The sequence below is a fragment of the Haloarcula sp. NS06 genome, from assembly GCF_051122755.1.
In the GTDB taxonomy this organism is placed as follows: domain Archaea; phylum Halobacteriota; class Halobacteria; order Halobacteriales; family Haloarculaceae; genus Haloarcula.
Genome location: NZ_CP184846.1, coordinates 1 through 56,672 on the forward strand (window position 1 = coordinate 1; position 56,672 = coordinate 56,672).

A 56,672-nucleotide genomic window follows, 5' to 3' on the forward strand; every position below is an offset into this window, starting at 1 on the left:
GTGTGTTCCAGTACCTGCTCCATTGACGCACTCCCATCCGTTGGAACGAGAATATCGCTATACATCGTTCGTACAAATCAAGTTGTGACAAACATCCCTTTCGATTCTGTTCAGGCATTGTAAATACAGTAGCTGTACCGCGAGTGTGGCGAACGATGCTCGGTTTCGGCCTGATGACACCGTTTCAAAGATAACCGAGCCGCTCCAGCCGCGACTGGAGATCTATGTCGTCAAAGCCATCGATGTCGTATTCTGCCATTTCATCTTCTCCGGTAGCGAGTTCGGTGATGTCGAGTGTCTCACTCCGCTCTGCGGAGTCAGCGACAACGTCGGACGGTGGGCGGTCGATAGGTGTGCCGTCGATGGACTCAGACCGCCGGCCCCGCACGACCGCTTCGTACTCATCATCCCCCCACGCTGCGCGCTTGTATACGGTGTCGCCGGGCCCATCACGATAGACGAGTGACGCAGACTGCCGGAACCGGTCGGGTTCGTCAGTGTACTGCTCGGCGTACTCCGCCGTCTGGCCGGTCGGTGGTGCTTGGTATGCAGTCGTTTGTCCATCGGGTGCGGCGAACCACCCGGAATCGTCCGCTTCGCCGTCGAAGGCAGCCAGCACAGCGTCGGGAAACTGTGCTAACGTCGCCAGGGACTCGATTCGCTGTCCCTCGGTCTGCCCCGGTCCGTGGACGACCAGTGGGACGTGAAACAGTTCCTCCTGTGTGCCCATCCCGTGCATGACGGCCGGTGGCTCTGTGGCGGCCTGTGGCGGCTCTCCGAACCCATCACCGTGGTCCGACGTGATGACCACGAGCGTGTCGTCTAACACACCGCGTGCCTCCAGAGCACCGACGACCTGCTCTAGAATGGCGTCAGTCTGTCGAATCGCTCCGTCGTACAGCGGTTCGAGCAGTTGTCCGACGCCCGCCGGGAGTTGCTCCCCATAGACGCTCCACTCCCACTTGATCGGGAGTTCGTCGTGCATGGCCCAGTAAAAGTCTGCCCCCCACTCATCGTAGGCGTCCCGCGTCACGTACGGCATATGCGCATCCATCAGATTCAGGCACGCAGCCCAGGACTCCGCTTGTTCGTCGATCCACTCAGTCAGCCTATCAGCGTACCAGAATCCGTCGACACCGTTGCGGGTCTCGGACGGGTCGTCAACGTCTGTCGAATCGGGCCGTTCCGTAACGACGGTCTCGAAGCTGTCACTGAGTCCGGACGGGTGAACCGTGAGATACGGGTTCTCGGTGAATACGCCGGTTTCGTAGCCCTCCCCATCGAGGAAATCAAAGATTGTCTGGCCGGGTTGTAGCCGTTCGGTTATCTGGAGTTCGTGGCCCTCGGACGGAACACCGGTGAATAGGCTCGTATGGGCCGGCAGCGACCAGCTTGCGGTCGTCCGTGCCTGCGTGTACACTGTCGCCTCACGACCGAATTCTTCGAGGAAGGGTGTGGTCTTGCGCCGATGACCCAACAGCGAGGTGTTCGCCGCGCGTACGCAGTCAAGAACGACGAGTAACACGTTTGGCCGACCCATTGTCAGGCTTTAGGAGGTCTTCACGGCAAAAGTATGTTCTGTAACCGTTCTCTCACAACGGCACTGGTGTTCCGTCTCGACCCGTCTGGGAATCACATCGACCACTCGGGACAGAGCCAGTCGGTTATTCAGCGGTTGCCGGCGGAGAACTCTTCTATCAGTAAGCGCCAGATTCACCGCTTGTTGCCGTTACAAAAATATAATATTTTACATAACCCATCACTTCTTGGACTATGCCAGAAATTCAAGACACAGGCTCTGTTGCAATCAGCGGCAAGTGTTAGTTTTGTACCCCGGCCGTCCAGTACAGAGGACAATTCTATCAACAAGTCTTTTAATTGGATTGTCTGACACCTAGAAGAGTCGCCCATGGTCCTTCGTCGAAGAAAGTACCTCCAATTCCTTCCAATGTTGACGCTTCCGGTTGTCTCGGGATGTAGCCAGCAAAATGAGTCGCCTTCGGTTATTCTTCGGATGGTACGGATCATCAATCTCTCCGAGACGGAGTTACCGGTTGAACTGACTGCGGTGGATGACACAAGAACGGCTGTTGGGCTATATACCGGACAGATTGGGACTCAAGGGCCGACTGCAGGGGATGGTGAAGTTGTCCTCCAGCCGAGTGAAATTATGGAGCCGCTCCAGTACGATTATTACCTCACAGTCTCCGGGTCCCAGCGAGCAAAAATCATCGCTAAAAGCCTCAAATCTGCCTATCAGAGAGAGTCGTCCGAACATCTCGTGGGATGTGTAGAACTCAGTTTCGCCATTCGTGATCCAACCACCGATGCCGAAGTGTGGGGTGACTACACGTTCTGGGAACGTTGCGAGACTGCCCCCGGAACAGTGGACCCCACGACCAGTTCCTGAACTGCACATACGCACCTTTCTGCGACCGACTGTTTTTGCCTGTTTTCTATCTGAAAATAGGACTTTAGCAGAGCCAAGACACAGTGTGCCAAACCCGCGGGAGTATATTTTATATGGGTCGACAGTCTGATGAGTAATACGTGGTCAAGTCAACGGTTCGGTTCCCTGAAGCGGTGATGGACTGCGTTGAGGAGATGGTAGAAGAGGGTGTCTTCTCGAACAAGTCCGAGTTTCAGCGGTTCGCCGTTGAGTACGTCCTTTCGGAAATCGAGGACTACGAACCCGAGATGGTTGATTTCGACGAACTACAGAAAGAAGTCTTTCAACACCAGCCGGTTTCCAGCCGGGGCGAAATGTCACCAGAGATCAACGAGAACTTCTACGAGAACGCCGCGCGCGTCCGACAGTTCGCTATTCGCGGTGACATCGAGACGGCAGAGGAGTACATCGACACCGCGTACCCCGTTACTGACCCTCGCTGTTTGCTCCTCGATGACTTGCTTGAACCCTATCGACAGCGCGAAACCGACGACGAGTAAGCTTCTTCTCGGAACTGGTACTTGTCGCCTCGCGGCGTCCATCGTTGGAAATCTCTGTGGCTGTGTCCTCGCCTCGGTAAAACGGTGACCAGTTCTCCGTATCTTTACACCGCTCATCAGCGAGCGTCTGTTCTCCGGAGCGTCAGTCGTCGTCAGCGCGGGCCTCTGGCGCTTCTTCCGAGCGTGGCCCAGCAGCGTGTCCCTCATGCGCCAGCGCCGTGGCGAACAGTTCTTCGGAGACAGCGGGCACCTCCGCATCTTCGACCGCTCCCTCGGACTCGATGTCGTCGACTGAACGCGGGTACTTCCTGAGGTCTTTGTGGATCGCAATACCCGCGTCTGCACCTTCGCCCATGGCGATCGGGATCTGGTTGTGGCCCGGCGTCAGGTCGCCGACGGCGTAGACGCCGGAGACACTGGTCTCGCCGTGGTCGTCGACAGCCACTGTCCCGTCGTCGTTTCTATTGAGCCCCAGTTCATCGGCCAGTTCCGCGTGGTAGTCCGACCCCAGCATCGGGAAGCCACCCTTGTACTCCCGAACGCTTCCGTCCTCGAATTCGTAGGCGGATAGCCAGCCGTCGTCGTCAGTCTGCTTCCCGGAGAGCTCCGTCTCGACGATCTCGACCGGGTGATTGTCAAGCATCGTCTGCGTCTCGTCGCTCCACTCCGGCGTTTCGCCGCGAGTCAGGATGTCAACGTCGTCGGTGTAGTTTAGCATAATCATCGCGACGTGGGCCGCGGCTTCGCCGGTCCCCATGACGAAGACCGGTTCGCCGACAAACATGAACGCGTCACAGTGGAGACACCAGTGCAGCCCCTTGCCGGTCCGTGGCAGCGGCGGGTCCGGACGCTCGTCGGCGAACCCGGTCGCCAGCACAACTCGCTTAACTGCCAGCTCGCCGTCGCTCGTCGTCACGGTGAAGCCATCCTCATCCTCGTCGGCAAGTGGGTCCACTGACTCAACGAAGCCCCGCTCATAGGTTCCGCCGTAGTCCTGCACCTGTTCGCGTGCCGTCTCTAGAAATTCGTTCCCCGAAACGTCCTCGGTGACGCCGATGACGTTGTGAGTGTCGGTCATCATCGCAGCGCGGCCCCCACCGCGGTTGATAACAACCGTGTCCATCCCCAGTCGGGAGGTGTACAGTGCGCTCGTCAGTCCGGCCGGCCCACCGCCGACCACGGCCACATCATAGTCGAACTGCCCATCGGTATACATTATCATAAAACACGTGCTCAAGGAATAAAAACAGCAGAACAGCGGCCATCGACACAGTAATGTGTCACTGGTGACTGACTTCTTGAGCGACGGGAACGACAGGCTCGCTGGCCCTCTGTCTCACCCAGGACCGAGGGCTGCGATATCAGCCCCGACCGTCGCCTGTGCATCAGCCGGATTCGGATCACTGTCGGCCAGATGCGTCCACTCATGGGCCGGCAGTGCCGACAGATGGTCAGTGATTGCGGTGCTGTACGGAGTCGCCTTCACAGTGCTCTCGCTGTCGCCCCAGATGTGGTTGATGACAGTCATTGAATCGATGCGTATCTCAACTGATTCCGGGTCACATCGTGCCGCTAGCGCCTGTAGTCCAAGGTGGAGGGCAGCGTATTCGGCGACATTGTTGTTCGTCCGGGAGCCGACTGGCCGTCCGAGCCGGGCAATCGGTGTCCCGTCGGCCTGAATCACAGCACCGGCTCCAGCCGGTCCGTTACTGTGCGCGCTGCCGTCCACATAGAGGACGACCTGTGACGCGGCGACAGCAGCCGCAGCCTGCTGTCTCGGTGGCGGGCTGGATTCGAGGACTTCCTCGATTGCGGTCCGTATTTCATCAGCCGTGGTCTCCGGGTCGAACAGGCCACCGTAGCCAGCAACGGCCGCATTAATCGCATCGATAGCGGGGGTGAGTTCATATCGATACAGCGCAAGCAGCTCATCGACCCGCGTCGCCAGCGGCGAGAGCGTCTCGGCTGGCAGACGCTCTCTGTCACCTGCCGGCTGATCCTGACGGTCCATCTATGATATGTAACTGCGGGCGGGTAAAAGACACTTCGCCGCAACAGGCCCAAGGACGGGCGGCCGGCGTACGGACATCTCTCGGTGACGGAGCTCACACAGGCTATCGATATCGCCGACCGAATGCTTGCGGAAGGACGGTCCGCGGTTGTCGAACTGAACAACAATTCGCTTCGGTGGCGTGGAACGCTTGACCAGCCGATACCGTACAGCTCTCCAGCGGTTGCCGCGTTGTTTGCTCCAACGACTGGAAGCTACGGATGGGAGTCCAAATAAGCCGTCGCTGCCTACCGGATAGATATCTGATGAACGTCGATCGGATCGAAGTAAGCCACACCGCTGCAGAGAAAGCTGACCGATATCTCACGCCAGAGCAACTCAAAACCGTGCTGCGGGAACACACCGGCTACGTGTGCCGACGCGCGTCACCGAATCACGACGACCTGTACCCGGACAACGAATTCACACTGCGCGGTGAGTTTTACGGACTACAGCTTGACATCGTCTTCGCCGTCGAAAGCGACCATGTTGCAGTCATTACACAGATGTCACAGCACAGCGACAGCTTGCGCGGACAGTTCTACGAGTACGTCGGCGACACCGCTGAGGATGCCGTCAAACACGCCAGGTCGTAGAGCGCATGAATTCAATGGACTGTCCGCAGTTGGGACCGCAGTTAACAGTACTGAGGCCGTAGCCGTGGCCACGATGGACAGACGGACCTTCCTCGCTGCGAGCGGGCTCACGGTTGCGGGGGCACTGACTGGCTGTAGTGCTCCCAGTGACGACCAGCAAGGGGGCGGCGATACAGTGACGGATTCCGGACAGACCGACGATGCAGCGACGGCTGTGACTGTCGAGACCGTCGCCGACGGGCTCGAATCGCCGTGGAGCATCACGCCGCTGTCTGATGACTCGCAATTGCTGGTCACAGAGCGCGTCGGCCGCGTGGTGCTGGTTGATCCAGCCGACGGCACAGTCACACCGATCAGTAATGCACCGTCGGTGTACGCGAGCGGACAGGGCGGGATGCTCGATGCGGCGCTCCATCCCGATTTTCCGGACCCGGCGTGGGTGTATCTGACATATTCGAAGGCTAACGACAGCGGTGAGTCGGCCACACATCTGGGCCGTGGTCGCCTGAACGTGGCTGACGCGAAGTTCGAAACGTTTGAACAACTACACGTCGCCGAGCCGTTTGTCGACTCCGACGGCCATTTCGGGTCCCGCGTCGTGTTCGGCCCTGACGGACTGGTGTACATGACTGTGGGCGACAGGCAGTTCAAGGACTTCGGGCCCGACCACGTCGCACAGGACCGGACGAACGAACTCGGGACCACACTTCGATTGACGCCCTCAGGCGGGATTCCCGATTCGAACCCGTTCACTGACGACCCGAACGCGGTCGCGTCGATATTCAGCTACGGCCACCGCAACGCACAGGGAATGACCGTCCACCCCGACACCGGTGCAATCTGGCAGGCTGAGTTCGGTGAACAGGACGGCGACGAAATCAACATCGTCGAACGGGGCGCGAACTACGGCTGGCCGGTCGCCGACGAGGGCTGTACCTACGGCAGCGGCGACCCGATCGGCGTCAGCCACGCGGAGCGTGACGATGTCATTGCACCGGTGTATTCGTGGGAGTGTGGTTCGGGAGGGTTCCCGCCCAGCGGCGCGACTTTCTACACCGGCGATGCCTTTTCCGAGTGGACCGGTGATTTGCTCGTCGGCGGGCTAGCCTCGCAGTACCTCGCCCGGTTCACCGTCGACGGGCGAACGGTTGAGGAGGCGACGCCTCTCCTTGCCGACCGAGGGTGGCGAATCCGCGATGTCGTGATTGAATCCGGGAGCGGCCATATCCTTGCTGTTGTTGACGCGCCGAATGCACCGATTGTCCGACTCCGGCCCGCCTGAGGCGGGAAATTCGTCGACAACGGCATGGAGGGCCGGCGACCCGTTCCCAGAGCCTGAATTGGTGCTGGAGGAGTGCGTCAGCGCTGGCAAGGTGGCGCTCCGGTCGCATAGCCCCACACAGATTTGCACCGATTCGTCCCGGAACAGCAAGCCTCGGACCGCGTCATTTTTGCTTCTGAACCCGCTAAACTGGCTGTGAATCAGACTGCGATTCTGCACGTTGCGTTCGGAGTACTGATCGTCGCAGGGTTCCTCGTTTCGGCACCACTGAGCTATGGCCTGTACGGACTGGGGGCCGCGTGCTTCATTGCCGGCATCGTACTTGCACGGCAGAACAGCGATGAACCGGAGACCGCTGATAGCGTCTGACATCTCAGACATAGACGCCGCTTTCAGGATGCGATCGAAGCTTCTACAGAGATGTACAATAAATATATGTCACATGGGCGCGAATAGATCGCTTCCTGACCGGTCACGCTTCCTGTAGCCGACCACCGTCGATGGCCACATTCTGGCCGGAAATGTAGTCAGCCGCATCACTACAGAAAAACAGAATCGGTGCCGCAACGTCCTCGAATGTGGCTGCCCGCCCACGCGGGAACTCTGAGACGTCCACGACAGTGTTTTCGACCGCAAAGGGCGACACGGTGTTGACCGTAATCCCATCGTCCTGCGTATCATACGCCAGGGTTCGCGTAAACTGCAGGACAGCCTTCTTCGCTGCGAAGTACGGGAAGTTCATCGGGACTGCTCTATCATCTCGCGCATCCGCCACGCCGAAGTTGACAATCCGCCCCCAGCCGGCTGACCGCATCGGCGGGAGCGCGCGCTGCGAGCAGAGGTACGTCGAATACAGACACCCTTCCACAGCGGTTTTCCACTCGTCGAGGGACAACTCGTCCCACCGCCCCTGTGGGAGCGGACCGACTGCGTTGACCAAGATATCGACATCGCCAAGTTCCGATTCACAGTCCGAGAACAGCGAATCAACGGCTTCGGGTTCCGTTACGTCGCCCTGTACGGTTGTTGCCTCCACACCGTGGGCCCGTGCGTCGGCTGCTGTCTCCGCCGCCGCTTCTTCGCTCGTCCGGTAATGTACGGCGACATCGGCACCGGCAGCTGCCAACTCGAGGAGCATCTCTCGGCCGACACGCTTCGCAGACCCTGTCACAAGAGCAGTACGCCCGTCCAGCTCCGGCTGAATTGCTACCACTTTTCGATATAGCGCTGTGATAAGCAAAAATGCGCGGGTACTCGCAACGCTTGATGACCGGCTGCTGTCCGGTGTCCCCTTTTCGCGTCATCCGAGCCAGCGTCCATCGGCCGACACACCACCCCCCAAGTACATTCCACCAACGGAGTACAACAATAGCGATTGAACCGCGTACCGCGGCGTGCTGTCAGTCGTCGGCAGGCGTCTCGGCTTCCTCCGTGGGACCGAGCGGTTCCTTGGGCTTGATCGGGTCCCCCGATTCCAGTCCCTTTTCTGCGAGTGCCATGCTCCCCATGACCTCGATGATGAGACGGTTGGCCAGCCCGCTGGTGACGCCCCCGTTGTAGGAACTACTGTCGCTGGTGTCGTAGGCCGGGGAGACTTCGACCACGTCGAAGCCGAAGTCCTCTGGGTCGAGGGCCTTCACAACCTCGCGGACCATGTAGATGGCTTCCCGCGGAACGAGGCCGCCGGGTTCGGGTTCGCCGGTGCCGGGTGCGTAGGCCGGCTCCATCACGTCCACGTCGAAAGAGACCCACACTGCGTCGGTCCCGTCAGTAGCTCGCTGGACCGCGTCGGCGACGATATCGTCGAGGTCCATCCCGCCGACATCCATGGAGGTGTACCACTTCATATCTGCCTCTCGCATCTCCTCATAGGTGTCCGGACCGGGCCAGAACCCACGCGGACCGATGAGCGTGTAGTTCTCTCCGGCCATGAGGTCGTCGTCGAAGACGCGCTTGACCCACGCCCCGTGGTCGTACTCGAAGCCGGTAAGGCCCTCGTCGCCCGTGTCCGCGTGACAGTCGAAGTGGATGAGGCCGATGTCGTCGTAGCCGTTCGCTTCGGCCCAGCCCTTGATGTCCGGGTAGGAAATAGAGTGGTCGCCGCCGATGACAATGGGCGTGGCCTGCTCGCTGATTTCGTAGACCGCGTCCTCGATGTTCAGTTGGCTCTCACGGGTGTCCCCGGGAGAGACGGCTGCATCGCCGGTGTCGGCCACACTAAATGTGTCGAAGGGGTCGACGCCGGTCTCGATGTTGAAATGCTCGTAGGGGGGCGAGGGGACCGTCGAGGCGGCCCGGACTGCACGCGGGCCGTAGCGGGTGCCCGGACGGATAGTCGTCGCCGTGTCCAGCGGTGCACCGAGAATACCGATGTCGACATCCTCTTCATCGAGCGCGTCGCGTTCGACTTCTGGGAGTTTGAGGAACGTCGGGATGCCGCTGAAAATGGGTTCGTTCGCTTCTTTGTGCTTTTCGCCGTAGATGTCGTCGCCGTTTCGGTTAGTCATGATATAGTGGTTTCCCGGGCTCGAACTGGTCGAACCCAGCGTGTGTATCGACAAAAGTAGATGATTGCGAACTACGGATAAGCGTTCCTTCGGATGTGTAAAACCCACCCTTATGACCACGAGTGGACATGTACCGTTCGAGTTTCCTTAAGGAATTTAATGCTGGCTCGCCCCTCTCGGTCAGCAGTTACTCCCCGGTGACCAGAGAAGGGTCGTTCCGGAAGGCCAGATGCGTCGCAACTGAGAGGCTGTCGCGGGCGTGTCTGGCGCTACGTTCGAGCAGGACCACAGCGCGCTGGAGCGCCAGCAACGGTTCGGGACGTTCGGCTTCGAGGTGGGCGTTCAGTTCGGCGATCCTGTCATCGACCAGGTCGAACGCGGCGCGGGCGTCTTCGGTCGCGTCGTAGTCGGGGGTCGTCACTGCCGACCGGGTCGCGCTCGCGGCGTCATCGAGCGCGTCACCGAGTTCGGTGAGCTTCGAGGCGGTCCGTTGGTCGGGTGTCGCCGAGTCGCTCGCCAGCCCCGCGATCTCGATGGCCGTGTCGGCCATCAAGACCACGTCCTGTGCGACCGAGCGGTACCCGATCAGTGGAAAGCCTGTCTCCAGCCCGACAGTCTGGTTCAGTCGCGGGTTCCGGTAGATAGTAAACACCAGACGCAGGAACAGGTAAAACAGCTTCTCGACCTGGGCCTGGCGGCTCTCCACCGTCTCGATGAGGGCCGTGTCACCCTCGATGAGCGCGGAAATCGCGTCCCCACGTATCACCGCCTCGGTGCGACTAAGTCGGCCCAGCAGCGTCGGGAGGTCGAAGTCCTCGGGCGCGACCGAGCATCGCACTGTCACCGTTGTTTCGGCCTGTTCAACGATACCCAGCCCCATTAGTCGACGCTCGGCATTCATTACGGCGGTACGGTGTTCGGTCTCCAGCGGTGCCGTCGCCTCGATTCGGATGAGCTGTCGGCCAAGAACGTACTGCGTGATGATGGCCCGCTCCAGCGCGTCAGGGGTCAGCGCGTCGGCGTCGATGGTCGCCTCTACGTCCTCGATAGTGGGCTGTTCGGGGACGACGAGCAGCGACCCACCATTTTCGTCGCGCTGGACGATGACCTCGTCACCCTTCGAGATGTCGTGTTGCCGTGCCCAGTCCACGGGCAGTGTCACCGCCAGCGTGGACGAGCCCAGCTGCTGGACTTTCCGTTTCATTCGAATCGGATCGGGCGTCACCACGCACCACTCCTATGGATTTTCGAAACGTCCATCAATCGCTCTATCTCTTATCAGATTAGGGCGCATTTTCTACTTCCGGTTGAAACAAATTCTCCACATTCGCAAGAAACTGAACGATATGCAAGTGCCTGCGCAGCTAAGGTATTAAAACAGTCCTAGGAGTTACGCACCGTACATGTGTCCACTAACACACTCCTACAGTCCATGCTCGTTGCGGGATAACTCTACTGTGTAAACAATACTGTCATAATCGCTTTATGTAGTCCTCAAAACGAAACTGATGTGACTCAATACCGTCCGGCCCGGAACCAATCTGGGCGTAAAACTGTGGAATCGGGCTACAGAGGCGATTATAGTTGTCCAATCGTCAACAGTGGTGGTTCGCCGTGAGCGTCATCCTCTACGGGCTTGCCGCCACCATCGTGACGATGATGGCGATCGGGTTCTACGTCGCGAAGAAGGTCAACGGCGACAGTATCAACTACATCGTCGCCGGTCGGGGACTCATTCTCCCGCTGGCCGCGGCGACGCTGATGGCGCAATCGCTCGACTCGAACGCGACGCTTGGGAACACCGACCTCGCAGCAGGCTTTGGTTTCTGGGCCGGCGCTGCACTGCCTGTCGGGCTGGCGCTCTGTCTGTTCCTCACCGGGCTGTTCTTTGCGAAGCCGATGAACCGACTCAACCTCACGACGCTGCCGGACTTCTACCGCCGAAAGTACGGTCGGACCGCCGAGATCGTCGCAAGCATAATTATGTCCGTCGCCTATGCGTTCCTGCTTGCGGGGAACCTCGTCGCCGGTGGCTACCTCTTCCAGATTTTCGTCGGGACGAGCTTCCAAGTGGGCGTGTTCATCATCGCCGGACTCGTGCTCACGTACACTGTCGCCGGCGGGCTGTTCTCGGTCGCCTACACCGACGTGTTACAGGCGGGCGTCGCGTTCATCGGCTCCATCGCGCTCATCGTCTACGTCACGACGAACTATGGCATCACGATTCCATCCGGGATGGGGCCGACGAACCTCGGGCAGCTCACCGACCCGAGTCAGGGGGCGTACATCAACCTCGCTACCATCGTCGCCCTCGGTCTCGGTGACATCGTCGCAATCGACTTCATGGAGCGGGTGTTTGCGGCTGACAGCCCCGAGACTGCACAGAAAGCCTGCTTCATCGGGGCTGCCGGTACGCTGATTATCGGCGTCCCGTTCTCCGTCGTTGCGCTGTCGGCGAACCCGATTCTCGCCTCCCTCGGTGTCGAGGCCGGGAACCAGGCCGTGCTGTATACGCTCCTCCAGAACGCCGTGCCGCCGTGGCTGGCCGCACTCGTCCTCGCCGGTATCGTCGCCGCCTCATTCTCGACGAGCGATGGGGCGATTCTGGGAACCTCTGCCGTTATTGCCCGGAACATCGGTAACATCCGCGTCGACGAAGAGGGTACCGCCAGCCCGGCAGCCGCCGCGGACGGCGGCGTCGACGAGGGCTTCTTTGGTTCGGAGAGTGACAAGCTGCTCACCGTCACGCGCCTGATGTCAGTCCCGATAACGCTACTTGGCGTGTTCCTCGCAATACGGGTTTCCGCGACCGGGATGTTGCTCGTGCTGGCGTTCGATATCATGCTGGCCGGCGCGTTTGTCCCGCTTGTGATGGGACTATACTGGTCCGATATCGCGACCACGCCGGCAGCACTCGGCTCGATGATTGCCGGCTCCGCCACCCGTCTCGTGCTCTTCGTGATGGTGCCGACGACCTACGCCTACGAGAACACGCTTCTGTACATCCCTAACGACATCTTCACCGCCGCTTTTGACGGCCTGCCGACGTTCATCGCCGCCGCGGTGGGACTCGTGGCGTTCCTGGTGATCGCCTTCGTCACCAAGGATGACTACCCGATATACAGCGTCGAGAAACAGAGCAACCCCAACATCGTGGCCGGCGGAGAGGAAGACTGAGTACATACCGCTTTATCACCAGTGCTTCCGACTACGCTGTCGAACAGCACATAGCAGCCCCGAGTTGCCACACTTAGACCAGTTACCTCAGATGAGCCGTGGCAGTCTGGTCGGCTCTTCATGGGATGCTTCTCCCATCACTGGGACCTCTTGCCAATTAAACAACCCCAGTCGGAACAGCCGGTAACTGTAGGGCTCCCCGTGTGGGGCAAACACGACGAGCGCGAACCGGTCACGGATGTTCCGTCGGTCGGTGCCCGTCAGACCGGACGGCGTTGACGCCGACGTGTGTGAGTGATAGAACACGCGAGGCTCCGGCGGAACCTGATCGGGTGCCGTGGCGGCGAACCGACGCCGCGGCCTCGGTGAAACATTTTCGAGCGGGACGTGATCGGTCGCATACAACTGGTCATCCTGTAGCGTACACGCGAGGTATCCTCCGGCCTCGTGGGGATGACTCGCCGCGATGTGCGCCGCTATCGCGTCCCGAATGTCGTCGGGAACCGTGAGCGCTCGGGCCCGATGACTGAAACGCACAGTATTCACAGCAAGTGACCGAGACATAGAGTTGTTTCGACTGGCCAGCCGGTAGTGTGTGGCCGGCTCACTGGCTTCCGGAGCCGCAAGCGGGGTTTCGCGAGCCCACAGAGATGGTTCTCTATGTGGCGCTACGCGCCGGCTGCTCATCCAGTTCACCGGCGCTGTGGCCTGCGGAGTCGGCACGCATTTCGTCGGCGGTTTTATCGGGTAGGTGATACAATTTCTGGCATATGGTTGACCAGCCTGTCGATGTCGACGCAGCGGGCGAGAACATCGCCGGTGAGGTACCTGCTGAGGAACCGGAAGCCGTCACCGACGACGCAGTCGTCCACGACGACAACGTTGAACTGGAACGGACTATCGGGCTGGTCGGTGGGCTGGCAATCGGAATCGGGACGATGATCGGTGCTGGAATCTTCGTGTTTCCGGGGCTGGCGGCCGCAAACGCTGGCCTTGCAGCCACCCTTTCGTTCGCAATCGGCGGGCTGATCGCGTTGCTCGTGGCGCTTCCGACCTCCGAACTCGCCACGGCGATGCCACGGAGCGGTGGCGGGTACTACTTCATCTCGCGCGGGATGGGGACGGCGTATGGCGCGATCGTGGGCCTCGGACTGTGGCTCGGACTGATGTTCGCCTCGGCGTTCTATCTGGTCGGGCTCGGCCACTACGCGAGCGCCGTGTTCGCTGAGCTAAACGTCGCGCTCCCGTTCAGTCCGGTCATCGGCATCGGGTTGCTGTTCGGGGCTGCACTGACGGCACTGAGTATCGGCGGCACCGAAAACACCGCGAAGATTCAGAACGTGGTGGTGGGGGTCCTCCTCGTCGTGCTCACGGGATTCCTTTCCTACGGTGTCCTCGACGCTGTGGGCGTCTTCGGCGGCGGCACCGTGCCGGAGCAGTTCTTTTCCAGGGGGTACTTTCGGGTTTTGACGACCGCTGCGCTCGTGTTCACGTCGTATCTGGGATTCGCCCAGGTCGCAACTGTCGCAGGTGAAATCAAACAGCCGGGTCGGAATCTTCCGCTGGCGATGGTCGGCTCGGTCCTGATTGTGACCGTTTTTTACGTCGTGACGATTTTCGTCGCGACCAGCGCGTTCGGTGCTGATCGGCTGGGGGAGTTCGGGGAGACCGCGATGGTCGAAGTCGCCCGTGACTTCCTTGGGCTGCCCGGTGCGGTTGCGATTCTGGGTGCCGGGCTGTTGGCGACGTTCTCGAGTGCGAACGCGTCAATTCTCAGTGCTTCCCGGGCCGTGTACGCTCTGAGCCGCGACGCGTTGCTCCCCAGAAAGGCGAGTGAAGTCAACCTTCGATACGGCACGCCACACATCGCATTGCTCTCTGCTGGCGGTCCAATCCTCGTCCTCGTCGCGACTGGCCGGGTCGAACTCCTCGCCGAAGTCGCCTCGTTTCTCCACCTGATTATGTACGGGCTGATGTGTATCGCCCTGCTCGTGTTGCGCCGTCGAAATCCCGAGTGGTACTCGCCAAGCTATCGAGTGCCGGGCTATCCAGTGGTCCCGGTCGTGGGCGCGCTCGCGAGCTTCGGACTGATCATCTTCATGCAGCCCGCGTCAATCGGCATCGGCATCGTGGTCATGCTCGCCTCGTACCTCTGGTACCGTTATTACGCTGGGGACGTGACACTCAAGGGAGATATCTGAGTATGACTGACCGTTTATCCATACTCGTCCCGATTCGCGTCCTCGAGGGAGAATCGGTCCCGGAGGGTGTCCCCGAACTGCTCGCCCATGCACATGTCGTCCTGCTGGGGTATCACGTCATCCCGGAACAGACTGCGCCCGGCCAGGCCCGGATGCAGTTCGAGGACCGGGCCACGGAACGGCTCGATGATTACGAGGAGATGTTCGAGGACGCCGGGGCCACCGTCGAGCGGCGACTCGTGTTCACACACGACGGCCAGAAGACCATCGATCGCATGATTGCCGAGCACGACTGCATGGCTGTTCTCGTTCCGAACGCCACAGGGCCGGTCGAAGACGTACTGGTCCCAGTCCGTGGGGCCATTGGCGTTGACCGTCTCTCCCGTGTCGTCGCCAGTGTGTTCGGAGACATGGACGCCGATGTGACGTTATATCACGTTGCGGACGAAGATACAACAGACGACGATATCAAGACACTACTCGGCGGAATGGCGGACCGGTTGGCGGAGTTCGGCATGGACCCGTCGACTATCGAGACACGGATCGACCGCGATCAGGACCCCCTTGACGCAATTGTCGACGTTGCTGATGCGTTTGACACGGTCGTGATGGGTGAAACCGACCCGTCGCTGTCGACGTTCGTGTTCGGGATGCCAGCCGATCAGGTCGCGAACCGGTTCCTCGGGCCGGTGTTCGTAGTCCAGCGCGAACGCGCTGAAGAGGACGAAGACGGGTAACCCACCCTGACTCAGCATCCGGTCGGCTGGATAGCTGCCGGTGCTTACTCTCTTGTCATGCCCTCAGTGCCCCACTGCCCACGGATAGCCACCCGTTGCCGCGTGGGCGTGGTCGTGTTCAGCGTCAGTTCTGCGCTCGTCTGCGCTAATCTGCACGATGTCGTCAACCCGGAGGATCTGTGTCACAACAGCGACTGCCCGTTGCAGAGCACTCCTGAACACTGTGGATGGTTCCAGAACACCCGCCGCAACCATATCCCGGGGATGTCCATCGGGGCCGACACCGACCGTCGCCGCGCCGGCGTCGTGTCGCTGTTTTATCGCTGTCAGCGTGCTCAATGGGTCTGTGCCCGCGTTCGTGGCCAGTGTCCGGGGGAGGGCTTCCAGCGCGGCTCCAAACCCATCGAAGACGAGCTGTGTCCGGTCTGGTATCCCACGGGACAGGGCAGCGATGTCTATCGCCAGTGCGGTCGGAACCGCACCGCCGCCGGGCACGAACACGCCGTCATCGAGTGTGACACGCGTAACGTCGATACAATCCGCCACGATGCGACGGACCTCGTCCGCAACGTGTGGCGTGCCGCCACGGAGCAGTAGTGTTGCTCGTTGTTCCTCTGGGCAGCCCTGCAGCGTGAGCGTCTGTGTGGTCCCGACCGTCCGCTGCGTGACCGATTCGACAGTGCCGGTGCTGTCCACGGTCAGGTCGTCGACGGACATGACTGGCGTGCTTCCCGTCGCCCGGGCGATGACATCGAACTCGTCCCGCCGGGTCCGCTCGACGGGGAGTACGCCCCGTTGCGCGAGCGCAGTCCTGACTGCCTCGTCGATGGATTTCTGACAGAGGAGCACGGTCGCACCCGACTGCACCACCTGCTCTACCAGTTCCGTCTTCCGGTCCTGTTCGTGGTCCTGAAACGCGCTCCGCTGTGTCGCATTCTGCAGCTCTACCGATTCGATGTGGTTTGGTTCCTCGATGCCGATTTCGGCGTCGACCATCGCGATAGCCGGCTCGTCGTGCGTTTGGATGCTTGGGTGACTGAGCGCTTCGAGGGATGTTGATGATGTCTCAGATCGACCACCACTCCGTCGAGACAGACGGATTCACGGAGTTCGCCGCCGGGGTAGGATTTGAGCGTGAGCCGCGATGTGTCGAACTCGACTGCCTGCAGCGCACTAAGAGTCAATTCGGCGAATCGGTCGGTCGAAGCGTCGTCCCACCGCCCCGTGACGGCGGTCCTCGCAATCTGTATCAGTCGGTCGTCGTTTCGGCTGTGCAGGCCACGTTCGTACTGCTCAAGCTGGTCAAGGGCAGCTTCGGCAGCCCTGACGTAGCCGTCGATGATTGTCGTCGGATGAAGCCCGTCCGAACGAAGCGCCGCGGCTTCCTCGAGCAGTGCCCCGACCAGCACAACTGCCGTCGTCGTCCCGTCCCCGACGGCGCTGTCCTGTGCAGCCGCGGCCTGCTCGACCAACCGGCCGACCGGATGCGTGATATCCATCCATTCGACGATACTCGACCCGTCGTTCGTGACGATGACTGTCCCGTTCTCACCGACGACCATCTTGTCCAGCCCGTTAGGTCCGAGTGTCGTCCGAATTGCGTCGGCGAGTTCACCTGCGGCGGTGTGCGTGGGATTCGGCTCGTCATTGCCGTCATCTTCAGTCGTCTCTCCCAACATCAGTGTCGACAGTCCTCGTTGTCTCTGGCCCTCATTACAGTGGGTCGTCAGTGACACAGAGGTCACCGCGGTCGGTGCTGTTGTGTTCGATACCTTCGGGTGACGCGTCGAAGTCGAACGCGCCCGTCGGGAGCGCCAGCGTCGAGCAGGCGTTTGGAACGTCCACGACACCGCTCTGTCGCCCTTCAACGGGGACAGTCCCGAGGATGTGCAGCGCCTGCTGGCCGGTGTAGCCGAACTGCTTGAGATAATCGATAGCCTGGAGACAGGCTCGCCGATACGCGGTGTGTGAATCGATGTACTTCTGCTCGCCGTCCTCCGTGACAGAGTAGCCACAGAAGGTGACGTAGTCCTCGAAGTTCGGCCCGCGGTGGCCCGGCTCGAAGATCGGGTGGTCGACACCGAACTTCTCCATCCCGTCTTTCACGAGGTCGAACTCGAGGTCGACGTAGGCGGCCATCTCGATAGCGCCACAGAAGGATATCTCGCCGTCGCCCTGCGAGGCGTGGAAGTCGCCGATGCCGAACTTCGCGCCCTCGACGTACACCGGGAAGTACACCGTTGAGCCGATGGAGAGGTCCTTGATGTCGTGGTTCCCGCCATGTTCCCGGGGCGGAACGGTTCGGGCCGCGACTTCGGCAGCCTCTTCGGCCTCGTCGGGGTCCATCTCCCCCATGAGCGCACCGTCGGGCGTCGGCGGATTCGCCACGGCTGGCTCTTCCTTCCCGGTCGGATGGTTCGGTATCGATTCGGGGTCCTCGGCGTGTTTGTCGATGAGTGCCTGTTCGCGTTCGTTCCACGCTTCCAGCAGTTCTTCGCTGGGGGCACACCCCGCGAGGCCGGGATGAATCTTCCCCTCGTACTCGACATCGGGAATGTGGCGCGAGGAGACCGTGTAGCCGTCGATGTCCCAGATAGATTTGGCCGCTTTGGGGAAGTGGTCGGTCAGGAAGCCGCCGCCGTTTTGCTGGGAGAACGTGCCAGTGAACCCGAACTCGGAGCGATCGTTGAGCGGCCCCATGTCGTGGAACTCGACTTTCAGCAGGTCACCCGGCTCGGCACCGTTGACGTGAACGGGCCCTGCGAGATAATGCACTTGCGAGAGATCCACGTCGCGGACCTCGTTGGCGTTGTCGTTATCGGTTATCTGTCCGCCGGTCCAGTCGAGAGCTTCCAGTCGCATACTCTCACCAGGGTCCGCTTCGACGACCGCCGGGATGTCCGGGTGCCACCGATTGAACGGGTTCGCGCCCGGCTGTTCGTCTGGCTCGCTGTCGACATCGACCTCGAACTTCGTTTCTGGCATTACGACTACAGTATCGGATAGATTACACATAAGTGTTCGGACGATTGACGTTTCGGACCTACACTTCTGCTCCAAGATACGAAACATTGACTACCCGTACTTCGAGATATAACTACAAACCCATTTTAATACGGAGAATATATCCAAATCCACTCTTCTCAAACTAGCGGTATAACTTCGAATAGTTTCTCTTTTTGATATTGGTGTATGATAATTCACCACACACCAACTATCACAGTGTACCAGTTGATATGCCACTGCTCCCCTAAATTAACAAGACGCTGTGCTATGTTACGTGATTCGAGCGGACCCCGCCAGAAAGTACGTGGTACACAGCGTCACGGTGAAACGTGATACGTACTGCTAATATAAGCGTCGCCCCACTCCTCCGGAGTCCGACCGGGTCCGAAAATCGTCTCTTTCACTGCTCTGTGGTTTTACGAGAGTCACACCAGATTCTCCAAATATTCGAGGGCACAAGTACCGCGTATGCGCCGACGGACGGTTCTCAAATCGACGGGTGCGGTTGGAACAATTGTCGGAATGGCCGGCTGTCTCGGTAGTGGTCGCTTCGGCGACTCGAATCCCGATGTCGTGCTCGAAGAACCCGACCGGGAGTTCGAGAGCAGCGATGTTCCGTATCCCGCATGGGGTGAACAGATTCCGGACGTACGTGTCGCCACACCGACTGAATCACGCAAGGTTCGGTTGCGCGATATTGAAACACCGACTCTCCTCACGTTCTTTTATAGCCACTGCCAGACTGTCTGCCCTGTCCTCATCTCGACCCAGCGGAACATTCAGAGCCACGCACAGAACAACGGCTACGCCGCTGATGTCCGGTTCCTCCCGATGACGTTTCGACCCCGCCCGTGATACCGCAGAACGACTCGGAGCGTACGCTGACAAGATGAACGTCGACGCCGATAGCGGAAGCTGGCAGTTCCTTCGACCGGCGTCAAAGAAACGGGCGAAGGCTGTCATACAGGACCAGTTCGGGGTCATGTTCCAGCGAACTGAACCCGAGGATATGGATATGTACATGTTCACGCACACAGCACTGACGCTACTGGTCAACGCCGATGGGTTCGTCGAGCGTGCTTACCGCTCGAAGTCACCGGACGAAGAAACAATCATTGCCGATCTTGAAACGGTGAGAACCGCGTGAACCGCCGGCAGGTCGTTGCGGCGATGACCGGACTCGGTCTCACCGGTGGGAGTCTCTGGGTTGCCCAGAACGGGCTGTCAGGTATCCAGCTCCAAGACACAGAACAGCTTCCGGTTCGCGTTGAAACCCTCGATGCACGCGGCTCGTCGGCAGGCGAAACGGCCGTGCCGACGCCGGGAACTGTCACGGTGGTCGACCTGTTCGCTACGTGGTGTGCGCCCTGTGACGACCAGCTTGAGATACTCGACGCGATCCGGCCCGAGTACACCGACGTGTCGTTCGTCTCAGTGACGAACGAGCGGCCGAATGAGACACTGACGAGGGCTGATATCAGCGAGTGGTGGAACCGCAATGGCGGAGCCTGGACTGTCGGCTTGGACCCCGGCAGCGAGTTGCTTGCGGCGTTCGGGGCAGACGGACTTCCGTACATCGCGATTGCTGACGAAAGCGGAACTGTCCAGTTCGGTCACAGCGGGCTCGCCGAGGAAGAGACGCTCCGAGACGAACTCGACGCACTGGTGTAAGATGGCTGAAGTCGCCGTATTCGGGACACTTGCGTTCGCTGCCAGCGCTGGCGTCGCGACGTTTTTTGCCCCGTGTGCGTTCCCACTTCTTCCGGGGTACATCGGGTATTACCTGCGTGAAAGCGACGGTGATGTGAGTATGCTGCCACCGGCCACCGCCGCTGCTGGCGGAGCGCTTGCTGCGCTTACCCTCGTTGCGCTGCTCGTCCTCGCACTCGGCCAACCGCTCAAGAACGCACTCCCGATGCTCGAACCAGTTATCGGACTTGGTCTGATCGCGTTCGGCGTCGTGATGCTCCTGAACCGTGAGCCTGAACTCCGCGTCCCGCTGCCAGAGCGACCGGCATCAGTAACTGGATTTGGCGTGTTCGGTGCTGTGTACGCGGTCGCCGCAGCTGGCTGTGTCGTGCCGCTGTTCTTCGGCGTGGTCACCCAGGCGCTTGCACTGCCAGTCCACACAAGTCTTCTCGTCCTCACAGCGTACGCACTCGGCGTCGCGGTTCCGCTTGTCGGCGTGACACTTCTTGCAGGCGTTGGAATCGGCATTTGGCGCACCTTTGGCACGTACCTGCACCGGATACACCAGATCGCAGCCGTCGTGATGATACTTGCTGGCGGCGGGCAGATTTACCTCTCAGTGTTCAAGCTCGGCGTGGTGTAGGTTCAATCGAGCTTAATTGTAGTGGGTAGCCCCACAGTCGGGGCTGGAACAGCGGCATAATTGGAGTCTCATCATCGGATATCGATTAGCGGGTCCTCAGATAGGCGGACAGCGGACTGCTCATAGGCCGAACCTGTTCGAATTCTTCGTTGCGTGGTCCTCGTAATGGCCGAAGATGTCCGTCACTTCGGGTGTCGCCCCTGAACCAGAGTACACCGTCAATAGATCACCCGCTTCGATGCGTGTCTGCCCTCGTGGTGTGATAGGCGCGTCCGCGTCGTTCCGCTCAATCGCGACAACGAGCGTCTCGGCATCTAACAGTCCCTCCTCGTCGGCTTCAATGAGTGTCAGCCCGGCAATCGGTGCCTTCTCGGTGACTGTGATTTCGAACACTTCCGCAACATCACCGACTCGCATATAATCAACAATCGATGGCCGGTCCACGGATCTGAAGAGTGATTCCGCAATGAGACGCTGTGGGTTCTCCATCGTGTTGACGCCGATCTGTTTAAACAGGTTCATGTGCTCCGGATTATGGACGACTGACACAATTGCAGGGATTTCCAGTTCCTGTGCCAGAAGGGAGATCATGACGTTTGTCGCATCTTGATCCGTCGTCGTGATGATCGCATCTGCGCGGTTGGCACCGGCATCCTCCAGCGTTTCTTTGACGGTCGCATCCGCGTTGAGGACCATACAGTCGAACTCGTTGGCGACTTCATCCGCTCTCGCAGCGTCCTGCTCGATGACGACGACTTCGTTTCCGGTTCCTGTTGCAATTTCGATGAGCGGCGTTCCAATATCGCCCGCTCCGACAGTGATTATGTACATATATTCTGTGTGTGGTTGCTTTGCAGTCCATATACAGCAGGGATCACGCGTCACTCACCAACCGGTCACCATTGCATACCTTCCCGAGATAGTGCCACCGGTACTTGCCGTCTTCTCCTTCGATATCGGGTTCCCACTGGACGCGGTAGGCGAAGGGGCCACGCCTCTCCCCAGCACTGTCAGATCGTTCGACAACGACAATGGTGTATGCCTCGTACTCCTTCGTTCGCACGAGTGTCTCCCCTTCACGGGCTTCGATTGCCTCTGTGAGTGGTGGGTGGTCGTGGAGCAACTGCTGTGCGTAGTGGATGATCGCCCTGAGTTGGGTGTCACTACTGTCCTGCAGCGCAGTGATCGCTTCTTCAGAGACGTCCTCAGGCGGTTCAGTATCAAGTCCAGTCATATGTTCGTCGTATCCATCTCGTTTATACGGCAGTCGGCGTATCTTCCAGACTACTATTCTGGTATCGCTGAGATCGTTGTCACTGCTAGAATATTGTATCGTCATAAGTATTGCCAACCAACTACTGAATCCTGATACTGAATAATATATATTCTGCATTCCAAAATAGAATCAACAAGAAATACATTCGTTGTGTGCTTGCCGTGACTGTCTGTCCGAACACCGTCAGGACAAGAGGAACAGGCAATTCAGTACAAAACCCGTGCGCAGGAAGAATAGTCAGCAGGAGGATCTATGACGGCGTAATCGCTTCGTTCGTCTCACCGAACGCGTCCAGCGTCGACTCGGGGACACCGTTCCGAGAAAACACAGAGATAAGGTCTCCGGAACGGATTACCGTATCGCCTTTCGGCGTAATCATCTCATCGCCACGCTCAATTGCGATGATAAGGACCGCTTCGTCGAGTAGTGACTGTTCGTTCGCATCACGAAGTGTCGTCTCCACAATCGGGGCATTCGGGCTGACGGTTACGTCGACCACTTCCGCACCACCGGAGAGCGACACCATGTCGGTCATCGCCCCCTGCTTACTCGCGCCATCCGGTCCGAAGGGTTCGTAGGGGGTAAAATACTCCTCCTGAATCAGGTCTTCGTCCTCTATCTCGAGGCCAAGCTTGCTGAGCTGGTGGGCAATCCGCGTGAGATCACTCATTTCCTCGCCCACGGCCTTGATCTGGAGGTTGCCACGGCCGGTCCGGAGTTCTCGAACGTTTACCACGCCGGGGACCGTGAGCGCCTTTCTGGCCAGATTCTCTCGCTCGCTCGCAGAGGTGTTACAGACGAACAGATTGGTCAGGCGACTCTCACACCGCTCGTAGTCGATATCGGCGTGATACCCCTTGATGATGCTTGCATCTTCGAGCTGGTCGATGCGGTTGCGAATCGTCCCTGGGGAGACATCCATCTCATCAGCGACCATCGGGGCCGAGATGTTCCGTGCATCCTGTTGCAACGCGTAGATGATGCGCCTGTCGATTTCGTCGAGACGCCGACTCATACTGGAACTACAGGGGGCGTGGCAATCCCTTTTTCCCTTAACCCGACGGCGGCTAAAGATGACAGTCGACAATTTGACTCGGCGAGTAACCGATCATAACGAGACATCGTCGACTTGGAGTCGGGCTATTACCGCGGTCTAGGTGGTTCATTCGCCGATTGACCTATACAGCGATTCAAACACTGTTTGCGACACCGCTCCGGAACGTGTTGCGCCTACACAGACGGACAGGCGCGTGTCCTCGGTGTTGGCTTTTGGTATATCTGAGCTACAGCATACATCTAATACGCTATCCGCAATATCTCCACGCACTTATTACGGATAAACAATCAGTACGTAGCATGACTCACACAGAAACCAGTCTGCAGGAGTTTCTGGAGCGCTCTGATACTGCTGCTCCGCCACAACGAATTCTCTACCCGATTTTCAGTACACACGACGATTTCACGTTCGAGACTGCGCTGAACATCGCGGACGGTATCGATGGGGAACTGCTCGTTCTTGATTTTCTCACGGGCGGCGCTACCCGGAGTTCAGAGACAACTTCAGTCGGTCGAAAGCTACTGCAGGCACGACTGGACGAGACGCACACTGCTGACGCGCATTTGATTGTTGAAGAGACCGATAGCCCACTCAAGACCGCAATCAAGGTCGCACAACGGCGCCACGTCCAGTTGGCTGTGTTGGACGAGCACACACCCGAACTGTTTGGTGAAGGACTTCGAGGCAACGCAGCCGACCGGATGCGAAAGAAAGCATCGTGCGATGTTGTCTCCGTTACATATTCACGACCTGCCTCGGGAATCTCATCGGTACTTGTCCCGATTGCCGAAGGCACACATTCTGCTCTCGGAGTTGTTGTCGGCGGCGCGTTAGCGATGGGCGCAGACGCACCCCTTGACCTCTTCCACGTGTCTGAAACGAAAGACGAGACTGCGGTGGCAAGAGCATCAAAGCTGTTCGAAACAGCGCGAACCCGTCTCCCGGAGTCGGTCACCCTCGACACATGGCATCTCGAAGCACCTGATGTTGCGGAAGCAATAATCAACGAGTCTACGCATTATACGGTCACTGTGATAGGGAAACCAACCCAAAGCCGCCTTCGAGAGTTCGTAACGGGCTCAGTGACTGCAGCCGTAACAGAAGAATCCGAGAATGCAGTTCTGACCGTACAGGGAGACGGCGATGGCGGTTTCAGCTTCGAGCGAAACTGACTTCGATAGACTGAGTATTCCGAGACGTGACCCCGAAACCGTGATGTTAGTGTATGCAGTGCTATAGCGAAGTCGCGTAGCTCACCAGTACTTGTGAAGAGGTATGAATGGTGGCGGCGAACCAGATTTCCCAGAGGCTCGCGCACTCCAGTACTCCCTGGAACGCTGGTGGGCTTATCTTCCGTGTTCGAGATGGGTACGGGAGGCAACCCCACCGCTGTGGCCGCCTATATACCTACTCTGGGGGCCACAGGTATAAGGGTAGCTACTCGGAGACGAAAACTACCCGAACACAGTTCACCCGTTCAATAGCAGAAAATCGAAACGTACGATACGACTTGCTCCGGCATTCTGTTCTGGAGTGCTAACCCATTTTCGTGCTCGGTAGCGCTGGAGAGATATCGGTCGCTGCGATCTAAGCGGCGTACAGAATCCAACTAGGCGCTCACTCAAACCGGCCGCTGAAGACAATTTCGTCCAGCGGCTTCCGACCGCTCGGTTCTTCACGCTCTTTGAGGTCGTCAGGTAACGTTTCGGGGTCGGCGCGTTCACCGACGGCGACCATCGCCTCGGCATCGAATTCGTCTTCGGGGACGCCAAGGACGTCGTGAATCCGGTCCCAGTCGAAGCCCGCCATCGGATGGACAGCCAGGTCACGCCGAGCGCCTTCGAGAGCGAGGTTCTGCCATGCCGCGCCGGTATCAAAAGAGCGCGTCACAGCGGGCTCGCCGTTGTGGTCGAGGGTGACCTTCGAGAAGACGGCGATGAGCGCGCCAGCATCGCGTGCCCAGGAGCGGTTGGCCTCGTTCAGCAGGTCGAGGAAGGAGTCCCACTCGTCGTCTTCGCGAGTAGCGTAGACAAACCGCCAGTGCTGATTATTGAACGCGGACGGGGCCCAGCGTGCGGCTTCAAACAACGAATGGAGGTCATCGTCAGCGAGAGAGTCACCAGTCATCGCACGGGGCGACCAGCGATTGACAAAGAGCGGGTCGACGTTGTGGACAGGGTCACGGTATTCTGCGATCTCGTCGTCGAGATTATGGGCGGCATTCGTCTGTGACATTATACATCTCTCTTCGGTTTGCGCACGTATGTACTACCGGCAACATAACTACAATCAGGTAACATCGATGCTATCTTCGAGTACATATAAAGTACATGATATAGTGTAGCACAGTCACGTACAGCTAATCAAATCAGGGCGCGACCGTGGTTGTCTATGATAAACTGACACGTCTACGCCGGGCTGTTCAGACCCACACCGAGTGTGTGCTCGCACTACGGCTGTCGCCAGAGAACTGGTCAACGGCCAGACGAGGGAACGCCGAGCGAGACGCCGGCAAGGAAGATAGGCAGGCCGACGATAGCAACGGCGGCGGCGCTGGCCGTGGCCACGGGGATGAAAAGCACGCCCAGTCCAACCGGTGCAGGCAGTATCGGAAGAACTGGCAGCATCGACAGCACGAACCCGATGGCGGCGGTTTTCAACGCCAGCCGGCGGTTTCCGTGGCCGACTGCGTACCCAGCCGGGAGAAGCACAAACGCCGGTCCAAGAATCAACAGTGTTGACACTAGGAAGGTGAACCCGTCCCTGACAACCATCGGCGCCGCCGCTATCGTCACTCCGAGCGCGATGCCCGCGCCGACTACTGCGCCGCCAACGACCGCCCGATAGCTTGTGCGCTCACGGACACGCTGCTGAGAAAGGGCTATTCCACACACGAACAGCGCAGTGCCACCGCCGAACAGCGGTGCCGCTATGCCACCTACCCGCAAAACGCCCGCTGCTCCAAGAAGCGACAGGACAGTCGCTAGCGCGCCGACGCCGGCGAATACGATGCCTGCGGAGTCTCGGACTTGTTTCAAATCCCAATCAAGCCAGCCAACGCCCCCGGCAGCAGCGCCAATCAAGAGAGTAAACACCGCTGCGGGGAGCGTGATGTACGCAATCGCTTTCACTGCCATCACGGGACCGAGAAGTGTTCCGACCGCGAGTAGACTCAACAGCGGCCCAATGGCCGTATCCTGGGGAACGAACGTCACAACACGCCCGTCGTTGAGTTCGGTCAGCGTCATCCGCTGTCCGTCGTCTGAGACGGTTGCGCCGTCAATGCCCTGCCCGACTCGCATCCCGTCGGGAGCCACGACGACAAGCCGGTCAGCACCGAGGCCATCGAGGTTTCGATAGCCGTAGGCTTCAGTAAACTCGCCAGTCCGGACCGTCCTGCCGACGGACTGCTCGGCGAAGTCGGCCTCGCGGTAGCGTAGCGTTATGACGCCATCACCGGAAACGTTCGCGCTCAGGAGTTCGGTGTCCCACATCGCTCTGTCAGCGATAGCAGTCCGGAGGCTCTCGTTTGCCCGGAGGCGTGCAACCCCCTCTGAATTAGACAGACGATTGTGGACGACCCACGTAGCGCTTCCGTTGTTGTTGACGGCGACGGTTGCATTGCTGTGGGTGACGGTGACCGATACACCGTGGGACTCGGCTGTCGATTCAAACGTGTCACCGCAGGCGTCACACAGCGGCCGCGGTGGGGGCGCTGCGCCAGCGGGCATGGCGATACAGAGGAGCGACGCACAGACCAGACAGAGGAGGGCAAGGTGGTGGAGTCGATGCGGGGCCATGTCGCATATCTATCTTGTCATGTGTTAAGAGATACCGATTACTCAAACAACGGTTATACCAACACGGACAGCAGGTGACACTTCGGCCGATACATCTCTGACAAGTATACCGCTCACTGGATATCGCGTCCGCTATGCCGGCCGGAGTTAACTTTTGGCGGTATCGATGTGGTTACTGAGCGGAGCCGACGCCGTCACTGCTTCATCGAGTACCCCTGACACCTACTCCACCACATCGGGAGGGTACAGTAGATACTGTCGAATCCGCTATCGCGTTCGCCGTCGCTGGTCAGAAACGCGGTCTCGCCGTCGATGAGGCCGATACTGCAGGGCACAGATTCGTCAAGTTAGATGCACGTATCCGCGAAACCGCTATCAGATCATCTGGGATGTTCTCATCTAGGATAACAGCTTATACGGACAGAACCACGATAGTGGAAAGAACTCCGTGACAGCAATCGAGATCGAATCACTCCGGAAGTCCTACGGCGACGTAACCGCGATAGCCGACCTCTCGCTCAGCATCGACGATGGTGAGTTCTTCGGACTGCTCGGGCCGAACGGCGCCGGCAAGACCACGACGATGGAGATCCTCACCGGACAACTCAGTCCGGACAGTGGACAGGCAGCGGTACTCGGTGTCGACCCGGCAACGCAGCCAACAGCGGTCCGCGAACGAGCGGGGATTCTCCCTGAAAAAGAGTCACCGCCGAGTTTCATGACGCCGCGCGAGTACTTCGACTTCGTCGGTGCTATCCGGGATATGCCCGACGACGAAGTGACAGCGCAGACCGAGTCGTGGGCCGACCGGCTTGGCTTTACCGAGAAGCTCGACACGCTGTCCTCGGACCTTTCGCGGGGCCAACAGCAGAAAGTGATGATCGCCGGCGCGTTCTTCCACGAGCCTGCTGTCGTATTCATCGACGAACCGCTGGCGAATCTCGATCCGATCGTTCAGGAGCGGGTCAAGCGCTTCCTGCGTTCGTACCGGGACGACGGCAACACAATTGTCGTCACAACACACGACGTAGACGTTGCTGCCGAACTCTGTTCGCGGGTCGGCATCATGTACGGCGGCGACCTCGTCGCTGATGTCCGGCCGACAGAACTCGACGCCGATGTGACGCTCCTCGACGTGTTTCTGGACAACGTCGACGCGACAGTGGACCAGGGACCCAAACCGCTGACACATGAGTGACGGACGGGCGCGCAGGGTGTTTGTCGAGATGCTCCGGGAGGAGTGGCGACTCCACAGCCGGCTCTTTCGCGGCAGTCACTTCTCCCTGTTTCCGGTGTTTATCTGTCTGCTCGCTGGAGGCGCAGCCAAACTTCTCTCTGTTACCGGGACCGAACCGGAAACCGTGTTCGCCGGCCTCCACGCACTGGTATTCGTCTTCGGTCTCCACACGGGGTCTATCGGCTTTGTGGGACGGGATGCGCTCCGGAATCTTCTCGGTGATGTGACGCTGCTGGTCTTTTCGGCCCGCACACTCCCGCTATCGCAGAACACGCTGCTGGGACTGTTCATCGTCAAGGACAGTGTCTACTACGCAGTGCTGTTTCTGCTGCCGATCTCTCTGGAACGGTGCTTGCAGTCCAAGGAGCCGCTGGGCCCCTCCTCGTGGCTGAGACTGTCTCCCTTCTGTGGACGACTCTGGCACTGACGTTCGTCTTCGGGATGGGAACGACGATTGCGGCCCTCGGTCTCGCTGGCCGCGGCGTTCCCGGTCTGGCGCTACTTTCGGCCCCACTCGTCGCCGTCGGTGCAGCGCTGGCAAGTGGTGTCGATATCGTCTCCTACACCCCCTACGGTCTGTTCCTCGCCCAGACCCCTGTGCGGACCGGAGCGACGGTTGCCAGTATCCTCATCGTCTTTCTGCTCAGCGCTGCCACCTTCGATGCGACCGCGCCCCGTCCCGCTCGAACGGTCACACCGGCCTTCCGCCGCTGGTGGCGACGGCTCGGTGACCCAGTTGCAACGAAGAGCCTGCTCGACATCCACCGGAGCGCTGGCGGGTTCGGGAAAGTCCTCTTTTCAGCGGCGGTGCTGTTCGGCGTCACTGCCGCACTGGTCGATTTCGCCGGACAGATAACGGGCGTGCCACCGTCCACTGGGATCTCATTCGGTGCTATTCTCGGGCTCTCGGGGTTTACGACCTACAACTGGCTCACACAATCCGACGATGTGAGCCTGTATTTCGCCCACCCACTCTCTGTGAAAGCCGTTTTCGCGGGGAAGTTTCGGGCGTTCCTCCTGCTCGGCCCACTGGTCGGACTCGTGTTCTACGGACTCGCACTCGTCTGGCGTGGCGGGCCGGTCGTTGAGGCAGCCGTCGGGGCCGTCCTGCTCGTCGGCGTTGCCTGCTACATCTTCGGTACTACTGTGTACCTCACCGGCCTCTCTCCGAACGAGTTCCTCTTCGACACAGCCCTGTTCGCTGTTTTCGGCGCGGCAATGGTCCTTCCGCTAGTCCCGATCCTTATCGCCGGGTTCGCCATCTCGCCGCTGTCTGGGACCTTGCTTGCCGCGCTCGGTGGGTTTGGTGGTGTCCTCGGCGTTGTCGGTGTCGGCCTCTACCGTCGGTCGCTACCGAAGTGGTTGAACCGGTATCACCAGGCCTGAACTGCAAAAGCGGTCGTCTGTAACGACGAAGAGAACACAGCCCACCGAAATATATCGGTGATGTGGTCGATGTAACCGAATGCGGGCTCCGTGGTATCGCTGTTGGAGCCCTGCCCTGAATATATTCGCACAAAGGCTCTCTACAGTAGCTAGTGATCGATAGATTGCATGGCAGAACAACAACTCGATCTTCGAGAGATTCCACCGCCGAAGCGACACCCGAAGATCTTCGATGCGTTCGAGGACCTGGACAGCGGAGAGGCACTGACGATAGTCAACGACCACGAGCCGACGCCGCTCTATCACCAGATGGCCGCGGAGCGACAATCGTTCGACGCCGAGGGCTACACTGTCGACCGCATCGGTTCAAACGAGTTCATCGCAACCCTCCCGAAAAAGTAGCCTGCGACCGGGGTGGAAAAACTGGCTACGCCGATTGAGTGAGGGTGGTCATTGCGTAGCCGGCGTGACAAAGCACTTACAAAGCGATATAGAACCGTCCTCTATGGTCCCTGCCCGTCCTACCCGCGATCAGGTCCCGGCCCTCTTGTTAATACTGGCCGGCATCGGTCTCGTGTTGTTCGCTGGCATCCAGATCTATGACCACTCCCGGACTCAGCACACGTACTCCATCTCCGAACCTGACCGCGATATCTACCGGTACGAGGAGCTCTCAGATGGTGGCCAAGCGCTGGTCAGGACAGCACACAATACCTCCGGTGAAGCCGCAGTCTCGGCGGAGGAGCTGGACGCAGCCACCGAGTTCCGTCCCGATTACGGCTCGACAATCGTTGCGGTCGATGACACGTATTACTGTATTGATGCTCACCGCGGCCCTCGGGATGACGGGGGGACTGTGACTAGCGCCAGAGGCTGTGAGAACCGCATCTTCGGCACGGGTCCCGTCGTCCACGACTTCGAGTCGCTGTCGCCACAGGCTCAGGACGTGGTGTCACAGACACTTGCCGACTCCGACAATGAGGTCTCAATCTACGGTGACTCACCACCAGAGTTCGAGGGCGGCTCCGATGCCCCGTCGCTCAACGAGGGCATCTACTACATCCAGTACCAGGGAGAGTACTATCAACTTGATGTCGTCAGCAGGGGCGGTCTGGGCGTCGCGTTCCTGATGCAGTTCCTGTTTTTGGCTGGCTTTGTTGGGTTGTGCCTTGCGGTTGTCGGCGCAGTCAGCTTCTCCCGCCGACAGGTGTTGGTTCCGACGGCCCTGCTCGTCGGGCTGGTTCTGGTCCTCGGTCTGTTCGCTACCCGAAACGCCGACCTGCTGCCGCTCGAGTTCGTCCTCTTCGACCTCGATATCGAGTTCGTCATCATCATCGTGGGACTTGTCGTCGTCTGGGTAGCGTACACCCGGCTGCGATAATCCGAATGGGCGCCAGTGATCGCACTGCGGTTTTCGAATAGCTTTTGCTGGTCAGTATTTGTACTGGGATATGGACCGTCGTACCGCGAGACTCCTCAACGGTGTGCTGGCGCTATGCTGTCTCGCGCTCGTCTTCGCCGCTGTGTATCCGTTCACTAGTGTAAACCCTCACTCAAAGAAACCGGTCGATGAACGGTTCACGGTGCCCGAGTCCGACGACTACCGGGCGACGGGAGCGATTGTTGCGGCTAGTGAGACAGCACTCGAATTCGAGGGTGCTGTGACCGCTGACGGCGGGCGCTACCTGCACATTGACGAAGGTGATGTCAGAACCGAACACTTTCAGGCATCGTCGGGCGACCCGATCTACAGTCGTATCGTTGTCGAGGATGACGGCAGTACCGACCGACGACGAGAGCAGATCCAGAGCGATACTGAGTGGGAACTCCTCCAAGAGGACCAGACTGAGGGGGGCGTCACGTTCATTGTCAAACAGGATACAAACGATCTGGCGGACAAGGTCTCGGGAGCGGCGTCGGTCGTTGTCAGGAGCCTATATGTCAGTAGATACGAGCGGGAAGCCGACACCTCTCAAGACGTGACCGTCTACAAGCCGAAAAACGGCTGGTACGAAGGAGTGGAACCGTACCACATCACCGGGACTACGGGGACAGTGCGAACAGTCGGTGACACGACTGCCGTTCGCTCCGCGACGGTTACGTGGGACCAGACGAGGCCCGCGGGGACGTATGCAGAACTCGCTCTGGTCAGGCTGACAGGCGATGCCCCGAAAACGTTCGACATCTCTTTCGAGTTCAAGTCGGGCGAGACGACAGTGACTCGGCCGGCGTGGGTCACCAAGGTCCGAACCGGACCGGAGGCCGGACAGTCACGGAACGCATCGTAACGGGAAGGCTATCTTGTACGGTCTGTGTAGAGCCGTCACCCCCTACGAACTGTCCGAGAGTGACGACGAGGCGTCGAGACTGGAGATGCAGGCAGCAGGGTGGCAAACTGTGCTTCGGCGTTCGCTCCACGGGCTGAAAGTGTCCTGTCTGCTGTCTGTATGGTCGGTTTTTATTTCTCTCCCTGTGAACGCTCCGATAGAATGGCATCCTACGACGCGTTTGACCCGGCCGTCGAAGTTAACGGGCAAACGGTACTCACGATAGTTGAGGCGGCGATGGGGAAGTTCTCAGACGAGTACCGAGACCGGGCGCTAACGGCGCTCGCTTCGGAGGGGATCACCGAACCGGCGGCTGATGAGTGGTACCCACAGCAGGCCTGGCTGAACGCGTTCGAGACGATTGCCGATGACCTGCAACCGCACGTTCTTGACCGACTCGGCGAACAGATACCCCGCGTCGCGGACTGGCCGAACGACTTTGATACTGTTCCGGCGGGCCTCCAGTCGATAGACGAGGCTTACCAGCGGAATCACCGCGGCGGGGACATCGGGCAGTATCGCTTCGAATCCGTTGGCGACCGGACCGGCGAGGTGACCTGTGAGAACCCGTATCCATGTCCGTTCGACCGTGGTCTCATCCGTGGGGTTGCCCAGCAGTACGCGCCGGTCGACGCGTTCGTGTTCCTCGAAGAAACGGGCGAGACGTGTCGCCGGCACGGGGACGATGCGTGTACCTACACGGTCTACTGGTAGCGGTGACTACTGCTCGTACGCTTCAAGCGCCTCGCGGAGTTCGGCGGCCGAGTACTCTGATGCGAGCTGTACAATCTCTTCCAGGTCTTCGTACGTCTCGCGGAGATTTCGAACGCGCTCTTGCTCGCGAGTATCTGCCGACATCTGCTCTTCCGCCCGGCAGATGGTCCTGAGCGTCGTCTGAACTTCCCGCTGGATGTATTGCTGGAACACGTCCTGCAGGATGAACCAGATCTCGCGTTCGGCCTCAAACCGGACTCGTCTCCCGCCCCCTGTAGACGACCTGCGGTGGATGAGTCCGACACGCGACAGTGTCCGCGTGACGTTACTGACCGTTGATTTCGCATAGCCAGTTTCATCGACCAGTTCCGGAATAGAGAGCGGCGCTGCAGCGAAGTACAGCACGCCGTAGATGCGCCCGGCACTTCGGCTGAGGCCGTACACCTCTGCCGACTGTTCCATCGATTCGATGATACGTTCCCGTGCGACCGAATTGTCATCATCACTCATGAATCCGAACTGGCTGCCCTGTTTGCCGCGTGTCCTGCTGTATCATATTTCTGGCTATTACTTCCGTAAGTATTAAATTGTTTGATTGGTTTGTTCGGATTGAACCGAACAAACAGAAACGATCGCCGATACCCTCCCTACAACTCATGGCAAGCACTTTCCCACACCACCCACCGGTTGACTATGCACCTCGAGAGCAGACGAACGTCGTAGTCAACGGTACCGAACCGACTGATGTCCTTCAGATCCTCTCGTCCGATGCCGCCCAGGAGATATTGGGGGCGGTCAGAGACGAACCGCGGACCGCATCGGATATCGCGGACACAGTCGACCGCTCACTCCAGAGCGTCTCCTATCATCTCGACCGTCTCTGTGAAGCTGACCTTATCGAACCCGCCGAAACGTGGTACTCGGAGAAGGGGACGGAGATGACAGTGTACGCCCTCGCTACGGAACGACTTGTCGTGCAGTTCGGTGACAGCGCTGACCGGTCCGTGTAGCGTCACAGCTGTTTCGAGCACTGCCTGTTCCCAGAAATTTCCAGTCAGGGTCGGGCAGATCTGTTTTCGCTGCCGAAACAGAGACAAACAGACATATTCGACCGCTTCTCGTACGCCGAATATGGATGACGGGACGGGCGCGGAACGAACGAAGGCGACAGTGTTACAGCGGGTTTCGAGCGTACTAGACGCCGACGCTCACGACGCGACGGAGCTCGACGGCGGGGAAGTCGGGTCGGTCTACCGTGTGGCCTTTCGCGACCGTCCTGATTTGGCGGTGAAAGTCGACGACTCGCCGCTCGGAATCGAGGCAGCAATGCTTCAGTACCTCGACCGTGACACGCCCCTCCCCGTTCCGGACGTCCTCCACGTCGAACCGGAACTGCTCGTACTGTCGTTTATTCGCGGCGACGGCCGATTCGACAAGCGGGCCGAACGCGACCTTGCGCGACACGTCGCGGCTCTCCACGACATCTCGGCTGACGCGTTCGGTTTTCCGTTCGATACCCTCTCGGGCCCGTTCAGTCAGTCGAATCCATGGACCGAGTCGTGGATCGATTTCTTCCGCGAGCGACGGCTCCTCCCTTTTGCAGAGGCCGCGCGGAACGATGGAACCTTGCCAGCCGCCGAGTTCGACCGGATACAGCGACTGGCGGAAACGCTCGATGCTCGCCTCGTCGAGCCAGCCACGCCATCGTTGTTGCACGGCGATATCCATCCCGGAAACGCTGTCGTGGCTGACGGAACCGTTCGAGCCGTCCTCGATCCAGCGATCTATTTCGGCCACGCTGAAGTTGACCTAGCGTACGTCGATCGACTGGATTCGATTGGAGCTGCCTTCTACGACGAATACCGACAACACCGCGACATTTCCACAGGGTACTTCGAAGACCGACGCGACGTGTATGTCGCCTTTCACGCGCTGGAGAACGTGCGGTTTCTCGGCGAAGACGGACTCCCGAGACTCGATAGTGCGTTAGACCGTCTCGGGGTGTAAACAGCGAGAGCGGTGGATTCGCCCGCCGTTCCGATGGCTGGCTCAGTCAGCCAACGAGATGTTCTGCCGGAGGTCGTCTTCGATTGCCTCAAGCGTCCGGCCCTTGGTTTCGGGGACGTAACGGTAGACGAACACCAGTCCCAGGAGACTGCAGAGACCGAACAGCCAGAACGTCGCAGAGGTTCCGACGCCGTCAGTGAGGACGGGGAACGTCAGCGACACGAGGAGATTCGCACCCCAGTTGGCGACAGTAACGACGCCCATCGCCGACCCGCGAACGGAAAGCGGGTATATCTCAGATATCAGGAGCCAGAAGACCGGGCCGAGACCGATTGCAAAAAAGGACACGAACAGCATCAGGCTGATCGTGGCGATAATACCGAGGCCGCCTTCGAGCCCGGGAAGGTAAAATACGGTACCGAGGACGGCGAGGGTCGCAACCATCCCGCCGACACCGACAAGCAAGAGCCGGCGACGACCGACGCGGTCGACAAGCATGATTGCCACGACCGTCATCACTACGTTGATCGTCCCGATGCCGACTGTCGCGAGGATCGAGGCCACACTTCCAAGGCCGGTGGACTCGAGAATTGTCGGGGCGTAGTAGATGACCGCGTTGATACCGGTAATCTGCTGGAAGACAGCGAGTCCAAGCCCGACCACGAGCGCGGGACGGAGCCACGGAGCCAGCAGGTCCCGAACGCCGGTTTCGGACTGTGTTTCGACGGTCTCTTCGATCTCGTCGAGTTCCTGCTCGACACCGTCGGACCGCGTTCGCTTGAGCACGGCTCTGGCCTCGTCTTTCTGCCCATGCTCGAAGAGCCAACGTGGGCTCTCAGGCATCTTCAGAATGCCAATAGCAAGAACGACGGCCGGGACCATCCCGGCACCGAGCATCCAGCGCCACGCGCCAGCGTCGGCGAACGCGTAGTTGACGAAATACGAGAGCAGGATTCCGGTAGTCACCATGAGCTGATTGAGCGAGGTGAGTCCGCCACGGATCTCTGGTGGTGCGATTTCAGAGATGTACAGCGGGCCGACAATCGACGCGAAGCCGATAGCGACGCCGTCGATAAGCCGACCGGCGACGAGGACGGGGACGGTCGGCGCGACGGCCATCGTGAACGATCCGACGAAGAACACGATAGCCGCGATGAGGATGAGGCGACGGCGACCGAGGCGGTCGGCCAACTGGCCACCCACAGCCGCGCCGGCCGCGGCCCCTGCCATCGCGCCACTGACAATGATCCCCTCGACGAGCGGCGACATGACGAACGAGTCCTGAATGAACAGGAACGCGCCCGAGATGATCCCGGTGTCGAACCCGAACAACAGTCCGTTCAGCGCGGCTAACGCGGAGACGACGTAGACGAACCGGTCGCCGCCACCGCTGAGGACATCGCGTATGGTAGCTGTGGACATCTGTATAAATGTGAACTCGAATCTGTGTAAAAGTCTTTCCAAGTCTATTCGCACGACAGCGGAGCCGCTGGAAAGTGCCTGTGGCAGGCTGTGCTGGAAAACGGTGTCGTTATTCGTCCCTACCGTCGTTGATAATTGTCGCGAGGTGCTCCCGGTCGAACAGGTGCGCCTCTGTGAACTCCTCGGGGAAGTACCGCTTCGCGTACCGTTCGATCATGAATAGGTTATGCAGCGGGCCGGTGTAGATCGGGCCGCCGCGAAACACCCTGTCATTCTGGACGGCCCGCAACCGACTGCCCACTTCGTGGTCTTTCATATAGGCGAGTACTGAGTTCTCGAACTCCTCACGGGTCTTCCCTTCGCGATGGTATCGCAGAAGGAGTGAGTCTGGATCTATCTCAAGCAACGTCTCGTAATCGAGTGATTCTGAGCCGGAGTATCCTTCGACGCCGGTATCAGCAAAGGCGTCGGAAATTCCGAGCGTCTGGAAGTGTTCCTTGTTGGCTCCGCTCCCGCTGATCCGATACGGCGTGAACGCTTCCGGCTCCTCGCCGGCGAACATGAGCGCGGCGTTCGGTCGCTGCTCCGGTGCTGGGAGCCGAGCCTGCACCGTTTCGACCAGTTCGTTGTGGATTGAACGGATCGCCTCGAAGCGCGCCCGTTCCTGAACCATCTCAGCCACTTTCTCCAACGCCTCGTACAGGCTGTAGTACCGGTAGTCGTGCCAGTCATCGGTCCGCCGGAAGATGAGGTTCCCGAGAAACGGTGCGACGTTCTCCCGAATCTCTGCGAGGTCCGACTGATTCCACGCCCCAAGCCAGTCGATAAGTGCGTTGGGATCGATGAGGTGCAGGTCTGCGTCCATCTCGTAGAACGGTTCTTTCGAGACGCCGTCGTTCCAGAGCTGTGTGAGCCCGTCGAGGCCAATAGACACTCCATCGAGTTCCTCATAGTGCAGCGTCTTGTACCGTCCACGGTACCAGATCGACTGTACTGCGTCGCCGTGACCGAGCGCGACCAGCATATCGATATAGTCCGCGGTGAACGGGGCGATTGTCTCGGGCACAGTTTCGAATTCGACGGTTCCGACTGGCTCCATCGTCACTGAATACGCCCCGCCGGAAGTCGCTGGATCGGTCTCAGTAGCGCTCGCTCCGGTATCTGTGGTCATGTCGCTGGTCTCGGCCACTGAAGACTCCTGACTACTATCGCCCGAACATCCGGCGAGCAATCCACCGAGAGCGAGTGCCCCGCTGCCTTTGACAATTTCTCTCCGTGTCAGTCGTTCGAACGTCGCTCCGTCCGAGCCAGTCATTCGAACTCACCCGTGACGATATCGGCGATTTGCTGTCGGTCGAACAGTTCAGTGTCGGCGGTCACGTCGCCGAAGATGTCGGGATAGAGTTGTTGGGCCGCCCGTTCGGTCAAAAAGAAATTATGAACTGGCCCCTGTCGGAGGTAGCCACCGCGATACACGCGTCCGTTCTGTACTGCGGTCAGTTGACTGCCGACGGTGTGGTCCTGCATGAACTGCAGGACAGTCTCCCGGAACTCGGTCGCCGATTTCCGCTCGTGGCCGCGGATGAGAATAACGTCTGGATCGACCGATAGAAGCGTTTCGTAGTCGTATTCGCCCCGATTGGTCGTGCTGAGGTTCTCAATATCCGTCCCGGCGAGCGCATCGGTAACCCCGAGGTCACGCCACTGCTTCTTACTCGTCCCCTTGTCAGTCAATCGATAGGGGGAGAATGACTCCGGTTCGTCGGAGCCCTCGTAGGTAAGGAGGACGTTCGGACGCTCCTCGGCCGGCGGGAGTTGGCTCTGGAGGTCCGCAATGTAGTCGTCGTGTAGCTGTTTGAACGCTTCGTACCGGGCCTGTTCCTGGAAGACCTCTGCGACCTTCTCGAAGGCCTGATAGAGCGTGTAATACCGGTAGTCGTGCCATTCATCGGAGCGACGGAAGATCAGATTCCCGATGAACGGAGCGACGTTCTCGGTGATTTCGTCGACGTCCGACTGCGACCAGTCGAACCAGTTGACGAGCATCTGTGGGTCATAGAGGTGCACGTCGCTGTCGAGTTCGTAAAACTCCTCTTTCGTTCGGACCTCCGGATTCGCGTCAATCGTCTCTTGGTCGACGGAAACACCGGAAAGCTCATCGTAGACGTACGTGTAGTAGCGATCCGCCCCGCCGATACCTGTGAGACCATCGGCCTGCCCGAGGGCCACGCCCATATCGGCGTAGGCGCCACCGTAAGGGAGCCATCGCTCGGGAACCGTCTGGAACGTAACGTCGCCCACCGGCTCCATGGAGACGGTATACGATCTCGTCCCGGTCGCCGTGGGTGTCTCTCGATTCTCTCTTGGGGTGGATTCTGAGACAGCATCGCCGGCACACCCGGCGAGTAAACTGCCGCCTGCAATTATCCCAGCATCCCTGATATAGTCCCTACGTGTAGGCCGTCCACGCGGCGTCTTCTCGGCGTCAGTCACTGTCCCGCACCCGTGATTATGTCGGCGACCCGCTGGCGGTCGAACAGCTGTTCCTCGGCGGGGATTTCGGGGTACGGGTCACCGTCGGCGTAGCCCGGCCACTCGCCGAACTGGTTGGGGTACAGCTGTTTCACGGTCATCTCAGTCTGGAACAGGTTCAGAATCGGACCCTGCCGACGCGCACCTTGCGCGTATATCTGTCCCTTTTCGACAGCAGTGATTTTCCTTGTCACCTCGTTGTCTTCCAACTGTGACCGGATATCGTCGAGATTGTGGGACCCCGCCATCGGCCCAAGAACGAGTAGCACGTCTGGATCGGCTTCGAGAAGCAGCTCGGTATCGAGCGTGATGTTCCGTCCGTCGTCACCGTACCCGTCACCGACGGCATCGGCTAACGCATCGGTCGCACCCAGCGGGCGGGTGTGAGCAGCGTAGTAGCCCGGATGGTTCATCTTGTAGCCCCAGATCTTCTCGCCGGATGTGGAGAACAGGACCAGTGCCGCACTCGGCCGTTCACTTTCTGACGGAAGGCCCGCGCTGATAGTTTCCATCATCGATTCGCGGACAGATACGAATGCCTCGTATCGTTCCCTTTCCCGAAAGACCTCCGCAATCCTTCCGAAGATTTCCCAGAGCGTGTAGTAGTCGTACGCATCGGCCCAGCCTGACGGCGGGTCCTGTTGCGTGCCGCTGAGCGTGTTTCCGAACCATGGGCCAACGTTTGTGCCTATCTCTTGGAGGCTGTCGTTGTCCCATCCCTCGGCTGTCGCAACCTTCGCTGGATCAGCTATGTGGACATCGCTGTTCAGTTCGTAGAGTTTCTCTTTTGACGGTGGCCACGAAGCATACAGGCCCTCCCAGTCGATTGAGACGCCTTCCAGTCGGTGGAGGAACTTCTGATAGAGCGATTGGTGATATTCAGGCGCGTGCATCGCGTTGATCGCATCCCCCCGACCGAGTGCGACCAGCATATCCACGTGGTGGCCCAGTATCGTGAACACACTCTGGGGAACCGATTCGAACTCGACGGTTCCCATGGGAGACATTGTAACAGTGTATCCATCGTCAGCCGTTGTTGGTTCAGTCACTGAGGATGACTGGCCTCCTGTGCCTGTCTGGGTCGGGGCTGCTTCTGATCCGGACTGACCTGTACACCCCGCTAGCAAGCCGCCACCCACCACCGCACCGCCGTATTTCATGTAGTCACGTCTCGTCGGGCCCTCGCAATTCGTGTCATCTCTCGACATAAATGTTAGGCCTGCCTAAAAATATATAACTGCTTCGGAGTTTAGGCGCACCTGAAAACGAAATCCTGCGGTAGACTTAGCCCAGTCATCCCAACTGCTGGGTGCGTGATGGCTTTCACTGCAGCCTTGCTCATGAACAGGATCATCTCAGTGCTGTCCTCCCAAAATCAGCTCTGGCCCATCGATTGACAACTGTATCAAGGGCCGTCGAAATCTCTTCCCATTGGTAATAGCTACAGCAGCGCTATCGGGGGAACGTACAACAGTAAAGTGTCCTTGCTGTGGACACACTAGTATGGCCGACGAGGAAATCGACGACGTGGACAGAGCAATCCTGTACGCATTACAGGAAGATGCTCGAAATATGTCGTCCGGGGACATCGCAGAACGAACCGATACGTCCGACAGCACCGTCCGGAAGCGCATTAACCATCTCGAGTCCAGCGAGATCGTCAAAGGCTACAGCGCCGATGTCGACTATCAGCAGGCGGGCTACCCGCTCCGGATGTTGCTCTACTGCACAGCGTCGATTCCCGAGCGAGGCGATTTAATCCCCAAAATCCTCGACATAGACGGCGTGGTATCGGTTCAGGAACTGGTCACCGGCGAGGAGAATCTCCTCGTGACGGCCGTCGGTAAATCGGATAGCGACATCACGCCCGTCGCCCAGGCACTTCTCGATATGGGACTGACGGTGGCCGATGAAGTACTCGTCCGGAGCCATGAGACGACGCCCTTCGGTAAGTTCGATTCTGGGAACGAGAGCTAGCTGCGGGACTGCTGTTGCGGAGCTGTATGCCGACGGTTGCGCACCCGCGAACATACGGCCGGACACGTCATCAAAGTGACCGACGGAGCTTCCATCACGATCTGATTTTCGAGTTCCCTCAACGAACAGTCTGGTAATATCACCACCGCTCAATACGCAATCAGTCTCTGATTGTCGAATCTGTGTGCCTGTGTACCGGAGACTCGCCTTCCAAGAAGTTTGCCGGCACAGGCTGTGAAGGACCCGGGTAATACCCTGGCAGTGCTTTTGGCTGGACCTCTGCCGGAAAACATAATGTTCTATAATGCACTTCTTTAGGAACAAATTGGTAGTATAGAAGGATTTAATAACCAGTCCGTTCGCACTATGGGTGAAGACAACTAGAACCGGTCAATCACAGTCTGTGATTGGTCACGAACAACGATGTCAGGACACAACTCACCGAAGACGGTTGGATCACTCCCGGACACGACGGCTGACTCGCCGCTCGTGCCTGTCGCACTCACATGGCTCGTATGGTCGATGCTTGCCGCGAGCATTGCTGTGCTTGCCGTCCGAATCCGAACCGAGTTCGTGTGGGAGATACCCGGGATTGTCGCCGTCGACGGTCTGACAGTTCTGATGTGGGTAGTTGTCACCTTCTTCAGCGGTATCGTTCACAGCTACTCGCGTCGCTATCTGGCTGGGAGTCGCCTCAAAACGTCCTTTTTCGCCACCGTGTTCGGTTTCACGGTGGTTGTGATGGGGCTGGTCGCGGCTGACCACCTCGCTCTCTTCGGGGCGCTGTGGCTCGCGATGGGGCTGCTGATGGCGAAACTCATCGGTATCGTCAGCGGCTGGGATCAGGCACAGGCAGCTGCCGCGGTCGCCCGCAAGTACTTCATTGCCAGCAGCGCGCTTCTCGGTGTCGCGCTGGCGGCACTGTGGTGGGTGACCGGTGCGACCACGGTCTCCGGAATTACTGCAGCCTCCGACTCACTCGGTGGCCCGGTGTGGCTGGTCGCCGCAGGCGCACTCGTACTCGCGGCGATGATTCAATCCGCGCTTGTTCCGTTCCACGGCTGGCTCCTCTCTTCGATGACCGCGCCGACGCCTGCCTCCGCGCTGATGCACGCTGGGTTCGTCAACGCGGGTGGCATTCTGTTGACTCGTTTCGCGCCGGTCATCACCGTCGACCCTGCGCTCATGCTCGCAATCGTCGGCGTCGGTGGTGCCAGTGCCATTGGCGGGAAACTCCTGAAATCTGTTCAGACGGATATCAAGGGCAAACTCGGCTGTTCGACGGTTGGCCAGATGGGATTCATGATCATGCAGGCCGGCCTCGGATTTTTCGGGGCTGCTATCACCCACCTCATCCTGCACGGCTTCTACAAGGCCTACCAGTTCCTCAGTGCCGGCGGACAGGTCGAACACACGACCCCGAGCGAGGAGACACCACACACGATTGGAATGACGACGAGCGTCGTCGGCGGCGTCGTCACACTGCTGACCGGGCTCGCCGGCGGCGCGGTGTTTACAGTGCTGACAGGGAAGGGAGGGCATGTCGACAGTGGTCTTCTGCTGACCTTCTTCGTGGTGTTCACGACGCTCCATGCGGCCCGCAACGCTGTCCAGCATACTTCGCTTCCGACGGCGGCCCGCTACGGGGCCGTCCCGATAGTCTTCTTCCCCGCCATCGTCATCTACGCCGCGGTCTACACGAGGGTCTCGGGGCTCATATCTGTCAGCCCCGCAACGACCGAACTGACATTGCTCCACGGCATCATCGCCGTCTTCTTCGTCGGTATCTACATCGGCATCGAGACCGGGATCCACGAGCGTAGCCAGCGTCTCTACGTGGCGCTGCTGAACGCCGGCCAGCCGTCGGCCGACACTGTGCTGACCACGACGGAGGACTACAATGAGTACTGAATCCACCATCCACGACAGTATCGACAGCGCAGCGACCACCGTCGGCTCCCTCTGGCCCATCCACTCGTTCGTGACGGCAAACCCCCTCGCGGGGTTCGAGGACCAGCCGTTCAGTGAGGCGGTCACGCAGGCAGCCGACCTGTTGGGCGGCCGTGGCTACCCAAGTCCGGAGACGTTCCGTGCGGCGCTGCAGCGCGGCCAGATAGACACGGAAGTTCTCGACGCGGAACTCTCCGAGGCCGGCTACGAGAACGACCCCGAGATACTGCTTGACCAGATGGCCGAAGCGACCGATGCCACGGACAGTGACTCCGACACTGCCTCGGAACGCGTCGATCAGGTCCTGACGAAATGGCTGTCAGCGTTCCTTGATGAGGGGAGCGCCCACTGGTCGATGCCGAACCGCGAAGCGGGGTTTTACACCGCCTTCCGCGGCGTGGCCGAACACGACGGCGATATCCCCGATGAAGGGATCATCACCGACCTACCGGAGACGCCGACCGAGACCATCGAAACAGTGCTTGCGTCGTACCCGGAGAGCCAGTGGGTGGCCATCATCGAGGAGCAACTGGCCGCTCTCCCGGGCTGGACGGGACTCATCAAGCAGCGTGCCGATGACGAGGGCGCGTGGCAGTCGACGTACCCGATTTCGCTGGCTGGATACCTCGCGGCCCGTCTGGCCCTGCTAGATGCCGTCGGTGCTGATATCGTTCCCTCGAACGATAGCATCAACCCGGGCCCAGCTGCCGAACTCGCTGGGGCGTTCCTGCGCGCCTGGGAGGAGACCTATCGCGGCGACCTGGTCGAGACAGTTGCCACGGAGAGCCAATCGCTGGCCGACAGCGACAACTCGGGCCGCCCGGACGCGCAGATGGTCTTCTGTATCGATACCCGTTCGGAGATCATCCGCCGCCACATCGAGGCTGCAGGCGACTACGAGACCCACGGCTACGCTGGATTCTTCGGTATTCCGATGGAGTATCAAGGCTATGATACTGACGTGTCGGTCGACGCCTGCCCCCCGATTCTCGACCCACAGCATCACGTCACCGACGTGCCAACCGACGACGACACCCAGGAGAGCCATGATCGTTGGTCGGGTATTCGTGAAACCGCCGACGAAATTATCGAAACGCTAGAGGCGAACGCCGCCACGGCCTACGGCTTCGTCGAAACTGCAGGGAGTGGGTACGGCCTCGCACTCGCGGCCCGCACGCTTGTCCCCGGTCGCGTGCACGACCTATTCGATGCGGCTGACGGCTCGGTTCCCGACGAACACAAGTTCTGTGACCCGCTCGTCCACCACCAGCATACCTACACTGGGGATCTGCCGGTGGGGCTGACTACCGATGAGAAAGTCGAGTACGCCGCCACTGCGTTCGACCTGATGGGCTGGGAGACGTTCAGTCGCCTCGTCGTCTTCACCGGTCACGCCAGTGAGACGACAAACAACCCCTACGATTCGAGTCTTGACTGTGGTGCCTGCGCCGGCAACCCCGGCGGCCCGAACGCCCGTGTGCTGGCGGCGATTTGCAACGACACCGAAGTCCGGTCCGCGCTCCGCGACCGCGGCTTCGAGATTCCCGACGACACCGTCTTCGTCGCCGGTGAACACAACACGACGACCGACGAAGTGGAACTGTACGACAGCGACGTACCCGAGAGCCACGCTGACGACCTCGGCCAGTTGCGCACCGACCTCGCCACCGCTCGCGAGAACGCGACTGCAGAGCGTGCCGAATCGATGGGATCTGACGCGTCGTCGGGGGTCAGCGAAACGGAGCGCCGCGCCGCCGACTGGGCCGAGACCCGTCCTGAATGGGGCCTGGCCGGTAACGCCGGCTTCGTTATCGGCCCCCGCGAACTGACGAGCGGTGTTGACCTCGACGGCCGCGCCTTCCTCCACTCCTACGACTGGTCGACCGACCCTGACGGCGAGGCGCTGGAGGCGATTCTCACCGGACCGATGGTCGTCACCCAGTGGATCAACACACAGTACTACTTCTCGACGGTCGACAACGCTGTCTACGGTAGCGGGTCGAAGGTGACCCACAATCCTGTCGGCAACATCGGCGTCTACCAGGGCAACGGCGGCGACCTGATGACCGGCCTCCCGCTGCAGTCACTCATGGCTGCCGACGACGACCCCTATCACCAGCCGCTCCGCCTCTCGACGGTTATCCACGCGCCGGTCGACCGTGTCACCAATGTACTTGCTGACCACCCGGAGGTGGCGAACCTGCTGGATAACAACTGGCTCTCGCTGACGGTCATCGACCCCACGCAGGACCACCATGCCTTCGAGTACGAGCGTGACTTGGAGTGGTCGCCCGTGTCTGAGCTGTCCGAAGCCGACCTTGCGGAACCGACCGCCACTGCGGCCGCAGACGACTGAGTTGATCCGAATAAGCCGTATCTGAAACCGCTGGAGGCCAGTGCCTCTCGAAAAAACGTTATCGTAGTGTTTTACATCTGTATATTAAATACGCAGCCTAGAAAACAACAATAAGGAGGTATATATTCGAGTATGGGCTCAAATTGGACGAATATATATCCAATCTCAATAATATATTTATATAACTCTCAAATAAAGAACTCGAATAAGATTTCATTGGTGTAAAGCGGCCCTCAGAGATTGCAACGCAGTGACTTGCTCCCAATCCACTCCAGTAGAGGGTCTACTGCGGTGTGAGGCCGACGCCGTCTGCGAGCAACTCGTGGGAGCGGAGCGCGTCAGCGTGGTCGCTGACAACATGTTGAATCATCACCTCATCGACGCCAACCCGATCAGCCAGCTGTTCGAGTAGGTCATTGAGTGTCTCTGGACTGCCGGAAATCGCCCGCGGCCACTCACCGGTATCCAGCGTGGCAGGCGTCGGTTCGGGTACGGCCCCAAGCTCGTCGATTGCTTCCTCGACAGATGGTGTCGTACCGATGACTCCTCGCTCCATCCGCTTGAACGAGGCTTCGGCCACGGCACGGAGCCGCGCCGCTTCCTCGTCGGTTTCGGCACAGACTGCGTTTACCGCAACCATTCCCTCTGGCTCGCCCACACTGCCGGCCAACTGCGACGATTGGAAGTGGTTTCGGTATTCCTCGAACGAACGGACAGCCAGATTCGGTCGAATGAACGCAGCGAAACAGTAGCGCAAACCGAGCTTGCCAGCCAGTGCGGCGCTCGACGGGCTTGAGCCGAGAACCCACGGAACAGGTGTGTCCCCACCTGAACTGGGAATCTCGATATCGCTGTACGCGTGTCCGTCCGGGTAGCTATCGTAGAGATGCGAGACGACAGCCTCGATTTTTTCCGCGTGGTCTTCATCAGGGTTCCGGACACGTCGGTCCGTCCCGAGCGCCCGGTCAACAGCCGGAGAGCCGTTGGCCCGCCCAAGGCCTGCGTCAATGCGTCCTGGCGCGAGCGCGTCAAGAGAGCCGAACAGTTCTGCGACTTTGAACGGACTGTAGTGATTGAGCAGGACCGCCCCCGATCCGAGCCGGATCGAGTCGGTTTCGGCGGCGAGGTTGCCGAGCAGTACCTCGGGTGTTGTTCCTGCAAGTTTCTTTCCCATCCCGTGGTGTTCCGCCACCCAAAAGCGGGAGTAGCCGAGGCGTTCGGCCTGCTGGGCAGCATCGATGGTGTTCGCATACGCGTCAGTTGCAGTGCCCTCATCCGGGACCGGAGAGAGGTCAACGATTGAAAGGTCCATATCCGCCCACAACGGTTGTGGGGTATAACCGTTCGGCTACTCACAGTGCGTGGGTATCTCATACGGAGGCGCCAGTCTGATTGACCACCGACCCAAGCATAATCGAAATATATGAAAAACGATACAAATGTGGAAACATAATTAAGTGGAAATTCTTCTTCCGTTATGGTTATTTTCAGCGAGTGTGTAACTATGCGAGTATCTACTCAGTATCTAGCCAAAGCCTTTCTCTTGAAGTCATATTGCTTATACGTTTAAACCAGTTTTCCCACATTAGACTGCCTCAGCGATTGCTTTAGAGGTACATTAGGCGTTATGCAGGTACCGAGGCGCTTGGAATTTACTATCAATATTAAATAATACTCCTCTACATATCATTTAGTCTCTTTTCGGGTCGCTATCCTTCTTGTAGTGCCGGCTATGAATCAAGTGATATCATGCCCTTGACCACGGTCGGCTCCATCGCTTGGCGGAACGCATCGTCGATGTCTTCGAGTTCTGATTCGAAGTCAATGATACCCTCGACGTCAACTTCGCCGTCGGCCAACAGGTCGACAGCCGCGTCGTAGGTGTTCTTGTACCGGAAGGAGCCATGGACATCGACTTCGTTGTCGATGAGTTCCAGCACGTCGATTGGGACCTCCGCTTCGCTAGCGAGTCCGACTAGAACGACCGTGCCGCCCCGACTAACCACGTCGATCGTCGACTTGATCGACGGCTCCGCACCGGAGGCTTCGATGACCACATCAGCACCGACGCCGTCCGTGTACTGGGCGACCGCCGTATCGAGATCCGTTTCGGTAACGTTGACTGTCAGATCTGCTCCACGTTTTTCAGCGAACTCTAGTTTTTCGTCAACGACGTCGGTCAACATTACCTCCGTCGCGCCTGCGGCGCGCGCGGCCTCCATCACCATCAGCCCGATCGGTCCGGCTCCGGTTATGAGCACTGTATCGCCAGTTCCAACGTTACCGCGTCGGCAGGCGTGTATTCCGACCGAAAGCGGTTCGCACAGCGCCCCCTCGGCGGTGGAGACCGATTCCGGGAGCGTGTAGGCGAAGTCGGCCGGCCACGAGACGTATTCCGTGAACGCGCCGTCGTGTGGCGGCGTCGCCATGAACCGAACGGATTCACAGAGGTGATAGTCGCCGCGCTTGCAGTGGGCACAGCGCCGGCAGGGAACGCCGGGTTCAAGCGCGACGCGGTCGCCTGTTTCGTGGTCAGTAACGTTCTCGCCGACTTCGACGACTTCACCGGCACTCTCGTGCCCGAGGACGAGCGGGTCTTCGACGACGTAGTCGCCGATACGACCGTGTTTGTAGTAGTGGATGTCGGAGCCACAGATGCCGACGTCGCGCACGGCAACAAGTACGTCGTCGGGCCCGGGCGACGGTCTGGGACGGTCCTGTAGTTCGAACTCAGTTGGTTCTACCAGTACAGCAGTTCGCATACCTGTTCGCACGGAACAGAGCCATAAAAATACACAGGGTGGTCGGATTGATTCGGTCGCCGCAGCCAGTTACCACTCGGCGACGCTCCCGTCCTCATGGTGCCAGACCGGGTTGTACCAGTTGACCTCTGTCTGTGCCAGTTCTCGAATGAGAGCCTCGTCGATGTCGATACCGAGTCCGGGGCCGGTTGGTCGTTTGACGTAGCCGTCTTCGAACTGGAACGTCTCCGGGTCCTCTAGGACCTTGAGTCGCGGGCTCGTCGCTGGGTCGTGTAGATCGAGGTCCTGTTCGTGCAGCACGACGTTCTGGGCGCAAAACCCGACCTGCAGGCTCGCCGCGAACGCGACGGGACCGAGCGGGCAGTGCGGAACGACGGCCACGTCGAACGCTTCCGCCATCGATGCGACCTTGCGCATCTCGCTGATGCCACCGACGTGGGTCACGTCAGGCTGGAGTATCGACACCCCATCGTCGACGAGGAGGCGCTTGCAGTCATAGCGCGAATAGAATCGCTCGCCAGTCGCTATCGGGACAGTCGTCCGCTTGGAGATACTGGCAAACGAGTCGTCGTGTTCGGGGAGCAACGGCTGGTCGATGAACATCAGATCGAACTGTTCGAGCCGTTCGACGAGATCCGCAGCCATCGGTTTCGAGACGCGGCCGTGAAAGTCGACGCCGACGAGGGCGTCGTCACCGACGGCGTCACGGATTGCGGCTACGCGCTCAACCGCATGATCGACAGCGCTCGGCGTTTCAATCGGCCGAAACTCCCGGGCAAAATTGAATTTGAACGCTCTGTAGCCGCGTTTCCGGTCCTCTCTTGCCGCGACAGCCACGTCTTCGGGATCGTCACCACCGAGCCACTGGTAGACGAGTAGTTTATCGCGAACGTGTCCGCCGAGTAGCTCGTGCACTGGTGCGTCGTAGTGTCGCCCCTTGATGTCCCAGAGCGCGTGATCAATGCCGGCGAGCGCGCTCATGAGTATCGGCCCGCCGCGGAAGTAGCCGCTCTGGTAGAGCTTCCGCCAGTGATACTCGGTTCGGAGCGGGTCGGCCCCGAGGAGATACGCCTCGATGAGTTCAGTGACTGCGGCCCGAACCGTCTCTAACCGACCTTGAACAATCGGCTCACCCCAGCCGACGATCCCTTCGTCAGTCTCCAGTTTCAGAAGCAACCACCGCGGCGGCACGGCGAACAGTTCGAAGTCGGTGATTTGCATAGCTATGTTATCTGCGAGGGAGTACTTGTAATGACTGGCTGCCGATATCGGTCCAACAAGGACTGTGATAGAGATAGGCGTACATTTATGCTGGAGGCTACCGGAGCACCAAGTGTACGCATGAGTGTACTTGACAGTTTCTCCCTCGACGGAGAGACAGCTATCGTCACCGGTGCTGCGCAGGGTCTCGGCAAACAGATGGCGACCGGTCTAACTGAAATGGGCGCAGACGCGGCTATCGCGGACGTGAACCTCAAGAAAGCGGAACGGACGGCCTCGGAACTCGACGGCGAAACGGACGTTATTGCGACTGAGGTCGACGTGACGGACGAAGCCTCCGTTGAGGCGATGGTCGAGGACGTGACCGACCGCCTCGGACCAATTGACGTACTGGTCAACAACGCCGGCATCGTCGAAAACTCGCCTGCGGAGGAGACGAGCATCGAGTCATGGCGGCGTGTCGTGTCAGTCAATCTCGACGGCGTCTTCCTCTGTGCCAAACACGTCGGCCAGCAGATGCTCGAACGGGGTGAGGGCCGCATCGTCAATATCTCCTCGATGTCGGGCTTCGACGTGAACGTCCCACAGAAACAGGTCAGTTACAACACGACGAAAGCTGGCGTCAGAATGCTGACCCAGTCACTGGCGGTCGAGTGGGGCGATCAGGGCGTCCGCGTCAACGCCATCGCGCCCGGGTACATGCGGACCGAACTCGTCGACGAAGTGCTCGAAGAGAACCCGGAGATGGAGGAAACCTGGCTAGAGAATACGCCGATGGGCCGTCTCGGTCGACCAGAGGAACTGAAAGAACTGGTTGTCTATCTCGCATCGGACGCCTCGTCGTACATGACGGGGTCGACCGTCGTGATGGACGGCGGCTACACCTCGCAGTGAAAGCGTCAGGCTCCGGACAGCGATTCGTCGGTCAGTGCAGCCAACCGATCTTTTGACTCGGTCCACTCACCACCAGCCTGTGGCTCGTAGGTCGTTGTCTCGAACGCCGACTCGATCAACTGCCGACCAGTCTCGATGTCCGGCACGCGCCCCGCCGCGACGGCCTGTGTGAGGACGTTGCCGACAGCCGTTGCCTCGACTGGGCCAGTCGACACTGGGCGGTCGGTGACGTCGGACAGTAACTGACAGAACAGTTCGTTTCTCACACCGCCGCCACCGAGAACGATACGTGACGGTGGGTCGTCGACGACTGCCGCGAGCGCATCGAGTTCTAGCGCCACCTTCGCTGCCAGACTGTCGAGCAGACAGCGGACGAGACTACCCTGTCCCGTCGGAACGGGCTGGTCCGTTCGGCGGCAGTAGGCCCGAATCTGGTCGGGCATCGGTTCGTCGATGCTGAAAGTTTCAGCATCCGTATCAACGAGCGCGGTCCGTGGCTGTGCCTCTTCTGCGGCCGACAGAAGCGTCTCGTAATCGGCCGGTTCGTCCGCCTCACGCCACGCTTTGCGACATTCTTCGAGCAGAAAGAACCCGTTGATGTTCTTCAGGAGCCGAACGGTCCCGTTGACGCCGAGTTCGTTCGAGACGGCGTGCTCGAAGGCGGAATCTGTCCGTACTGGTTCGTCTCGCTCGACGCCAAGGATGAACCACGACCCCGTGTTGAGAAACGCGGCGTCCTCGGCGAGCGGAAGGCCGGCGACGGCCGCCGCCGTGTCGTGGCTCGCCGGCACCACGACCTCCGGCGTCGAAGACAGGCCCGAAACGACGGTGTCGTCGACGGTACCGAGGCGCTGACCGGGTTCGGACAGGTCCGGGAGCAGGTCCGTCGGAAGCGACAGCTCGTCGAGCAGGTCGGTGGCCCACGTCCGTGCCTTGGGATCGACCATCTGCGTGGTCGAGGCAATCGTCACGTCGCCCGCCGGTTGTCCCCCTATCCGTGCCGAGAGGAGCTGTGGTATCATGAGCAAGCCGTCGCTTTCTTCGAGAAGTTCGGGCTCGCGTTCGGCGATAGTGTGGAGTTGCCACAGCGTGTTCGGTGTGTTCCAGTTCGCGATGCCGGTCGCGTCGAACAGCCGCCGCTTCCCGACAGCCTCGAAAACTTGCTCGCGTGTGGCTGTCGACTTGGGGTCGCGGTAAGAGACCGGGTCTCGGAGCAGTTCGCCGTCGGCCAAGAGTCCGAAGTCAAGCCCCCACGTGTCGATACCGACCGTATCGAGGCTGTCGGCGTGGTCGTCGGCAGCCCGGATTCCGTCGCCGATGTGATCAACCAGCGCGCCGACGTCCCAGACGTAGCGGCCGTCCCGTTCGACGGGTCGGTTATCGAACCGGTGGACTTCTCGTACGGAGAACGACGACTGGGTCACCTCGCCGAGGAACACTGTCCCGCCGCTCGCGCCGACGTCGATAGCGACGTGGTTCATGGATCAGTTGGGAGAGGCATGCGTGGTCACTGCCCGTAACTGTCGAGCTTGTCGGCCAGCCGGTCGATCTCCTCGTCCGGAAGGATTTCCGGCTCGCCGATAGCCCGGGCCTGATGATGGATACGTGCGCAGTACTCAACCATTAGCGCGACCGTGTAGGCGTCGGCCAGCGTTTCGTCAGCTGTCAGGACGCCGTGGTTGCGCAACAGCGTGGCGTTGAACGATTCGCCCAGCGCGTCGACGGCGGCCTCGCCGAGTTTCTCGGTCGCGTGCGTTTCGTATTCGGCCACGGGCACCTCTGTTCCGGTGAACGAGAGGAGGTAGTGCGATGCCGGTATCGCCTCCCCAAGCGAGGCGAACGTCGTCGCATACGGCGAGTGGGTGTGGACGACGCCGCCGACCGCCGGTCGCTCGCGGTAGACGGCCAGATGCATCGGAAGCTCCGTCGACGGCTCAACGTCACCCTCAATCACAGTGCCGTCCGTCTGTACAACCGGAACGTCTTCGGGTTCGATCTCTCCGTAGGGGATTCCTGACGGACTGATCGCGATGTGGTTCTCGTCGAGTCGGGCACTGAGGTTTCCGCCAGTCCCGGTGGTCAAGTCGTCTTCGAGCAGGCTCCGGCCGTACTCGCAGATAGCGGTACGCGTCTCGTAATGTGAACTGTCTTGATCTGCCATGTGTGGTCTGTCGATAACTGTCGGTTGATTACAGCCGTGAGGCGGTGACGGGTATCGCCGTCACTCGGCGGGCTTTATTTGCTCTTCGAGCGCCATCTCCGCGTCATCACCGAGTTGGCGCTGGTGGATCGTCTCGCCGCTGGCGGCGTCGAACAAGTGTACGTCCCGATCTGGGATCTCGACGTAGACGTGTTGGCCCTCGCTGATCGGGCGCTGCCCGTCTGTCTCGACAATGAACGTCTGCTCGTGGCTCTGTGCCCGCGCCTGGAGATAGACGTAGGAGATACTCCCCATCGGTTCGACGACGTCGACGATGGCCTCGAACTCGTGGCCCGAGTTCGCCCGGTCGTGGAGCGTCATGTCTTCCGGCCGGATACCGAGGGCGAGTTCGTTTCGACTTCCAACGGCTGACTGCATCCGTTCGGTCAGGTCGAAGTCGAACCCGTCCGCGCGGAGGGTTCCGCCCTCGACCTTGCCCTCGAAGAAGTTCATCGATGGCGAGCCGAGGAAGCCAGCGACGAACTGGTTGGCCGGGCGGTAGAAACACTCTAGCGGCGTCCCGACCTGCTGGAGCTCCCCATAGTTGAGGACGACGAGCCGGTCGCCCATCGTCATTGCCTCTGTCTGGTCGTGGGTAACGTACAGCGTCGTCACATCGAGGTCGTTTTGGAGCCGGTTGATTTCGGTGCGCATCTCCGCCCGAAGCTTGGCGTCTAGGTTCGACAGCGGCTCGTCCATCAGGAAGACGTTCGGGTCACGGACGATAGCACGGCCGAGTGCGACGCGCTGTTGTTGTCCCCCGGAGAGTTCGCCGGGCTTGTCGTCCAACAGCATATCGATGTCCATCATTTCGGCGGCGGAGGTGACGGCTTCCTCGATCTCGTCGGCGGACATATCCGTCGACATCTTCAGCCCGAAAGACATGTTTTCCTCGACGGTCATGTTGGGGTACAGCGCGTAGTTCTGGAACACCATCGCGATGTCCCGGGCGCGCGGTCCAAGTTGATTGACCACGTTATCGCCGATGCGGATATCGCCCTCGGATTGCGTTTCCAGCCCTGCGACAATGCGCATGAGCGTCGACTTCCCGCTCCCAGACGGACCGACGAAGACGATGAACTCGCCATCGCGGATGTCTAGCGAGACGTCGTCGACCGCGATGATTGACTCATCTCCTTCACCGAATCGCTTCGTAACGTCGTCGATTGTGATCTTTGCCATTATTTTGCCTCCAATGTGCGGCTAAGTGAAGCTACCGCCGCCGCAGGGGCGTAGTTCGCGAGCGATACCTGTCGTGGTGTGGACAGCGTCGTCATTCTTTGATCACCACGCCGAAGCTGAGCCCGGCCGCGAGGTATTTGTTGACCGCGATGAGGAAGATGACGACCGGAACGATCATCGCCGTCGAGGCGGCTGCGAGCATCCCCCACTCGATCGAGCGGGAGCCGATGAACGAGTAGACAAACAGCGTCACCGGCACTGCCTCGAAGCTCGTCAGCACGAGTCCGAACAGTAGCTCTATCCACGCGAAGATGAAGCTGATGATGGCGACCGAGAAGATGCCGGGCTTGGCCGCCGGCAGGACGACTTTCCTGAAGCCCTGGAACTGTGTTGCACCGTCGACGCGGGCGGCCTCCTCTAAGGTCTCGGGAATGCCGTCGAAGAATGCCTTCATCACCCAGACCACCAGCGAGAGGTTGATGCTGACGTACATCAGCACCATCCCGACGCGGGTGTCGAACAGATTGAGCTCCCGGAAGATGATGAAGAAGGGGAGCACGACGGCAATCGGCGGGAGCATCCGTGAGGAGAGTATCCACACGAGAACGTCACGCTCCATCGGGATGTCGTACCGCGAGAGGACGTACGCGGCGGGAACGCCGATCAATAGCACGAGGACAACCGACGCTGACACCATGACAAGGCTGTTGGCGAACGCCGCGACGAACCCGGAGTCCTGGAACAACTGGATGTAGTTGTACACCGTCGGCAGGAAGATCCAGTCGGGCGGCAGCGAGTTCGCTTGGCCCGGGGGCTTCAGCGACATCGAAGCGAGCCAGTACAGCGGGAACAGTACGATGAACGACCACGTCAGCAGAATTGTGTGTCGAACCACCGTGACGAGCTTCTCCCGCGTGTCCTTGTCGAGTCGTTGTGACGCGGTCGCGGAGTCGCCATCCGTTGTCGCCATCAGTCCCACACCCCCTCGAAGCCGACCTTCGCAATGATGACGTTACACAGTGCAACGACGAGGACGAGGTAGACGATGGCGATTGCTGCGGCCACGGTGATCTGGTTGTTGATGAACATCTGTTCGTAGATGTTGATACTCACGAGTTGGGTCGCCGTCCCGGGACCGCCGCCTGTGAGTCCGTACACCACGCCGAACGTCCGGAATAAGTCGATCAACCGGATGAGCGTCGCAACGAACACGACTGGCTTCATGTAGGGGATGATGACGTGGACGTATCGCCGCCACATCGGGGCTCCGTCGACGCGGGACGCCTCGATGAGCGTCTTCGGTACCGACGAGAGGCCGGCGTAGAAGATGATGAACATGAACGGCGTCCAGTTCCACGCATCCAGCAGGATCACCGTCACCAGTGGGGTTTCCGAGAGGAAACTCGGTGCTGTGAATGGCGTACCAGTGTTAATGACGTACGGAATGATGCCGATTTCGCTGTTCAGCATGATCCGGCCGATGGTCGCGAGCGAGACGGGGGCAACGGCCATCGGAATGATGAACAACACCCGGTAGAACGACTTCGCCCGGTCGGAGCCGACGCCGGCGACGAGCGCGGCCAGAACGAACCCGAGGACCGTTTCGAGGAGCAGCGCGCTGACGACGACAGTAATCGTGATGATGAACGAGTGGATCGCGCCGCCGCGGGTGAACGCCGTCTCGAAGTTGCGGAGCCCCACGAAATCAGCTGCGAATACATCGAGTGTCGGCTCCGCGACTAGGCTGAGATACAGGTCGTAGGCACCGGGGAAGAAGGTGATCATCACCATCACCGCCACCATTGGTGCCATGAACCAGTACGGGAGGTAGTCGTTCCACAGGTCCCGCAGCCTGGCGAAGGTCGATTGAGGTGTCGTTTCCGTTTGCGTTGGTGTACTCATTTGTGGGATGTGTTGTGGCGCAGGTGTGGCTTAGATTTAATTGCTGTAGATGTCTTCTGCGATGGACGCCGCTTGGGTCATCGCCTCCTCGGCGGACTTCTGGCCGGCGATGGCGCGCTGCAGTTCCTCGGAGTACCGCTGGCCCCATTCGGGGTACTTCCGGTCGAAACGGGTCCGGCGCTGCTTCCTGCAGGGATTCGAGCGTGACCTGTGCGAAGTTCTCGCCGACGCGAGAACGGAACTCGTCGTTCTCCCAGACGGACTGCCGGACGGAGAAGGCGGCGTCGCCCTCGACGTGCATCCAGGTGTTGGTCGGCTGCGAGGACGCCCACACCATGAACAGGAACGCCTGCTCGGAGTTCTGGGCGTTCTTCGACGTGGAGATCTGCCAGTTGAACGCGTTCGGCGAGAACTGGCCGTCGGCCGGGCTGGGAACCTTCGCGATGCCGACCTTGTCCGCAACTGAGGAGTCAGAGCCGGTAAGACCGGGCCAGAACAGGTTCGCGTCGGAGACGATGTGACCGGCGCGACCCTCCTGCATCGTCGAGAGCACGTCTGACCAGGTCTGGGTCGAGGCCCCTTCGGGACCGTAGTCCTGCAACAGGCTGACGTACCACTCCGCGGCGTCGATTACGCCGTCCGAATCGAGGCCGGAATCGTCCGGGAAGCTGTCCCAGAGTTCCGCACCGTTCTGGCGCAGGAACGTGTTCAGGATGTAGATGTTCATCCCATAGCCCTTGTCGCCACGGCCGACGGTGCCGACGACGTCGGACTCGTTCTCGTGGATAGTCTTGGCGTTCTGGCGGAACTGTTCGAGCGTCTCCGCGACTTCCAGACCGTGCTTTTCGTAGAGGTCTTTGCGGTAGAACTGTGTCTGGACTTCGACGGTAATCGGCATCCCAGTCCATGTGTCACTGTAGCCACCACCGTGAGCCTGCCACCGCGACGCCTCGAAGAGGTCGTCGGGCTCGTACCAGTCTTCGTCGAAGAGACTGTCGTCGTCAAAGAACGGGTCGAGCGGCTGTATCCAGCCCTCTTCACGGAACTGGTTGACGACCTGATCCATGTAGAAGACGTCGAACTGCCCGGCGCCGGTACTGACGTCCGTCTGGCGCTTGGTCCTGAACTGCTGTTCGGGCAGGACGTTCCAAACGACGTCGATTCCGGTCAGTTCCTCGAAGACGGGGACTGCGGGCTTGATGGCTGAAACCCAGGGGTGCTGGACGGCTCCGATGTTGATCGAGGACCCCTCGAACTGTCGCCAGTCGATATCGGCGTCCTCGTACTCGCTGAGAGGAACCGCGAGTTCACCGTCGCTTCCAGCGGTGCTGGTTCCGCCATCGGAACCACCGCTACCATCACTTGAGCCGTCACTCCCACTTCCGTCTGAGCCATCGCCGCCTCGTGTGCAGCCAGCGAGGCCGCCGAGTAGTCCGACACCTGTCGCTTTCAGAAACGTCCGCCTGTTGGAGTTGGTCATGCCAGTTTACCTCGTCACTATCGAAATACCGATGCATAATAAAGGTAATCATCTGTAAGGTAGAATACCCATCACACTGGGCGAGAACAGACGGCATACAGTACGGAAGCCCCCATCCACGAACTCATCTGCCTCCGGAGTACGGGTAACCGT

51 protein-coding genes, 1 rRNA gene and 3 pseudogenes are annotated in these 56,672 nt (G+C 59.7%); 24 read left to right on the plus strand and 31 right to left on the minus strand.

The annotated features are described in order from the left end of the window. Nucleotides 1-184 precede the first annotated feature (184 nt). Entirely contained in the window at nt 185-1,540 is a 1,356-nt protein-coding gene (locus ACODNH_RS21730; RefSeq protein WP_434531826.1) for a sulfatase, read from the minus strand. A 1,010-nt stretch (nt 1,541-2,550) separates the two neighbouring features. Between ACODNH_RS21730 and ACODNH_RS21735 the strand changes: the two genes are divergently transcribed. Further along, entirely contained in the window at nt 2,551-2,949 is a 399-nt protein-coding gene (locus ACODNH_RS21735) for a ribbon-helix-helix domain-containing protein (RefSeq protein WP_306710578.1), read from the plus strand. A 142-nt stretch (nt 2,950-3,091) separates the two neighbouring features. Here the strand turns inward: ACODNH_RS21735 and ACODNH_RS21740 are convergent, their stop codons facing one another. Then, nucleotides 3,092-4,165 (minus strand): NAD(P)/FAD-dependent oxidoreductase, encoded by a 1,074-nt coding sequence (locus tag ACODNH_RS21740; protein ID WP_306710577.1) that lies wholly within the window; start codon nt 4,163-4,165, stop codon nt 3,092-3,094. Between the two features lie 120 nt (nt 4,166-4,285). Continuing rightward, the gene (locus ACODNH_RS21745) at nt 4,286-4,960 is read right to left on the minus strand and encodes a ribonuclease HI family protein (protein ID WP_434531827.1); all 675 of its coding nucleotides are present in this window, start codon (nt 4,958-4,960) and stop codon (nt 4,286-4,288) included. Between the two features lie 84 nt (nt 4,961-5,044). Between ACODNH_RS21745 and ACODNH_RS21750 the strand changes: the two genes are divergently transcribed. The 4 genes from ACODNH_RS21750 to ACODNH_RS21765 all read left to right on the plus strand — a co-directional run bounded on the left by ACODNH_RS21750 (nt 5,045) and on the right by ACODNH_RS21765 (nt 7,246). Then, nucleotides 5,045-5,236, plus strand: coding sequence for a hypothetical protein (locus ACODNH_RS21750; RefSeq protein ID WP_306710573.1), 192 nt, complete (start codon nt 5,045-5,047; stop codon nt 5,234-5,236). A 29-nt stretch (nt 5,237-5,265) separates the two neighbouring features. Continuing rightward, complete coding sequence (locus ACODNH_RS21755) at nt 5,266-5,595, plus strand: hypothetical protein (RefSeq protein WP_306710571.1); 330 nt, start codon at nt 5,266-5,268, stop codon at nt 5,593-5,595. Between the two features lie 73 nt (nt 5,596-5,668). Next, a complete protein-coding gene (locus ACODNH_RS21760) occupies nt 5,669-6,877 on the plus strand; it encodes a PQQ-dependent sugar dehydrogenase (protein ID WP_306710569.1) in 1,209 nt (402 codons plus the stop codon). 195 nt (nt 6,878-7,072) lie between these two features. Next, nucleotides 7,073-7,246, plus strand: coding sequence for a hypothetical protein (locus tag ACODNH_RS21765; RefSeq protein WP_306710567.1), 174 nt, complete (start codon nt 7,073-7,075; stop codon nt 7,244-7,246). 103 nt (nt 7,247-7,349) lie between these two features. Here ACODNH_RS21765 and ACODNH_RS21770 read toward each other — a convergent pair whose 3' ends face one another. The 3 genes from ACODNH_RS21770 to ACODNH_RS21780 all read right to left on the minus strand — a co-directional run bounded on the left by ACODNH_RS21770 (nt 7,350) and on the right by ACODNH_RS21780 (nt 10,588). Beyond that, a complete protein-coding gene (locus ACODNH_RS21770) occupies nt 7,350-8,015 on the minus strand; it encodes an SDR family NAD(P)-dependent oxidoreductase (protein ID WP_434531828.1) in 666 nt (221 codons plus the stop codon). 262 nt (nt 8,016-8,277) lie between these two features. Then, complete coding sequence (locus ACODNH_RS21775; RefSeq protein WP_306710564.1) at nt 8,278-9,384, minus strand: agmatinase family protein; 1,107 nt, start codon at nt 9,382-9,384, stop codon at nt 8,278-8,280. 187 nt (nt 9,385-9,571) lie between these two features. Then, complete coding sequence (locus ACODNH_RS21780) at nt 9,572-10,588, minus strand: AbrB/MazE/SpoVT family DNA-binding domain-containing protein (RefSeq protein WP_306710562.1); 1,017 nt, start codon at nt 10,586-10,588, stop codon at nt 9,572-9,574. A 410-nt stretch (nt 10,589-10,998) separates the two neighbouring features. Between ACODNH_RS21780 and ACODNH_RS21785 the strand changes: the two genes are divergently transcribed. Continuing rightward, on the plus strand, nt 10,999-12,561 hold the full coding sequence (locus ACODNH_RS21785) for a sodium:solute symporter family protein (protein ID WP_306710560.1): 1,563 nt from the start codon (nt 10,999-11,001) through the stop codon (nt 12,559-12,561). 87 nt (nt 12,562-12,648) lie between these two features. On the opposite strand, the gene ACODNH_RS21790 is transcribed toward ACODNH_RS21785, so the two are convergent. Beyond that, entirely contained in the window at nt 12,649-13,125 is a 477-nt protein-coding gene (locus tag ACODNH_RS21790) for a Mov34/MPN/PAD-1 family protein (protein ID WP_306710558.1), read from the minus strand. Nucleotides 13,126-13,331: 206 nt separating this feature from the next. Between ACODNH_RS21790 and ACODNH_RS21795 the strand changes: the two genes are divergently transcribed. Both ACODNH_RS21795 and ACODNH_RS21800 read left to right on the plus strand, forming a co-directional pair. Further along, entirely contained in the window at nt 13,332-14,762 is a 1,431-nt protein-coding gene (locus tag ACODNH_RS21795; protein WP_434531829.1) for an APC family permease, read from the plus strand. A gap of 2 nt (nt 14,763-14,764) precedes the next feature. Continuing rightward, nucleotides 14,765-15,499: a universal stress protein gene (locus ACODNH_RS21800; protein WP_306710556.1), complete on the plus strand. Its 735-nt coding sequence runs from the start codon at nt 14,765-14,767 to the stop codon at nt 15,497-15,499. Between the two features lie 63 nt (nt 15,500-15,562). On the opposite strand, the gene ACODNH_RS21805 is transcribed toward ACODNH_RS21800, so the two are convergent. Genes ACODNH_RS21805 through fmdA form a run of 3 tightly spaced genes read right to left on the minus strand, consistent with a single transcriptional unit; the run spans nt 15,563 to nt 18,484 of the window. Continuing rightward, nucleotides 15,563-16,495, minus strand: a complete 933-nt coding sequence (locus ACODNH_RS21805; protein WP_434531830.1) for a TCP-1/cpn60 chaperonin family protein — start codon at nt 16,493-16,495, stop codon at nt 15,563-15,565. Beyond that, entirely contained in the window at nt 16,444-17,178 is a 735-nt protein-coding gene (locus tag ACODNH_RS21810; RefSeq protein WP_434531831.1) for a TCP-1/cpn60 chaperonin family protein, read from the minus strand. Before ACODNH_RS21810 ends, ACODNH_RS21805 begins: the two co-directional genes overlap by 52 nt. Before the next feature lie 34 nt (nt 17,179-17,212). Next, entirely contained in the window at nt 17,213-18,484 is a 1,272-nt protein-coding gene (gene fmdA, locus ACODNH_RS21815) for a formamidase (RefSeq protein ID WP_306710554.1), read from the minus strand. A 489-nt stretch (nt 18,485-18,973) separates the two neighbouring features. Here fmdA and ACODNH_RS21820 point away from each other — a divergent pair. The 3 genes and pseudogenes from ACODNH_RS21820 (at nt 18,974) to ACODNH_RS21830 (ending at nt 20,837) form a co-directional block, all read left to right on the plus strand. Further along, nucleotides 18,974-19,652: pseudogene (locus ACODNH_RS21820) on the plus strand (SCO family protein). Beyond that, nucleotides 19,649-20,176 carry a TlpA family protein disulfide reductase gene (locus ACODNH_RS21825; RefSeq protein WP_306710550.1) on the plus strand — a complete coding sequence of 176 codons (528 nt, stop codon included), beginning with the start codon at nt 19,649-19,651 and terminating at the stop codon, nt 20,174-20,176. Before ACODNH_RS21820 ends, ACODNH_RS21825 begins: the two are co-directional and overlap by 4 nt. A gap of 1 nt (nt 20,177) precedes the next feature. After that, nucleotides 20,178-20,837: a cytochrome c biogenesis protein CcdA gene (locus ACODNH_RS21830; RefSeq protein WP_306710547.1), complete on the plus strand. Its 660-nt coding sequence runs from the start codon at nt 20,178-20,180 to the stop codon at nt 20,835-20,837. A 120-nt stretch (nt 20,838-20,957) separates the two neighbouring features. Here the strand turns inward: ACODNH_RS21830 and ACODNH_RS21835 are convergent, their stop codons facing one another. The 3 genes from ACODNH_RS21835 to ACODNH_RS21845 form a co-directional block, all read right to left on the minus strand. After that, the gene (locus ACODNH_RS21835) at nt 20,958-21,668 is read right to left on the minus strand and encodes a potassium channel family protein (RefSeq protein WP_306710545.1); all 711 of its coding nucleotides are present in this window, start codon (nt 21,666-21,668) and stop codon (nt 20,958-20,960) included. Nucleotides 21,669-21,711: 43 nt separating this feature from the next. Continuing rightward, nucleotides 21,712-22,071 carry a hypothetical protein gene (locus tag ACODNH_RS21840; RefSeq protein ID WP_306710543.1) on the minus strand — a complete coding sequence of 120 codons (360 nt, stop codon included), beginning with the start codon at nt 22,069-22,071 and terminating at the stop codon, nt 21,712-21,714. A 292-nt stretch (nt 22,072-22,363) separates the two neighbouring features. Beyond that, complete coding sequence (locus ACODNH_RS21845) at nt 22,364-23,128, minus strand: Lrp/AsnC family transcriptional regulator (protein WP_306710541.1); 765 nt, start codon at nt 23,126-23,128, stop codon at nt 22,364-22,366. Nucleotides 23,129-23,469: 341 nt separating this feature from the next. Here ACODNH_RS21845 and ACODNH_RS21850 point away from each other — a divergent pair, with 341 nt between their 5' ends. After that, a complete protein-coding gene (locus ACODNH_RS21850; protein ID WP_306710538.1) occupies nt 23,470-24,342 on the plus strand; it encodes a universal stress protein in 873 nt (290 codons plus the stop codon). 108 nt (nt 24,343-24,450) lie between these two features. On the opposite strand, the gene rrf is transcribed toward ACODNH_RS21850, so the two are convergent. From rrf to ACODNH_RS21870, 4 genes are all read right to left on the minus strand, one after another. Further along, nucleotides 24,451-24,573 (minus strand): 5S ribosomal RNA (rrf, locus tag ACODNH_RS21855). A gap of 214 nt (nt 24,574-24,787) precedes the next feature. Further along, nucleotides 24,788-25,405 (minus strand): nitroreductase family protein, encoded by a 618-nt coding sequence (locus ACODNH_RS21860; RefSeq protein WP_306710536.1) that lies wholly within the window; start codon nt 25,403-25,405, stop codon nt 24,788-24,790. A 239-nt stretch (nt 25,406-25,644) separates the two neighbouring features. Then, nucleotides 25,645-26,970 (minus strand): hypothetical protein, encoded by a 1,326-nt coding sequence (locus tag ACODNH_RS21865; RefSeq protein WP_434531832.1) that lies wholly within the window; start codon nt 26,968-26,970, stop codon nt 25,645-25,647. 194 nt (nt 26,971-27,164) lie between these two features. Next, on the minus strand, nt 27,165-27,305 hold the full coding sequence (locus ACODNH_RS21870; RefSeq protein ID WP_434531833.1) for a hypothetical protein: 141 nt from the start codon (nt 27,303-27,305) through the stop codon (nt 27,165-27,167). Between the two features lie 113 nt (nt 27,306-27,418). Here ACODNH_RS21870 and ACODNH_RS21875 point away from each other — a divergent pair, with 113 nt between their 5' ends. The 6 genes and pseudogenes from ACODNH_RS21875 to ACODNH_RS21900 all read left to right on the plus strand — a co-directional run bounded on the left by ACODNH_RS21875 (nt 27,419) and on the right by ACODNH_RS21900 (nt 32,634). Next, entirely contained in the window at nt 27,419-28,168 is a 750-nt protein-coding gene (locus ACODNH_RS21875) for an ABC transporter ATP-binding protein (RefSeq protein WP_306710530.1), read from the plus strand. Continuing rightward, nucleotides 28,161-29,593: pseudogene (locus ACODNH_RS21880) on the plus strand (hypothetical protein). Before ACODNH_RS21875 ends, ACODNH_RS21880 begins: the two are co-directional and overlap by 8 nt. Nucleotides 29,594-29,761: 168 nt before the next feature. Further along, entirely contained in the window at nt 29,762-29,995 is a 234-nt protein-coding gene (locus tag ACODNH_RS21885; RefSeq protein WP_306710525.1) for a DUF2249 domain-containing protein, read from the plus strand. 103 nt (nt 29,996-30,098) lie between these two features. Beyond that, complete coding sequence (locus tag ACODNH_RS21890) at nt 30,099-30,974, plus strand: hypothetical protein (protein WP_434531834.1); 876 nt, start codon at nt 30,099-30,101, stop codon at nt 30,972-30,974. A 70-nt stretch (nt 30,975-31,044) separates the two neighbouring features. Further along, nucleotides 31,045-31,881 carry a hypothetical protein gene (locus ACODNH_RS21895; RefSeq protein WP_434531835.1) on the plus strand — a complete coding sequence of 279 codons (837 nt, stop codon included), beginning with the start codon at nt 31,045-31,047 and terminating at the stop codon, nt 31,879-31,881. Between the two features lie 201 nt (nt 31,882-32,082). Then, the gene (locus tag ACODNH_RS21900; protein WP_306711209.1) at nt 32,083-32,634 is read left to right on the plus strand and encodes a hypothetical protein; all 552 of its coding nucleotides are present in this window, start codon (nt 32,083-32,085) and stop codon (nt 32,632-32,634) included. A 6-nt stretch (nt 32,635-32,640) separates the two neighbouring features. Here ACODNH_RS21900 and ACODNH_RS21905 read toward each other — a convergent pair whose 3' ends face one another. Further along, nucleotides 32,641-33,144, minus strand: a complete 504-nt coding sequence (locus ACODNH_RS21905; RefSeq protein ID WP_306711207.1) for a GbsR/MarR family transcriptional regulator — start codon at nt 33,142-33,144, stop codon at nt 32,641-32,643. A gap of 146 nt (nt 33,145-33,290) precedes the next feature. On the opposite strand from ACODNH_RS21905, the gene ACODNH_RS21910 reads away from it, so the two are divergent. After that, nucleotides 33,291-33,644, plus strand: coding sequence for an ArsR/SmtB family transcription factor (locus tag ACODNH_RS21910; RefSeq protein ID WP_306711205.1), 354 nt, complete (start codon nt 33,291-33,293; stop codon nt 33,642-33,644). Nucleotides 33,645-33,765: 121 nt separating this feature from the next. Then, complete coding sequence (locus ACODNH_RS21915; protein WP_306711203.1) at nt 33,766-34,641, plus strand: fructosamine kinase family protein; 876 nt, start codon at nt 33,766-33,768, stop codon at nt 34,639-34,641. A gap of 42 nt (nt 34,642-34,683) precedes the next feature. Here the strand turns inward: ACODNH_RS21915 and ACODNH_RS21920 are convergent, their stop codons facing one another. From ACODNH_RS21920 to ACODNH_RS21935, 4 genes are all read right to left on the minus strand, one after another. Further along, a complete protein-coding gene (locus ACODNH_RS21920; protein ID WP_434531836.1) occupies nt 34,684-36,063 on the minus strand; it encodes a sugar porter family MFS transporter in 1,380 nt (459 codons plus the stop codon). A gap of 109 nt (nt 36,064-36,172) precedes the next feature. Next, nucleotides 36,173-37,378 carry an ABC transporter substrate-binding protein gene (locus ACODNH_RS21925; RefSeq protein ID WP_434531837.1) on the minus strand — a complete coding sequence of 402 codons (1,206 nt, stop codon included), beginning with the start codon at nt 37,376-37,378 and terminating at the stop codon, nt 36,173-36,175. Next, the gene (locus ACODNH_RS21930) at nt 37,375-38,556 is read right to left on the minus strand and encodes an ABC transporter substrate-binding protein (RefSeq protein ID WP_434531838.1); all 1,182 of its coding nucleotides are present in this window, start codon (nt 38,554-38,556) and stop codon (nt 37,375-37,377) included. Before ACODNH_RS21930 ends, ACODNH_RS21925 begins: the two co-directional genes overlap by 4 nt. Further along, nucleotides 38,553-39,803 (minus strand): ABC transporter substrate-binding protein, encoded by a 1,251-nt coding sequence (locus ACODNH_RS21935; protein ID WP_434531839.1) that lies wholly within the window; start codon nt 39,801-39,803, stop codon nt 38,553-38,555. Before ACODNH_RS21935 ends, ACODNH_RS21930 begins: the two co-directional genes overlap by 4 nt. A gap of 295 nt (nt 39,804-40,098) precedes the next feature. Between ACODNH_RS21935 and ACODNH_RS21940 the strand changes: the two genes are divergently transcribed. The 3 genes from ACODNH_RS21940 (at nt 40,099) to ACODNH_RS21950 (ending at nt 44,878) form a co-directional block, all read left to right on the plus strand. Then, entirely contained in the window at nt 40,099-40,572 is a 474-nt protein-coding gene (locus tag ACODNH_RS21940; RefSeq protein WP_306711195.1) for an Lrp/AsnC family transcriptional regulator, read from the plus strand. 423 nt (nt 40,573-40,995) lie between these two features. Next, a complete protein-coding gene (locus tag ACODNH_RS21945) occupies nt 40,996-42,483 on the plus strand; it encodes a proton-conducting transporter transmembrane domain-containing protein (protein WP_306711193.1) in 1,488 nt (495 codons plus the stop codon). Then, entirely contained in the window at nt 42,473-44,878 is a 2,406-nt protein-coding gene (locus ACODNH_RS21950) for a DUF2309 domain-containing protein (protein ID WP_434531840.1), read from the plus strand. The genes ACODNH_RS21945 and ACODNH_RS21950 overlap by 11 nt, the downstream gene beginning before the upstream one ends. Before the next feature lie 283 nt (nt 44,879-45,161). Here the strand turns inward: ACODNH_RS21950 and ACODNH_RS21955 are convergent, their stop codons facing one another. The 3 genes from ACODNH_RS21955 to dgoD form a co-directional block, all read right to left on the minus strand. Then, nucleotides 45,162-46,190, minus strand: coding sequence for an LLM class flavin-dependent oxidoreductase (locus tag ACODNH_RS21955; RefSeq protein WP_434531841.1), 1,029 nt, complete (start codon nt 46,188-46,190; stop codon nt 45,162-45,164). Between the two features lie 418 nt (nt 46,191-46,608). Then, the gene (locus ACODNH_RS21960; RefSeq protein WP_434531842.1) at nt 46,609-47,640 is read right to left on the minus strand and encodes an NAD(P)-dependent alcohol dehydrogenase; all 1,032 of its coding nucleotides are present in this window, start codon (nt 47,638-47,640) and stop codon (nt 46,609-46,611) included. 69 nt (nt 47,641-47,709) lie between these two features. Next, a complete protein-coding gene (gene dgoD / locus ACODNH_RS21965; protein WP_306711185.1) occupies nt 47,710-48,861 on the minus strand; it encodes a galactonate dehydratase in 1,152 nt (383 codons plus the stop codon). Nucleotides 48,862-48,981: 120 nt separating this feature from the next. On the opposite strand from dgoD, the gene ACODNH_RS21970 reads away from it, so the two are divergent. Further along, complete coding sequence (locus ACODNH_RS21970) at nt 48,982-49,755, plus strand: SDR family NAD(P)-dependent oxidoreductase (protein WP_434531843.1); 774 nt, start codon at nt 48,982-48,984, stop codon at nt 49,753-49,755. A 5-nt stretch (nt 49,756-49,760) separates the two neighbouring features. On the opposite strand, the gene ACODNH_RS21975 is transcribed toward ACODNH_RS21970, so the two are convergent. The 6 genes and pseudogenes from ACODNH_RS21975 to ACODNH_RS22000 all read right to left on the minus strand — a co-directional run bounded on the left by ACODNH_RS21975 (nt 49,761) and on the right by ACODNH_RS22000 (nt 56,519). Next, complete coding sequence (locus tag ACODNH_RS21975; RefSeq protein ID WP_434531844.1) at nt 49,761-51,236, minus strand: rhamnulokinase; 1,476 nt, start codon at nt 51,234-51,236, stop codon at nt 49,761-49,763. Between the two features lie 26 nt (nt 51,237-51,262). Next, nucleotides 51,263-51,916, minus strand: coding sequence for a class II aldolase/adducin family protein (locus tag ACODNH_RS21980; RefSeq protein WP_434531845.1), 654 nt, complete (start codon nt 51,914-51,916; stop codon nt 51,263-51,265). Nucleotides 51,917-51,976: 60 nt separating this feature from the next. Further along, nucleotides 51,977-53,137, minus strand: coding sequence for an ABC transporter ATP-binding protein (locus ACODNH_RS21985; RefSeq protein ID WP_306711177.1), 1,161 nt, complete (start codon nt 53,135-53,137; stop codon nt 51,977-51,979). 91 nt (nt 53,138-53,228) lie between these two features. Next, nucleotides 53,229-54,107 carry a carbohydrate ABC transporter permease gene (locus ACODNH_RS21990; protein ID WP_306711175.1) on the minus strand — a complete coding sequence of 293 codons (879 nt, stop codon included), beginning with the start codon at nt 54,105-54,107 and terminating at the stop codon, nt 53,229-53,231. Then, entirely contained in the window at nt 54,107-55,039 is a 933-nt protein-coding gene (locus tag ACODNH_RS21995) for a carbohydrate ABC transporter permease (protein ID WP_434531846.1), read from the minus strand. The genes ACODNH_RS21990 and ACODNH_RS21995 overlap by 1 nt, the downstream gene beginning before the upstream one ends. A 36-nt stretch (nt 55,040-55,075) precedes the next feature. Then, a pseudogene (locus tag ACODNH_RS22000) lies at nt 55,076-56,519 on the minus strand (ABC transporter substrate-binding protein). Nucleotides 56,520-56,672: the final 153 nt, after the last annotated feature.

What these genes read in the sequence shown, in the direction of transcription:
- ACODNH_RS21775 (WP_306710564.1), bottom strand. Translation starts at nt 9,384, where the DNA reads ATGACTAACCGAAACGGCGACGACATCTACGGCGAAAAGCACAAAGAA.
- ACODNH_RS21800 (WP_306710556.1), top strand. Translation starts at nt 14,765, where the DNA reads ATGACTGACCGTTTATCCATACTCGTCCCGATTCGCGTCCTCGAGGGA.
- ACODNH_RS21995 (WP_434531846.1), bottom strand. Translation starts at nt 55,039, where the DNA reads ATGAGTACACCAACGCAAACGGAAACGACACCTCAATCGACCTTCGCC.
- ACODNH_RS21985 (WP_306711177.1), bottom strand. Translation starts at nt 53,137, where the DNA reads ATGGCAAAGATCACAATCGACGACGTTACGAAGCGATTCGGTGAAGGA.
- ACODNH_RS21935 (WP_434531839.1), bottom strand. Translation starts at nt 39,803, where the DNA reads ATGTCGAGAGATGACACGAATTGCGAGGGCCCGACGAGACGTGACTAC.
- ACODNH_RS21745 (WP_434531827.1), bottom strand. Translation starts at nt 4,960, where the DNA reads ATGGACCGTCAGGATCAGCCGGCAGGTGACAGAGAGCGTCTGCCAGCC.
- ACODNH_RS21760 (WP_306710569.1), top strand. Translation starts at nt 5,669, where the DNA reads ATGGACAGACGGACCTTCCTCGCTGCGAGCGGGCTCACGGTTGCGGGG.
- ACODNH_RS21795 (WP_434531829.1), top strand. Translation starts at nt 13,332, where the DNA reads ATGGTTGACCAGCCTGTCGATGTCGACGCAGCGGGCGAGAACATCGCC.
- ACODNH_RS21770 (WP_434531828.1), bottom strand. Translation starts at nt 8,015, where the DNA reads ATGCTCCTCGAGTTGGCAGCTGCCGGTGCCGATGTCGCCGTACATTAC.
- ACODNH_RS21805 (WP_434531830.1), bottom strand. Translation starts at nt 16,495, where the DNA reads ATGGTCGACGCCGAAATCGGCATCGAGGAACCAAACCACATCGAATCG.
- ACODNH_RS21920 (WP_434531836.1), bottom strand. Translation starts at nt 36,063, where the DNA reads ATGTCCACAGCTACCATACGCGATGTCCTCAGCGGTGGCGGCGACCGG.
- ACODNH_RS21945 (WP_306711193.1), top strand. Translation starts at nt 40,996, where the DNA reads ATGTCAGGACACAACTCACCGAAGACGGTTGGATCACTCCCGGACACG.
- ACODNH_RS21885 (WP_306710525.1), top strand. Translation starts at nt 29,762, where the DNA reads ATGGCAGAACAACAACTCGATCTTCGAGAGATTCCACCGCCGAAGCGA.
- ACODNH_RS21900 (WP_306711209.1), top strand. Translation starts at nt 32,083, where the DNA reads ATGGCATCCTACGACGCGTTTGACCCGGCCGTCGAAGTTAACGGGCAA.
- ACODNH_RS21845 (WP_306710541.1), bottom strand. Translation starts at nt 23,128, where the DNA reads ATGAGTCGGCGTCTCGACGAAATCGACAGGCGCATCATCTACGCGTTG.
- ACODNH_RS21915 (WP_306711203.1), top strand. Translation starts at nt 33,766, where the DNA reads ATGGATGACGGGACGGGCGCGGAACGAACGAAGGCGACAGTGTTACAG.
- ACODNH_RS21850 (WP_306710538.1), top strand. Translation starts at nt 23,470, where the DNA reads ATGACTCACACAGAAACCAGTCTGCAGGAGTTTCTGGAGCGCTCTGAT.
- ACODNH_RS21925 (WP_434531837.1), bottom strand. Translation starts at nt 37,378, where the DNA reads ATGACTGGCTCGGACGGAGCGACGTTCGAACGACTGACACGGAGAGAA.
- ACODNH_RS21940 (WP_306711195.1), top strand. Translation starts at nt 40,099, where the DNA reads ATGGCCGACGAGGAAATCGACGACGTGGACAGAGCAATCCTGTACGCA.
- ACODNH_RS21950 (WP_434531840.1), top strand. Translation starts at nt 42,473, where the DNA reads ATGAGTACTGAATCCACCATCCACGACAGTATCGACAGCGCAGCGACC.
- ACODNH_RS21755 (WP_306710571.1), top strand. Translation starts at nt 5,266, where the DNA reads ATGAACGTCGATCGGATCGAAGTAAGCCACACCGCTGCAGAGAAAGCT.
- dgoD (WP_306711185.1), bottom strand. Translation starts at nt 48,861, where the DNA reads ATGCAAATCACCGACTTCGAACTGTTCGCCGTGCCGCCGCGGTGGTTG.
- ACODNH_RS21865 (WP_434531832.1), bottom strand. Translation starts at nt 26,970, where the DNA reads ATGGCCCCGCATCGACTCCACCACCTTGCCCTCCTCTGTCTGGTCTGT.
- ACODNH_RS21790 (WP_306710558.1), bottom strand. Translation starts at nt 13,125, where the DNA reads ATGTCTCGGTCACTTGCTGTGAATACTGTGCGTTTCAGTCATCGGGCC.
- ACODNH_RS21970 (WP_434531843.1), top strand. Translation starts at nt 48,982, where the DNA reads ATGAGTGTACTTGACAGTTTCTCCCTCGACGGAGAGACAGCTATCGTC.
- fmdA (WP_306710554.1), bottom strand. Translation starts at nt 18,484, where the DNA reads ATGCCAGAAACGAAGTTCGAGGTCGATGTCGACAGCGAGCCAGACGAA.
- ACODNH_RS21890 (WP_434531834.1), top strand. Translation starts at nt 30,099, where the DNA reads ATGGTCCCTGCCCGTCCTACCCGCGATCAGGTCCCGGCCCTCTTGTTA.
- ACODNH_RS21740 (WP_306710577.1), bottom strand. Translation starts at nt 4,165, where the DNA reads ATGTATACCGATGGGCAGTTCGACTATGATGTGGCCGTGGTCGGCGGT.
- ACODNH_RS21730 (WP_434531826.1), bottom strand. Translation starts at nt 1,540, where the DNA reads ATGGGTCGGCCAAACGTGTTACTCGTCGTTCTTGACTGCGTACGCGCG.
- ACODNH_RS21975 (WP_434531844.1), bottom strand. Translation starts at nt 51,236, where the DNA reads ATGAACCACGTCGCTATCGACGTCGGCGCGAGCGGCGGGACAGTGTTC.
- ACODNH_RS21910 (WP_306711205.1), top strand. Translation starts at nt 33,291, where the DNA reads ATGGCAAGCACTTTCCCACACCACCCACCGGTTGACTATGCACCTCGA.
- ACODNH_RS21955 (WP_434531841.1), bottom strand. Translation starts at nt 46,190, where the DNA reads ATGGACCTTTCAATCGTTGACCTCTCTCCGGTCCCGGATGAGGGCACT.
- ACODNH_RS21835 (WP_306710545.1), bottom strand. Translation starts at nt 21,668, where the DNA reads ATGTACATAATCACTGTCGGAGCGGGCGATATTGGAACGCCGCTCATC.
- ACODNH_RS21830 (WP_306710547.1), top strand. Translation starts at nt 20,178, where the DNA reads ATGGCTGAAGTCGCCGTATTCGGGACACTTGCGTTCGCTGCCAGCGCT.
- ACODNH_RS21990 (WP_306711175.1), bottom strand. Translation starts at nt 54,107, where the DNA reads ATGGCGACAACGGATGGCGACTCCGCGACCGCGTCACAACGACTCGAC.
- ACODNH_RS21860 (WP_306710536.1), bottom strand. Translation starts at nt 25,405, where the DNA reads ATGTCACAGACGAATGCCGCCCATAATCTCGACGACGAGATCGCAGAA.
- ACODNH_RS21960 (WP_434531842.1), bottom strand. Translation starts at nt 47,640, where the DNA reads ATGCGAACTGCTGTACTGGTAGAACCAACTGAGTTCGAACTACAGGAC.
- ACODNH_RS21980 (WP_434531845.1), bottom strand. Translation starts at nt 51,916, where the DNA reads ATGGCAGATCAAGACAGTTCACATTACGAGACGCGTACCGCTATCTGC.
- ACODNH_RS21840 (WP_306710543.1), bottom strand. Translation starts at nt 22,071, where the DNA reads ATGACTGGACTTGATACTGAACCGCCTGAGGACGTCTCTGAAGAAGCG.
- ACODNH_RS21905 (WP_306711207.1), bottom strand. Translation starts at nt 33,144, where the DNA reads ATGAGTGATGATGACAATTCGGTCGCACGGGAACGTATCATCGAATCG.
- ACODNH_RS21780 (WP_306710562.1), bottom strand. Translation starts at nt 10,588, where the DNA reads ATGAAACGGAAAGTCCAGCAGCTGGGCTCGTCCACGCTGGCGGTGACA.
- ACODNH_RS21895 (WP_434531835.1), top strand. Translation starts at nt 31,045, where the DNA reads ATGGACCGTCGTACCGCGAGACTCCTCAACGGTGTGCTGGCGCTATGC.
- ACODNH_RS21810 (WP_434531831.1), bottom strand. Translation starts at nt 17,178, where the DNA reads ATGTTGGGAGAGACGACTGAAGATGACGGCAATGACGAGCCGAATCCC.